A 57671-nucleotide genomic window follows, 5' to 3' on the forward strand; every position below is an offset into this window, starting at 1 on the left:
TGCTTTCAATATTGTGAAACTACATTGGGTCGGATTTGGGTCGAATTGCGCAATGTTCAAAATTTAAGCAAACAAAATGGACATATTTCTGTTTCCGGGTGCCGCCCGGCAAGCAAACGCCCCCGCTCGACCAGCTCCCTACCCGTCCTCCTACCACCAACCGCTGCTCGGCCCGCAGGCAGGAACCGCGTCCCAGAAACACCCATGGGTTCTGCGCTGGAATTCTTGATCGCCGTGGTCTTCTTCGACTTGCAAATCGGGAACAGGCAATCTATTCAACACCTCGCGGCGGGTATGGTGAAAAGGTATCACGGCAGCTTCCCAAGCTTTAGTTACGAGTTCGATTCTCGTTACCCGCTCCATAAAATACTCTCCCAAACCCCCTCAAAATAAGGCTATCACGGCCAATAGTCTCCATTCGCACCCAGATTTGGCGTTTCCCTGCACAAGCGGGTTAAGGCGCACTTTTGGAGAGATCTTGGAGAAACGGGGATGGCCACAGCGGCACGGGCAAGACGCTTCGCCATCATCCTGCACGCAATGATGCGCGACAAAACTGAATTCCAGGCGATTTATAACGATTGCGGCGAACAACTCGACGTTATCTACATCAGAGCTCACATCCATGATGTCAGAGGGAAGGCGTGAACCACGGCGACGATTCCCTAGTCACACCCCCAAACCGGTCGATTGCGGTTTTCACCTTGCCGACACGCACCCAGCCAACTCCATCATGAACCAACGAGTTCGAAGTGCGTGTCAACACTGCGACTGAAACAACGGGCACCATGTTTGCAACACCTCGAGAAAATAGAGCTTCGGGCAAAAAACATGACGGTGCCTGATGAACGGTTTGCACGCATTCAGCAGGGAATAGTTCTGCGTCAGATTGCCTGCACCGGGGCAAATTTCGCCCGGTGCAGGCTGTGGTTCAGGCGAAACTGACGCCGTTCAATGTCATCGGCAGATCCGTCACCCGCGGGCCGTTGACCGCGATGGCATTGGCCAGCGCCGGGGCCGAGGGCGGGGTTCCAGGCTCGCCAACTCCTGTGGGCATTTCGGCGGAAGGCACGATATGTACCTCGATGGCACCGATATCGCCAATTCTCAGCGGCTCATAGTCCGGGAAGTTGACCTGATCCACTTCGCCCTCGGTCAGGGTGATCTCATTGCGCATCACATGCCCCAGCCCATAGCCGATGCCGCCTTCCATCTGGGCCTTGACGACATCCGGGTTGACCGCAAGGCCACAGTCGATAGCGCAGGTGACCTTCTCGATTTGCACATCGTCGTCCGCATTGCCGGAAATTTCCACCACTTCGGCCGCATAGCTGCCAAAGCTCTTGTGGACGGCGATGCCCTGGCTGCGACCCGCGGGGGCCTGGCCCCAATTGCTCTGTTCCGCAGCCAGTTTCAGCACGCCCGCCAGACGCTGCTGGTCCTTGCCGCCGCCTTCCAGCAGCGCCAGACGGAACGCCACCGGATCGCGGCCCGCAGCCCGCGCGACCTCGTCCATCATGCTCTCCATCACATAGGCCGTGTGGGTATGACCGACCGAGCGCCACCACAGAACGGAGGTCGCCTTGGCAACATCAGTGAGGCCCACATGCTGGCCGGGGATCTGATACGGCGAGTCCGCCACACCTTCGACCGAGCTGTGGTCGACGCCATTGTGAACGACCACGCTTTCAAAGGCGGTGCCCTTCATGATCGACTGCGCTGCGATGCGGTGATCCCAGCCGGCGATATTGCCATCCGAGTCCAATCCCACACGCACACGATGCGCCACGGCAGGGCGGTAATAACCGCCGGTGATGTCATCCTCGCGCGACCAGACCAGCTTTACTGGCCGGGTACGGTCGGTGATGAAAAAGGCCAACGCCGCCTCGACCTGATAGTCGGCGGTTGGCGTGGCGCGACGGCCAAAGGAGCCGCCGGCAAACATCGTGTTGATGCGGATCTTTTCCATCGGCAGCTGAAAGATCTCGGTCATGGCGAAATGAGGCCCGGTCGGCATCTGCGCCCCATCATGCAAGGTGATGCCGCCGTCCTCATTGGCCTCGATCGTACACGTCAGCGGCTCCATCGGCGCATGTGCCAGAAGCGGGAAGTAGAAAGTCTGTTCAACAACCTTTTCTGCTCCGTCTATCAGGGCCGCGGTGGCGGCCTGATCGGCACCATTGACGTTGTACTCCGGGTCAGCGGTCACTGCGGTCAACAGCTGGTCGCGGATCTGGTCCGAACTCCGGCTTTCGGCGTTTGCCAAATCCCAATCCACCGATATTGCATCCCGCGCCTGGAACGCGGCCCAGGTGTTTTCTGCATAGATCGCGACACCCGCCTGGTTGGGCAGAACGGCCGCGCGGATGTAACCTTTGACCGCTTTGGCGTCCGAATCGTCAAACCCGTTGGCCAACCCGCCCAAACGCGGGCTGCGGGCAATAACCACCACCATCTGGTTGGGCAGATGCAAGTCCATCGCGTATTTCGCTGTACCATTTGTTTTTGGCGGCGAATCCTTGCGCTTGACCGAGGCATTGCCGATCAGGCGGAATTCGCTGGGGTCCTTCAGGCGCGGCTCTGTCGGGGCTTCCATTTGTGCGGCGGCACTGACGAATTCGGCAATCGGCGCTTGCTGGCCTGCACCCTTGATGAGGCCGTCTTCGATGGTCAGCGCGCTGGCATCTGCTCCCCATGCTTGGGCTGCGGCCTTGATCAGCATCTCCCGCGCGGCGGCTCCGGCCTGGCGGTACTGCATGAAGGAATTGGCCATCGCGGTAGAACCGCCGGTGCCCTGAAACTGCCCGAACGCCAGGTTGGCATAGCGCGAGGGGTCGGAGGGGGCGAATTCGAACTTGATGTCCTCCATCGAAACGCCCAACTCCTCGGCGATCAGGGTGGTGAGACCGGTGGCCGGGCCCTGCCCCTTCTCAAAGTGTTTGACGATGGCGGTGACGGTGCCGTCCGCATCAATTTTCACAAACGGGTTCAGCTGCGCAGGCGCAGAACCTGCGGCCAGCACGCCATCGGCGCGGGCACCCACATAGAGGACAGCTGCGGCAGCTGCAGCGGATTTCAGAAAGCCGCGGCGGGAGGTGTTCAGGGTCATATCAGGCCTCCATCGTGTTGGATGCGTGCTGGATCGCGGCGCGAATACGCTGGTAGGTGGCACAACGGCAGGCATTGCCGTTCATATAGTCGTCGATCTCTTCCACGGTTGGCTTGGGGTTTTCGCTCAGCAACCCCACGGCGGACATGATCTGGCCCGACTGGCAATAGCCGCATTGCACCACATCCAGCTCGACCCAGGCGGCCTGCACTGCCTGTGCGGCCTTGGAGTTCAGCCCTTCGATGGTGGTGATCTCGGTGCCCTCGGCGTCCTCGACGTAGGTTTGGCAAGAGCGCACAGGCTCGCCATCCATATGCACGGTGCAGGCACCGCAGGCGGCCACGCCGCAGCCGAACTTGGTACCGGTTAGTTTCAGTTTATCCCGGATCACCCACAACAGCGGGGTTCCTGGTTCGGCTTCGACCTGATGGGTCTGGCCGTTGAGTTTCAGTGTAAGTGCCATGGTTATGGGATCTCTCCTAGGCTGGATCGTTGATGTCAGGATTGTTCAAATTCGGCAAAGGCATCGGCGTAATCGGGATGCCAGCGCGACAGCGCCGGACGGTTTTCCAGAATATCGCCCAGGGCCCAGGTCACCCGACGCTTGTCGCGCTCGGGTGTGACGCTGTTGTCCGGGCAGAGAATATAGAAATCGTCCGCCTCCATGCGACCAATCAGGTAATCGACGGCCTGCTCAGAGGTCCAGGCAGCAGCGGGTTTCTCCGGCATGTGGCTTGCGATCATACCGGTATAGGTGAAACCCGGCACAAACAGATGGGCCGAGATTGGTGCCGCCGACTGGCGCAGGTCATAGGCCAGCATTTCGGTCAGCACCTTCACACCGGCCTTGGAGACATTGTAGCCCGGATTGCCCGGCGGCGTGGTGATCCCCTGTTTGGAGCCGGTGTTGACCACCACAGCGGGCCGCGCGGCGGCGATCATGCGCGGCAGAAAGGCCTGCACGCCGTTCAGCACACCAAAGAGGTTCACCTCGATCATGGCACGCCAGGCGTCCGGTTCGTCCCAACTGCCAGAGCGGCGGCCTATTCCTGCGTTGTTCATCAGCACGGCGACATTGCCAGCGTCAAAAGCAGCTTCCGCCAATGCCTGTACCGACGCTGCATCGCTGACGTCCGTAGGGACCGCCAGAACCGGCACGCCAGGCTGGGCGATCCTGCGCAGCTTTTCTGCTGCTTGCTCCAATGCTTCGCCCGCCAGGTCAGCCAGAACAATCCCCAACCCACCCTGGGCAAATCGTTCGGCGGCGGCATAGCCCACACCACTGGTGCCGCCAGTGACGACCGCCAATCCGCCCGCTGCAAGTGCTTGTGTGTACATGGCTTTTCCTCCCGATTTCAAAATGTGAACAGGGCGTCTTACAGCCCCATGCCCGCCTTGATGCCACCAATGAACGTTTCGTCATCCTGCGCCTTGCGGGCGCTCAGCAGCGCCTCGGCATCTGCTCCGGCCCGGTAGCGCAGTTGGGATGTGCCGTCCGTGACGGCGGTGTGGATCACCTCGGCCACCAGCTCCGGCTCAGAGGCCTGCGCGCCAAAGCTGCCCATGGCGGCCTGCATTCCTGCGACCACGGGCAGGTAGTCGGGCATGCTTTCATCCACGACAAAGTCAAAGGACCGGCCGCCGAAATCGGTGTTGATCATGCCCGGCTCGACAATCTTGACCTTCACGCCACAGGCTTCGAGCTCATAGTGGAGCGCTTCGGACAGACCTTCGACAGCAAACTTGGTGCCATGATAGAGCGTGCCCAGCGGAAAGGTCATCTGCCCGCCGATCGAAGAGATATTGACGATAGTGCCTGATTTCTGCGCCCGCATGTGCGGAAGCACCGCTTTGGTCACGGCCAAAAGACCGATCACATTGGTATCGAACTGACGTTCGATCCGCTCCATCGGGAACGCTTCCAGCGGGCCATAGGCACCGTAGCCCGCGTTGTTCAGCAGCACGTCAATTTGGCCATAGGTGCTGAGCGCCTGGTCCACTGCGTATGCAATGGTTTCGGGCTGGGTCACATCCAGCGCGGCAACCAGAACATTTGCCCGGTCCGCCAGTTCCCCGGCATCCGCAGGGTTGCGCATCGTGGCAACGACGTTCCAGCCATTATCGGCAAACAGACGGGCAGTGGCCTTGCCGATCCCTGAAGAGGCTCCGGTGATGAGAATGGTTTGCGGCATTTTCTGGCTCCCAATTATCCCTTGCAATCTAGGTAGAGCACAGGCCGCCGTTCCCCTTGCCTGATCCTCCGGATGATCTGCCTGATCCTCCGGGAAGCCGGAATTTGCGGTTCTTTGCCCGCCTTTTCCTGCCTATAGTCGGACACAAGAGGAGGAGCGCCGATGGTACCGCAGGACCTGATTTCAGATGTTGCCGCTTATGTCCGCGACCAAGACGCGCTGGAGACCGGCTGTGAAACTGGTGTGGGCGGGCTGTTTGCCTTTTGCAGCGAGAAGCCGACCGAATTTCAGGCGATGATCTATGAGCCGATCATGTGCCTTGTCCTGCAGGGCGCCAAGGAAGCGCATCTGGAGGACCGCACCGTCCGCTATGGCGCGGGCAAATCGCTGATCGTCAGCCACGCCCTGCCGGTAATGGCCGGCGTGATGGATGCATCGCCGGACAAACCCTATGTCTCGCTGGCGCTACAGTTGGATCTGGCAACCGTACGGAGCCTCTATGACGAGATCGGCACTCTGACAGGCCCTGATCACGGTTCTCATTCGATGAGCGTTGCCGACGGCGATGCCGCCTTGTTCGACGCGGTCGGACGGCTGTTCAGGCTGGCGCATGACCCGATGGAAGTTCAGGCGCTGGCACCCCTGGTACTGAAAGAGATCCATTTCCGCCTGCTGCGCGCCCAACATGGCGGAATGCTTCGCCAACTCCTGCTGCACGAAAGTCCGGCAAGCCGGATTGCCAAGGCGATTGCCATGATCCGTGAACAGTACAAGTCCCCCCTGCCCGTGACAGATCTGGCTGCGGAAGCAGGCATGAGCCAGTCCACGTTTCACGAGCATTTCAAGGCGCTGACCTCCACCACGCCGCTGCAATATCAAAAGGAGCTGCGGCTAATGGAGGCGCGGCGCCTGCTGCTGGGAGGCAGCAAGTCGGTGGCCTCGGCGGCCTATGATGTCGGTTATGAAAGCCCGACCCAATTTAGCCGGGAATACGTGCGGAAATTCGGGGTTCCGCCTCGGCACGAGAAAGTGCCGTCTGCGGCGGCCGCCAGCTAGACCTGTCTGAAAGGTCCGCATGAATTTCATGAAAATGACTTTGGCTTCGTCCAAATCTCGACCGCCGGAATTCTCAGACTAGAATTGCTAGCGTCAACTCGAATGATTGGGTTGGGCAAGCCGCACAGAGGCGACGGGAACTGTGACAAATGGCAGGACTCGGTCGTCGGAGCCGGTCAGGGCCAAGCAGATTTGGCAGCTAGCTGCGCCGTGGAGCCCGGCAGTTCGCTGCAGTCCCATACCGAACACACGCACTTGGTAAAAGCGGCCAGTCAGCCGGGCAAGCTTCAATTGAACCGTCTCAGAGAAGCAATGCGCCCACGGTAAATTCATTAACAACATTTATGCGTGACTGAAGTTCGGATTTTACCGATCTTGGAGCAGATACCTGTTTTCAACACACTGATATCCACAGTGGTCCTATGAGGTCATACTGAAAGTCTCTGCATGCAAATCAGTGGTGATTATTTTGAGGCTTAGTGAATTGGGACACATTTGAGCCCTGCAATTAGAGATGGCATTCACCCTTTATTTGACGTGAAATTGCCAGTGCTTGAAAGCGTTTTACATCATGTTAGACTGCGCAGTGTCTATTTAACGTCATTTATTGCAATCGCGGCATGGAGGAATATCTATGAGGGTCTCAAAGTTATTAACACCCCATCTTTGGGGTCCGGCCGCCGTCATTTCCCTATCACTTTGTGGCGGCAACAGTGTTCTGGCTCAGGTGCAGGATGTCACTCCAGACAAAGAAGGCGTGGCCGCAAATTTTCAGACCGATAATTTTTCACCATATGCCGGACGGAACTTCCCGACAAAGGTCTTGTGGGGCGACACGCATTTGCACACAGCAGTATCGGTCGACGCAGGCACCATGACACGCATGAGCCAAGATGAAGCATTTCGTTTTGCGCGTGGCGAAGAGGTCACAACCACACACGGGCTGAGAGCGAAACTCGGCCGTCCTCTGGATTGGTTGGTTATCGCAGATCACTCAGAAATGTATGGGCTCATGCCGCAGCTTCTCGCCGGTGACCCTGATCTGCTGTCTCAACCTCAAGCCAAGGCGTGGTACGATGAATTGATCACCAATGATCCAGACAGGGTTTTTGCGACCGCGATGGAAATTGTTGCATCTCTGTCCCAACCCTCGCCGCCTTTCGAAGGTCAAAAGGCGGTTAAAAATGCGTGGAGAGAATACACCGCCCTAGCAGATCAATATAACGAACCAGGCGTCTTTTCCGCCCTCATCGGGTATGAATGGACGTCGCAGGGGGGGGACAATATCCACCGGAACGTGATCTTCCGCGATGACGCGGCCATGGCCAATGCAATTGTTCCATACTCGCAATTCGACAGTCAAAATCCCGAAGACCTCTGGGCTCATTTGGCCGATTATGAAGATCACACTGGTGGCGATGTTCTCGCCATTCCTCACAACGGCAATCTCAGCAATGGCCGTTTGTTTAGCGTTTCGAACTTTGATGGCACGCCTCTGACGGAAGAGCTTGCGGCGCTTCGTGCGCGATTTGAACCCGTGATAGAAACCACACAGATCAAAGGCGATAGCGAGGCCCATCCGTTTCTTTCACCAGATGACGAGTTTGCGGATTTTGATACCTGGGACAGGTCAAATCTGAATGGCACGCAAGCCAAAACACCGGATATGCTTCAATACGAATACTCTCGTGAGGCCTACAAGACTGGGCTGATGCTCGAGAAAACGCTGGGTGTTAATCCATTTAAGGTTGGCCAGATTGGGTCAACAGATGCGCACACCGGAATGGCGGCCGTGGAAGAAGAAAACTTCTTTGGCAAACACTCGGGCGTGGAGCCTGAACCACATCGGTGGGAGCATGTCGTCATCGAAGCACCTGACCCGGAATTCACGATTTACGGGTGGCAGCAGGCTTCGGGTGGATATGCAGGTGTCTGGGCGACAGAGAATACACGGGAAGCCATCTTTGACGCCCTGGAGCGGAGAGAAGTATACGGCACAACTGGATCTCGCATAATGTTGCGGTTCTTCGGGGGTTGGGACTTCAAGAATGAAGATGCCAAATCCCGCCTTCCCGCCGACATTGGATATGCCAAGGGTGTCCCAATGGGTGCTGACCTCCCGAAACGAGAGGATGCCAGTGCGCCAAACTTTCTGATTGCAGCGTTAAAAGATCCGTTCAGCGGAAATTTGGATCGCGTGCAGGTCGTAAAGGGTTGGTTGAATGACGATGGGACGCGTGGCGAACACGTTTTTGACGTCGCGTGGAGCGGAGATAGGACGCCCGGTGCTGACGGTAAGCTGCCTTCCGTGGGCAATACGGTCGATATCGAAAATGCGACTTGGACCAACACCATCGGGTCACCAGAGTTGATCACATACTGGCAGGACCCGAAATTTGACCCAAACCAGCGTGCGTTTTACTATGTCCGGGTGATTGAAATTCCCACTCCTAGGTGGACGGCCTACGAAGCCAAGCGTTTTAATGTCCAGATGACCAGCGATGTGCCGATGACCACGACAGAGCGCGCGTATTCGTCTCCAATTTGGTACACTCCTGAAGGCTAGACGCCATTTGCTGCTGATTTTCAGCGCTTTGGGCCAATTTTCGCGCCGTGTTTATACGTGACAAGAGGTTTGCCCGTCAAAGTACACTGTTGGATAACAGAGGGGACAAATGTCTCCTCACAAGGGTCAGTTTAGGCGGCTTTGTCCCGCGATTCAGTCGTCCGGCGCAGGAGAGCGCCGCACACTGCGTGAATGTCTGATTTGAGACAGCAGGCCGGTGGGATTGCAATCGCCTCGAACGGCAGTTGTGGGTCGTGCAAGATTGGAGATCCTCATCTGGCACGCTACCCTGGAAACTCAATCTCCAGTTTTGAGGTTTGGGCAACACTTTGGCAGGTGAGGACGTCCCCTTGTGCAATGTCCGTTTCGGTAAGAGCCATTTGCGTATGCATGCGAATGTTGCCCTTTGTCAGCCGCGCCTTACAGGCACCGCAAACCCCGGACTGGCAGCTGTAAGGAGGCTTTAGCCCAGCAGCGAGCGCCGCCTCCAGCAAAGTTTGATCTGCGGGCACAGCAATGTTGTGGCGACGGCCCTTCAGGGTGACCAAAGCTGTGGCCGCAATGCCGGTGATATTGGTACCGGCAAGTATTCCACCGCCCCCGAAACTCTCCAGATGAATGCGGCTTGCAGGCACATCCAGTGCCATCAACGCGTCGCGCACATTTTTGTTCATCTCACCCGGGCCGCAGATCCAATATCTTACGTCCTGCGCGACCGGTGGGGTTTCCGCAAAGGCTGCACTGATGGCCTCTGTTGCGATGTGGCCACTGCGCCAGGGGGAAAACCAGCTCCAAATCGACGGGGACGAGAGCATGTGACGCAGGGTGAACCGACCCGAGTGGTCGTTGGCGAGCGCGTCCAGTTCCTCGCAAAACAGGATACCGTCCGCGGTTCTATTGCCATAAATCAGATGCGCCACGGAATGCGGTTCATGCGCCAGAAGCTCTTTGATCATAGCAAACAGAGGCGTAATACCGCTGCCGGCAGCAAAGAAATAGTGGGTGCGGCGCGCCATCGGATCGGCTTGGAGCATAAACTGGCCCAATGGCGGCATCGCCTCCAACGTGTGGCCAACCTTGAGGCTGTCTGCGATATGGTTCGAAACCACACCGTTTTGGACCCGCTTGACCGTGATGCGCAAAGGAGCGCCGGGCGGATTGGAGATTGTGTAACACCGGCGGTGCTCTTTGCCGTCGATCACAAAGCGCAAAGGCAAATGCTGCCCTGCCTGCCAGCTGAAGGTTTCGCCCAGCTCAGGCGGCACGACACATGTAACGCTGGTGGCTTGGCCGCCGATCTCCCGGTGGATATCTGAAATGGTAAGGGGATGAAAATCGCTATTCATTTCGGCCTCAGCGGTAGTCATAGGTGGAAGACAGCGACCGTATCACGGACTGCCCAGCATGAGTGACGATGTCAAAGCGGTCGGTCTGGGTCATCACCCCTTGGTAAGTGCCCCAGACATAATTGACTTGTGTCTGGGCCGTTATGACACGTGTGCTGCCTTCGGCAGAAACTGTCAGCGTCGCCTCTGAGCGACCGGTTTCCTCATAGCCTTGCATGGCTTCCATGAACTTTGGATCCGCGGTCCAATCTGGCAGCGACTCCCATTCGGACACTGCGTAGCTGAATTCCCAGTCCGGCGCGCCCGCTCCCATCTGAACGGCAATGCTGTGGGTGGCCTCGGGGTGCCAATCCTGCCAGTTTGCGGCAGATTCCCAGGTTGCTGAATAATGGCGTTTGACCAAGTCTTCGGGTGCGTCCCTGGGGGCTGCAATGGCCAGCCCGGCCGCAAGGAGAGTTCCAATAGCAGTAGCGGTGACGCGTTTCATTCAGCGGCCTCCATCTGGTTGATACGTATAGTGATTTCGGAAAGGCGCGAAAGCGTTTGCAGGGTCATCGGAAGGATCAGAGCGCTTTCAACAAAGTCCCAGCTGTAGGTGACGATGGAAAACACGCCGCCAGCGGTGACGCCCAGCGACTGGGTTGCAAACCAAAGGTTGAACATCTCCATGCCGAGCAGAGCTGTCAAAATTGTTCCGTAGATCAGGCCTTCGGTGTCCGAGATGCGGATTTCCGATTTGCGCAAAGAAAGAAGATGCGCGCCCAGCTTCGGTCCAGACCGGGTTTCCAGCACGCCAACCTGCTGTTCTGCCCGGGCGTTGAGAGTTGCATTCAGGCGGAAGAAACTATTGTGCGCCAGTGCGTAAGTCAGCATGGTTGCTGTCAACGCCGCCATCGCAGCCAATGCCAGCCCTGGATGGAATCCTGCCAGAATGACAAGCGCGGCAAGGACGCGGACAACTGCCGTCATGCTTTCAGGAGCGTCGGATTCCAGGAAATTCACCAGCTCGCGCCCCATGCCAAGCCGCGCGTTGAGCCGCGAGACAGGTATGTCTTCCGATCTCTTTGCAAGCTCTTTGCCCAGTTCGACCCGTATCAGGCCGTAGGCACGGGTATCATACACCCGGCGCAGAGTGCCAAGGAGGACCAGCGCGGCCAACACCGCGCCAAGCAAGATGAAGGCTTCGAAATTTGCGGCCAGCAGCCCGTCGATGGCTATCCCGATCAACAAAGGGATCAACGCGAACATAACCACCTCGGCCAGGGTCAACCCCCAGGTGACACTGATCTGCGGCCAGAAGGCACCCAGCAGTCCGCGCAGGGTGAGCGGCCTGCCTGCCAGCCGTCCGGCCGGGCGTCTTGCCGAGGGTCTCATGCGGTCTGCGCCTCTTGCGCCGCTATGAAATCCAGAACCGCCTGCTGGTGCCGGATGACCGGGCTTTCGCCGACGGCCGCCGGGCCAACCTCAAAATAGGGGCTGTGCAGGGATTTCTGCTGCTGCTCGCACGCATAGATGTCTTCGGCCGTAAAATCGCCCGACGCCATTGGGTCATCTTCGTCCGCTTCACCCTCCCCTGTGTATTTCGCGCCGCCAAAGTCTTTCCAGAACCTGTGACTGCTCCAGGCCTGTTTGCTGAACTCCCACTCGGAAACATTGGCGAGCTTTGTGCGGTTTTCGACCCGTGTCAGTTCCGGGCCCAATGGCGTGATTATGAACAGGTTCCAGCTGTCCTCGCTCGCGCCGATTCCGATGCCGGGAAACAGCATTGGAACCCAGGTGCCGCGATGCGGTTCAGGGATCACCCGCGGGGTGGGCAGGTTTTTTTGCAGGTCCTGGCCATAGGCCTCGCTGGGTGGCTCCCAGAAATGGTAATGCGGCCCTTCCCAACCGTATTCAGCCTGAGAATGATCGTACATATGCAGCGTGTTCGCGTGCAGGTGACTGAGGTGATAGACGTCGATGTAATTTTCAACGACGATCTTCCAGTTGGCTTTGATCTCGTAGGAATTGCGCGCCTCGGTATATTCCGCCAGCTCCTCGGGCTTATGCGGACCCAGATACGGGTCCACGTCGCCGAACCATTGCGCCAAGCTTGGGGCCTGCGGGTCCGGATGTACAAACAGCATACCGCGCCAGACGTCGACACTTGCCGGCTTCAGACCCAGGCAGCTCTTGTCGATGCCGTTCGGATATTCGCGCGTCTCGTCGGGAACCGAGATCAGATTGCCTTCCAGATCATAGGTCCAGTCATGATAGGGGCAGGTCAACGCCTTTTGCGATTTTCCGACAGCTCGGATCAGCTGGGTTCCGCGGTGGCGGCAGATGTTGTGAAAGGCGCGCAGACGCCGGTCGCGGCCCATCACGATGAAGAGGTTGTTCAGGCCGGCCTGAACCGAGATATACTGACCCGGCTCTGGCACATCCTCTGCAAGCCCTGCAAAGCGCCAACTGCGGGAAAAGATCAGAGCTTGTTCATGGTCAAACCATTCCTGCGACGTGTAGGTGGATACGGGCAGGTTGTGATACATGCGTGTCATTGTGCTGCCTCAGACCAGCCAGGGGGCGTATTGCGGGAACAGGCTGGCTGCAATCATCATGACCCCGGCCAAGGCCCACAGGATTACCACTGCCCAGAACAGCAGCGGATCTTTGCTGCGGTTGACTTGAAAAACGAAATGCGTTTGGCCACCTAATACAGCAGGCACCAGCCACCACAGAAACAACAGCCCCCAAATCCAATAGATCCCAAGAACTGCGGAAACTCCGAGGATTGGAAAGGCAATGTAGTTCAAAACCCTTTGACGGTTCATGCGGGGCCCTCCAATGTGCGCGCCAGAAGCAGGGCTGCCTGTTTCAGGTCCTGATGCCATTCTGCGGGAGGCGAAAGCGGTGAAAGGGAATCAAGTGTCACGAAACTTGACGAGATACCCTGCGCCACGGCCCGGACCCTTGCAGGGTCTGCCTTGGGCACAATCCGGGTCAACGTGTCGCTGAGCACCTTGAGAAAGCGGTCGAGACTGTCCAGCAGGTCTGCCCGCATCTCCGGGTTTTCTGCGGCAGAGACTGATAATCCCTGCCACGCGAGCAGCAGCCTGGGGTCGGACTCTGCATCCTCAGAAAACAAGATCCCAACCATGTCTTCCGCGTTTTGTGCTTCGGCCAACGCACTGGCCAGCCTGCTCGTCAGCCCGTTGAAAGTCTCAACGACATGTTCGTTCAGCGCAGCAATCATTTGATCACGATTGCCCAAATAGTGACGCAGAAGCGGGCGCTTAACTCCGGCTTCTGCTGCGATCCGTTCTTGTGTTGCCCCTTCGAGCCCAAAACGGGCAACACACGTCAGGTAAGCGTCGAGGATTTCCTCGGAGCGCTGGTCTTTCAAACTGGGGCGAGGCATGGCAGCTCCATAAATTGTCATATTTGACAAATAATGGAGTCGGATAAATTGTCAATATTGAAAATAAACTTAAGTACAGGCCTTGCATCCCAATTTGATGCTGCAAGGACTGACGACTCCGTCACGCGCGGCTGTCAAACCTAACCTTGAAATGCAGCATGATGAACCGAGCGCCGCCATGGCGGCCTGCATCACAGCATCGAAATAGTCTGCTGGAGATCAGCTGTGGCCCGGTTGAGCCCAGTTGTGCGGCTTCGTTCCAGAGTTTTGCATAGGCCACCAACCTGCCCACAGCAGCCATTGATGGCCAGAACACATCCAGAGCTAGTGCCGTTGCGGTTGGTTCAGCCCCGAAGCGGACATCACTATCACTTGTGGGTTGTGACCGCACCGCGGGATAAAGTGGCCAATCAGCATTGTTTCTTTAACGTCCGATCTTGGAACGTCTTGCGTGGTTCCGGGTGCCGGCCCTCTGTTCTCAACTGTTCCCGGAACATTTTAAAATCCACTTCCAAAATGCGGCCAGCTTTGGATTATTTCGCAAACTCCTACGCGTCACAAAGTAATAGGATTCTGGAGCGTCAATCGCGAAGGCATCAAATGCAACGAGATCCCCGGCTTCAAGTTCACGACGGATCATTGCGCTATGTCCAATTGCGACACCCATACCTGATTTCACCGATTGGATCAGGCCGTTATATAAGGCAAAGCTCAGTTCAGGTGCCTGCAGGTTGCCTGGGTGGCCCATCGCCCTTGCCCAAACAGACCAGTCGTCAGGCCAAAACGTATCCTGAAGGCGTGTCTGACTTAGAATGTCGCGCAAAGTCAGAGTGTCGGGCATTGCCGCTCTGAGTGTCGGGCTACAGACCGGGACCAGTTTTTCTCCAAAAAGACGCTCACTTTGAAAACCCTCCGGCGGTCGCTCAACATAGACGATCATCGCATCAATGTCGGGCCCAAAGCTGAAGCCTCTCCCGCCAGTTGAGATCCCATCATGGAAATCGAACCGGAACCGGATATCTGGATGCCCGTTCTGAAAATCAGACAGATACGGCGTTAGCCATTTTTCCATGAACACCGGAAGGGTTGAAATCACGATCGGACGCGCTTCAACGTGCGTGCGAAGGTCTCGCGTTGCAGTGGCAAGGTCATCCATAAGCGGTGCATGTCTGACGTCAGCGCTTATGGGTCCAAATAGGGTTATTTGCTAAGAGAGGGTTTGTTGCTCATCGTAGCCACCGAGGAGTGGACGATGAGAAAGACAACGAAGAGCCCTGGCGAGAAGATCGTCAAAGATATCAAACGCGGCACGCGCAAGCATTATTCCAGCGAAGAGAAGATCAGGATCGTACTGGATGGGCTGCGCGGCGAAGACAGCATTGCCGAGCTGTGCCGTCGTGAAGGGATATCGCAGGGCGTCTACTACAAATGGTCAAAAGACTTCATGGAAGCTGGCAAGAAGAGGCTTGCTGGCGACACAGCACGAGCAGCCAACACCGATGAGGTCAAGGCACTCCGCCGCGAGGCAAAGGATCTCAAGGAGGTCGTCGCAGAGCAGACGCTTGAACTGCGTCTTCTCAAAAAAGCATGCTCGGGGATGGGGACGACCACGAATGAGATATGCCGCATCAGAGAAGCTGGAGATCATTCGGCTGGTGGAAGAAAGCCACCTGTCAGCGCGTCGGACACTGGCCAAGCTGGGCATTCCCCGCACCACATTTTACCGCTGGTACGACCGGTATCTGCAGCGTGGTGAGGCTGGTTTGCAGGATCGATCTCCCAAGCCCAATCACGTTTGGAACCGCGTTCCCGTCGAAGTGAAGCGCAAGGTTGTCGACCTCGCCTTGAAAGAGACAGAGCTATCGCCCCGCGAGCTGGCCGTGACGTTCACCGATCAAGACCGTTATTTTGTCTCGGAATCTACGGTGTATCGCACCCTCAAAGCCCATGATCTCATCACCAGCCCGGCGTTCATCGTCTTGAAGGCGGCCCCCTCTCGGCAGATTGCTTTGCAATCGCCTGCCGGGCAATGGATGAGTTCCAGCATAAGACAACTGGTATCAACCAGCTTTGGCAGACAGACTTCACCTACATCAAGGTTCTGGGCTGGGGCTGGTTCTATCTCAGCACGGTCCTGGACGATTACAGTCGCTACATCGTCTCTTGGAAGCTCTGCACGAACATGCGGACAGAAGATGTAACGGACACACTGGAATTGGCGCTACAGGCGTCTGGCTGTGATCAAATCCACGTCGTTCATAAGCCGCGTCTTCTTAGCGACAACGGCTCCAGTTATGTCTCAGGCGACTTGGCCGAATGGCTAAAGGACAAAGGTATGAAGCACGCGCGCGGTGCGCCATATCATCCGCAAACGCAGGGCAAAATCGAACGATGGCATCAAACCCTTAAGAACCGCATCCTGCTGGAAAACTACTTCTTACCGGGTGACCTCGAAGCTCAGATCGAAGCCTTCGTCGACCACTACAATCACCAGCGCTTCCACGAGAGCATCAACAACGTCACACCCGCCGACGTCTACTTCGGGCGCGACAAAGCCATTCTAAAACAACGTGAAAGGATCAAACGGAAAACACGCGAAGCGCGACGCTTGCATCACCGCCAGCACGCCGCATAATCAAACCAAACAGATGAGCCAAACTCTCTCTTAGTTTAGGCAGCCACTGGTTCCAAAAACTCTGACGACGGACAGTCGCTCACTGGTTCATCTGCTCGCGACTACATCCAGAGATCGGTTGTACAGAAGGCGAAACTTAGCCTGTCTCTGACAACCAAGTCCGTCAGGGAAATCGGACATGAGCTGGGTTTCCAGCATTCACAATCATTCAACAAGTTTTTCAAGAAACAAACCAACTTGTCTCCGGGCGAATATCGGAAATCAATCAATTAGACTTGGGGTTTCGATCGGCTGTGCGGCATCTGCTTTTACCCATACCCGAAAAACCGCCAGTCATACACTGTACAGCATTACGCGCTTTTGGGCTCCCACCTGCCGGTCGTCACACCAGGTGTGGACGGCTGCAAGCAACCCGAAGTAGGCATTGGCCAAACACGGGTGACGCCCCGATCAAGAGCGAACTATAAAACTGTTGTTTACATCGCATGCACTGTTGCGGACCTGTCGCGGGACACCCTTGGGCCCAAGCTGGCGATCCGGCTTTGCAAAACTCGCTTTCTGTCCACAGCAACCATTAACGGTCGGAACGGCATCTACGGCTTGGGTCGATGCGGCTGGTTCCGGCTCGGAACGTCTGCTGACAATCCAAAGCCGTCGTTTACGCCATATCCGGTTCCGTCATATCGGACCTTCTCAGAACCAGAAGGAAAAGCCCGGTTTGCAGGGCAAACCGATTGAGCCTTGGTGCATTCAATGGCTCAACCGAGACAGGTTTATTCAAGTCAGCGCGTGCACCCCAAAACGCTTACCGACGCACCGTTGCGCACCGGGATGTCGATGGAAAACGGTCCACGGCATCCATAGGCAGTTCAATTCAGGTCTTCGAGCAGTGCTTTGGCTCTAACGAGATCAGGCGTATCAAAGCCTTCGCTAAACCAGTCATAGATTTCCTGAAGAAGCTCGCGGGCTTGGGTCCTTCGACCCTGGCTTTTCCACAGAAGGCACAGGCTGACCGAAGCACGCAGCTCCCATGATTTGGCTCTCTGGCTACGCGCAATCTGGAGGGCCTTTTGAAAACACACTTCTGCCTGGTCAGGATCTGAGCTGCCAAGCAACAGCTCACCCTTGATGCGGCTTAGCTCGGCATCCCACAAACGTTCACCGTCCGCTCCACCTTTGTCGGCAATGATCTGAGCTTCATCCAACGCAACCGACCCCTGTGCCGTTTGTCCTGCTTTGCAATGCGCCTCGGCAAGCAGGGCCAGATAGAATGGCACAAACAATTCAGCCCCGGTGTTCCGCCAGCCGGTCAACCCGTCCTGCAATAACGCAATACCGTCGTCCATCGAGCCTTCCGTGAGAAGCGAGCCCCGCACCACGGTTGCCATCGTCAGGAACAGCCCAAACCCTTGTTCGGCGGCCTCCCTCGCAGCTTTGTCCGCGATCTCCCCGGCCAGAGCGGCCTCTCGGCGGAAGCAATGGAATATGGCGGTAAAGCCCGCAATATAAACATCCGTCAGCGGATGAGATATTTCCCGGGCCAGAACCGCCGTTTCGCGGCTCAAACTCAGAGCCTGATCGGGATAGCCAAGAAACCAGAGTGCCCAAGCCGTCCATTGCCGGGTGACCACACCGAGGTCCTGACCATACACATACGCCAGTGAACGATGTTGCTCGGGGTCGTAAAGCGTCAGTCCCTGCTGCAGAAGCTCAAGCGCCTCCGTGAATCTGGCCTGCAATACCAGTGCCGATCCCAACACCCGATGAGCAACCAGACGTTGCGTCTGGTCCCCTTCGCTTTGGGCCAGATGGAAAACCTGTTCTGGCAATTCTGGCCTAGCTCCGGGCGACCGCACTGAATAACAGTAGTTAACCCCCCAGAGAGCAGAAAACCGTTTTGACGTCTCACCAACCTGCTCGCTCAGCGCAAGGGCCCGACTGAATGTCCTCTCCACCTCCGGAGCCGCAAATCCTTTGGTCAACATGAGCGGCGTACCAAGCGCCATCTGAAGGTCGAGTTCTTGCAAGTTACGCTCTTCGGTATTTGCAAGCTCTCCCAGCAAGGCGATGCCCTCGGTTAGGTGGCTGATCGCTTCTACATTGGCAGAGCGTTCAATCGCTCTCCGGCCAGCTTTGTGCCAGTGAAAGACGGCCGTCTCGGTCAATCCGGCTTTGGCGTAATGGTGGGCCAGGATTTCAGGCTCGACATCAACGGTTCTCGGAAAACGATCTTCGAGGACCGTGCCTATCCGATGGTGCAATTCCCGGCGGCTGCTTTTTAGCAACGACTCGTATGCGGCGTCCTGAATCAATGCATGTTTGAACGTATAAATGGCATTGGGGTATGCGCCACGAACGACGATGAGCTGGGATTCGGTGAGTGCATCAAGCTGATCCCTCAGGATTGTTTTGTCGACTTTTGACGCAATTTCCACGAGCCGATAGCCGAACTCGCGCCCTATCACTGCACCGATTTGCGCAATCTTCTTTGCTGGACCCAACCGGTCGAGGCGTGCCAACAAAAGGGCCTGGATTGTCGCAGGAATTGCTTTTGTAGTTCCGCCCTCTACGAGCGCGCGCGTCAACTCCTCGATAAACAGCGGAACACCATCGGCCATCGCGGCGACTTCATCTAACGTTTTTGCGTCCAGTTCGGTGTTTGCCGCAATGTTTCGAACAAGCGTGATGCTCTCCTTTTGAGCAAGGCGGCTTAGCGTCATCAGCGTTACGCACGATTGACCGACCCAAGGTGCCTGAAACTCGGGACGGAAGGTCAGGATCATCAAAACAGCTTTGTCCTGAGTGCGCGCGACGATCAGATCCAAAAGTTCCCGAGTCGTCGGATCAACCCAGTGCAAGTCTTCAAAGACCATCAGCACCGGCTGTGTCTCAGAAAGCGCCAAAAGCTGGTCCCTCAGGGCCTCTAGCGTTCGCTTTTTTCGGGCTTGCGGCGTCAGGTTGTGGGGCGCATAGCGACCTTCGTGCGGGATGGACAAAAGATCCGCAAATAGCCCGGCAACAGAGTCCACATTTTTTGTAGTCCGTCCAAGCAGGGTCTCCAGTTTGTCCAGCTTGCGTGATGCGGGATCGTCCGCATCGATGGCGGCAGCATGGGTAAGCTGCGCAATTACAGGGTAGAGCGCACTGTTTGTGTGGTGCGGCGAACATTGGTAGCGCAGTCGAATGTGGGGGCTCTCGGCCAGCTGATCGTGCAACATTTCGGTTAGCCGCGACTTGCCGATGCCGGGTTCGCCAGAGATCGTGACGACTTGGCCTTCGCCCATCTTGGCCTGATTCCAGCAATGAATGAGCGTGTGCATTTCACGGTCTCTGCCGACAAATGTCGCGAGCGCACTGCTTCGCCGACCCTCAAAACGGCTTTCGACGTCCCGGATGCCCGACACATGCCAGGCCGCTACTGGCTCTGAAATCCCTTTCAAAACCTGTTGCCCAAGTGCTGAGGCCTTTAACAGCCGTTTGATCAGGCCATATGTTGTCTCGTCGATAACAACGCACCCCGGCGCGGCCACGGTTTGGAGCCGCGCGGCAAGATTGGGTGCAGGGCCGGAAATTGCCGCTACTTCAGATACCCCCCCGTCCACAACGTCGCCCGCAACGACAAGACCCGTTGCAATCCCAACGCGTGCCTGGAGCGGGTCATCGGGTGTTCCGTTCAGTTGACCGACTGCGCTCACCGAAGCAAGTGCTCCACGCACAGCCAGCTCGGCGTCGTCCTCCTCGGCCCGTGGGTAGCCGAAGTAGACCAAAACACCGTCCCCAAGGTATTTGGCGACATAACCATCAAAGCGGCGCACACTCTCAGAAACGGCTTTCTGGAACGACTGGATGATCTCTCGGTACTCTTCCGGGTCAAGTTTCTGAGACAGTGCAGTTGAGCCGACCAGATCACAGAACATCACAGTTAACTGGCGTCGCTCGGCCTCGACGCGCATATGGGCATCCGCACCCTCATCGCCCAGGCCTTCTTCTCGAATACGATCTCTCGTGTCACGGATGCGAATTGCCTTCAATATCCGACGGCGTGGGCCGAGAGGCAGGCCCATTTCCCTTAAATCGTCATCAGACAATTCGGAAAGATCGGCTGGCTCCAGCTCATTTTCAGAGAAGTTCGGGGCATATTTGGCCAGACCCAATTGGTCCAACCAGGTCGCGATGTCTGTCATCCATTGCCCCTTCCTCCTTGACGCTTATCACAACGGCGTGGTCAACGAAAGAACGAGGCTGGAGAGACACCGATATCTCATGCGGGTCAAAAGTAACGGCAGTCCGCTTCATTGGATGCTCGAATTGGAGCATGTCAACTCCGATAGCTACCAGTTTTGCCAAATGATCCTCGCATCCGTTGCCACGGTCCGCATCCCGAAAGTTGACGCAACATTGCAAAACTCGCTTCCTGCCTACAGAAGCCATTGACGGCCAGTACAGCATCCAGGGCTTGTGCCGATGCGGCTGGTTCAGCCCAAAGTAGGCATTGGCCAAACACGGTGACGCCCCGATTTAGAACGAACTTCAAACCTCTTGTTTACATCGCATGCACTGTTACGGACCTGTCGCAGTTTGATGCCGCTCCTGTGAAAGCATTTATTGCACCATGGGAGACGAATATGGGTACGAAACGGATGGACGAATTTCGATGGGATGCAGTTCGGACATGCCGGCGGTTGCGGGCGGCGATGCCGGCCTGGGTCTCTGCGATCTGTCTTTCGACGTCTCGCGCCAGGAGGCTCAGGCCGATCCGTATCACATAATGTATCCTGGTTTTGACCCGGCTTTGGTGGGGACCGCCACGCGCCATGCCGTTGGCACAGGCAATGGCGGCAACCAAACCGGGATGGCCAGCCAGCCCGTGCTTGCGCCAGCCCGTGCCGGGGATGTCAGACCGCTCGACCTTTATTAGCGAGCGGCCAGGCCTGCGGGCAAACTCAGGTGTTGAAGGTCCGAAAGTAGCGCACAAGCGCCTCGGTCGAACCATCCTTGTCGGTCACGCTGTCGCAGCCGTCCAGAACCGGATGTAGGGACACGGCCAGTTCCTTGCCCAATTCGACGCCCCATTGGTCAAACGAATTGATCCCCAGGATAACGCCTTCGACAAACACCCGATGTTCATACAGCGCAATGATCCGTCCCAGAATGTCAGGGGTCAGCATTGGATAGATCAGAGTCGTTGACGGCCGGTTGCCCGGGAACACCCGATGGCGTGCCTGGCGTTCCAATTCCTCGCCGGTCAGGCCCTTTGCCTGCATCCGCGCGCGCGCCTGATCCAGCGACCGCCCCAACATCAAGGCTTCGGATTGGGCAAAACAATTGGCAACCAGCAGTTTGTGATGCGCCTGCAACTCCGGTTCATGCCCGCGTGCCGCAACCAGAAATTCGCACGGGATCACCCGCGTACCCTGATGGATCAACTGAAAAAACGCATGTTGCCCATTGGTTCCGGGTTCGCCCCAGACAACCGGTCCCGACGACACATCAAGAGCCGAGCCATCCACACGCACCTGTTTGCCATTGGATTCCATTTCCAATTGCTGGAAATAGGCCGACAGACGGATCAATCGCTGATCATATGGCAAAACCGCGCGGGTTCCATGACCGCATACCTGGTTGTGCCAGATCCCGACCAACGCCAACATGACCGGCATGTTCTGCCCCCAGGGTGCCGCCCGAAAATGTTCGTCCATCGCACGCCCACCGGCCAGAAACTGATCAAAACCATCCGGCCCGATGGCAATCATCAGGCTTAACCCGATGGGCCCCCAGATTGAATACCGCCCTCCAACCCAATCTTCGAACCCAAAAACCTGATCCTGCGGGATACCAAAATCATCGGTCTTGTCCATCGCTGTGGACAGGGCTGCAAACTGGCGCTTTGGATCGCCACCTCCTGCACGCATCCAATCCCGCGCCGTGAACGCATTGGTCATGGTTTCAATCGTGGTAAAGCTTTTTGAGGCGACGATCACCAGCGTGCGCTGTGGGTCCAGCCCCTTGAGCGTATCGCTGATATGGGCCCCATCCACATTGGACACAAAATGGCACCGGGGACCATCATGATAGGGTGACAAAGCCAACACCGCCATCGCCGGTCCCAGATCGGACCCGCCAATCCCGATGTTGATGACATCTGTGATGCGGCCCCCTGCCCCGACGAGTTCACCAGATCTGAGCGCCTGGGAAAACGCCTTCATCCTGTCCAGCGTTTGCCGGATGCCAGGGCGAATGTCCGCCCCGTCCACCAGCAACTCTTCGCCGTCAGGGTCGCGCAGGGCCGTGTGCAGGACCGCGCGCCCTTCGGTCTGGTTGATCTCGCCCCCAGAGAACATCGCGTCGCGCCGTTGAGCAACATTGCTCCGTTCACACAGGTCAATCAACGCCGAACGAATGGAATCGTCCAGCTGGGTTTTAGAATAGTCAAAATGCATATCCCCCAAGGAGACGCTAAAGTCCCGTGCTCGGGTGGGGTTTTCTTCAAAAAGCGAGCGCATCCGTCGCGTAACTGTCGCCGAACGCAAATCTTTCAATGCCGTCCACATAAATTTCAATATCCCAAAGACTGCTGCCCGTCTGGGCGCCAACCCATCACCGAGAAGCCGCCAAACATAACAAAGCGCAACTGATCGGGCGCAGATAAACCCTTGATTTCCAGCAATTGCAACAGGGTTATTCCGCCCAGTGGATCACGGTTTCGGACAAAACCGCCTGAATAGGTGCCTCTTCGGGCGGCAAAGACATCGCCCGCATCAAGGCCTCGCGCTTTTTCGAGCCATAGATCACCAGATGTTTGGACAACGCCCCGTCCAACACCCGCGCACTCAGGCTGATGCGGGTTTCGGGCTGGGTTTGTGGTTTCAGAACACTCAGGATCGGTGCGTGCTTGTCCAAGGCGGCCTCCAATCCGGGCGCACCGGGAAACAGGGATGCGGTGTGCATGTCTTCGCCCATCCCCAACAACAGAACCGACAAGGGCAGCTCGGGCGCAATCACGGCTTCCAATTCGGGCAGCACATCTTCCGGCTGCTCCGCCGGTGTGTGCAACGGCAGATATCGCGCCTTGGCTGCCCTGTTCACCAGCAACCGTTCCCGGATCAGTTTTTCATTGGACCGAGGGTCCGAATTGGGCACCCATCGTTCATCCGTTGGCAAGACATGTACCCGGTCCCAAGGCAGATCTGCCGCACATAGATCATCAAATATTGGCCCCGTCGTCGACCCACCCGCAACCGCAAGAGACGCCGTGTCATTGTGGAACAGATGACCGTCCAATTCGCCAGCCAATGTGCTTGCCAGATCAATCGCCAGCATGTCCCGATCCGGATATTCAACAATATTCATGGGTTGATACCTCGCCATTCCCGTCCGTCCCTGCGCATCAACAGATCTGCGTCCGTCGGCCCTGCACTGCCGCTGGGATAGGGTTTGGGTGCATCGCCCCGCGCCTCCCAACCGGCAATAATCGGGTCCGTCCAGGCCCAGGCCGCTTCGACTTCGTCGCCGCGCATGAACAATGTCTGATTGCCCCGGATCACATCCGTGATCAACCGTTCATAGGCGTCCGGCGGATCACCGCCGTCCGGCCCCAGGGCCTCGGCGAACGTCATGTCCAATGGCACATCCACCAGCCGCATCCCGCCGGGCCCAGGTTCCTTGATCGTCACCTTGAGCGTGATGCCTTCGTTGGGCTGCAGCCGGATCGACAACAGATTGGCGTGACGCCCCGCCTCTTCGCCAAAAATCGAATGCGGCGCATCCTTGAACATCACATTGATCACCGAAGACCGCGCCTTGAGCCGTTTGCCCGTGCGCAGGTAAAACGGTGTCCCCGCCCACCGCCAATTCGACAGATGGGTGCGCAGGGCAATGTAGCTTTCCGTGGTACTGCGGGGTTCACCCACCGATCCGCGATAGCTGGGATGGGGGTGATCGGGATCCAGACAGGCTTCGAATTGGCCGCGCACAATATGGTGTGGCAGAACCGCATCCAGCGCCCGGATCACCTTGAGCTTTTCATCACGCACCGCGTCGGGGTCAAATTTGGCGGGCGGCTCCATGGCAATCAAGCAGAGCAGCTGCATCAGGTGGTTCTGGATCATGTCCCGCATGGCCCCGGCCCGGTCGTAATACTCTTCTCGCCCGTCCACACCCACTGTTTCGGCCACGGTAATCTGGATGTGGTCCACGTACTGGCTGTTCCACAAGGGTTCGAACAACATGTTACCAAATCGCACGGCCATCAGGTTCTGGACCGTTTCCTTGCCCAGGTAATGGTCGATGCGGTAAATCTGACCTTCTGCGAAGTGGCGCGCCAAGGTGGCATTCAATGCCTGTGCGGACTCCAGATCATGACCAAAGGGCTTTTCCACCACGATCCGGGTATCGGGGCCTGCCATGCCGTGATGGCGCAACCGTTCAGCCAAGGGGCCGAACAATCGCGGACCGACGGAAAAATAAAACACCGTGACCCGCCCGGCGGCACATCCTTCGAGCTTGTGAACCAGTTCCGGCCAACCAGTTTCCCCCATCGCGTCCAGAGGCACGTAGTCCAGACGGCTCAGGAACTCTTGGACTGTTCCATCTTCGCAGGAGCGTGTTCCGCCATAGGTTTTGATCGCCTTGGCACAAAATGCACGATAGGCGTCGAGGGTCATGTCAGAGCGCGCCGCGCCAATGATCCGGGCACTGTCAGGGATGTGACCTGTGCAGAACCGCCGGAACAATGCAGGCAGGATCTTGCGTTGCGCAAGATCTCCAGTACCGCCGAACACGACCAGATCGAACGGATCGACCGGTATGATGCGAGAAACCATAATGTCTGTCCTATCCCCTGTCTGTTCGTCAGTCATCCCTTAGTCATACCACTGACCAACACGGAAACATCACAACCTTGTCAGTCTCCTACTCAACGACTTTAACTTACTGGCTGCCATAGGCTAGAGCTATTGCGACCAGAGCGAGCAGGAATTCCCGAATGAAAGACACAGTACCGCCTACTGCGCCATCTTCAGCCAATGTCGGAAAATTCCAAGACCCTTTTGTGACGGCTGACGGATCCGAACGCGCGTCCGTACCGCTCAGCCACCCCGAAACCCTGTGGTTCAACACAGGAACCTTGTGCAACATCGAATGTGAAAACTGCTATATTCTCAGTTCCCCGACAAATGACGCGCTGGTCTATTTGACGCTCGCAGAGATGGTCCCGTATCTGGACCAGATCGGTGAACGCAAGTGGCCAGTGCGTGAAATCGGATTTACCGGCGGCGAACCTTTTATGAATCCCGACATGATCGCCATGACCCGGGCGGCGCTGGAACGTGGGTTTGATGTTCTGATCCTCACCAATGCGATGCGCCCTATGATGCGCAAATCCATGCGCCAGGGCTTGATCGACCTGAACACCGCCTTTCCGGGCAAGATCACGATGCGGGTTTCTCTCGACCATTTTCGCCCCGCGCTCCACGACAAGGAACGCGGCACCGGAACCTTTGACAAGACGCTCGAAGGCATGGGCTGGTTGCGCGACAACGGGTTTCGCATGGCCGTTGCCGGGCGCACGGTTTGGGGCGAGAGCGAAGAGCAATCTCGCGCCGGTTACCAGGCATTTTTCAAACAGAATGGATTTGAAATCGACGCGCTTAACCCAGGCCAGACGGTTCTGTTTCCCGAAATGGATATGACTGTCGAAGTTCCTGAAATAACAACGTCCTGCTGGGGAATACTGAAGAAAAAACCAGCAGAAGTCATGTGCGCGTCTTCGCGCATGGTGGTCAAACGCAAAGGCGCAGATCACCCGACGGTTCTGGCCTGCACGCTGCTGGCGTATGATAAAGAGTTCGAACTTGGCGAAACGCTGAAGGACGCGGAACGGGACGTACAGCTGAACCACCCGCATTGCGCCAAATTCTGTGTTCTGGGCGGAGCCAGCTGTTCGGCCTAATTCAACTCTGGCGATTTCCAGTATTTTGTGCCCGTGGCCGAGGCATTGACCCGCCAGCCTTTTTTGCCGAGCGCGAAAAAGGCACGACCGTCGACAAATCTGGCAACTTCCTGTGCCGTATCGTCACCGACCATCGTGCCACCTTCGGCAGTGGCATCATACCCGTTGTTCACAAAGGACAGGAAATCCCCTTCTGTTGAAAACATGATGACAAATTGGGTGGCAAACCCACCAACTCCGAACGCCGCACCAACGCCGCCTGCCCCCATATTCATGTAGATGCGGCTTCCGGTGGTTTTATTGACGGCCACGCCGCGACCAAAACCGGCCGAAACCGGAAATAGCGTGATGTTTCTGGAATCAAAAACCGCATATCCTTCCGAGATGGCATAGGCTTCGCGGGCGGATGCATTTTCGGCCAATAATCGCGTTTTGACATCAATGGCCATCGCGTCGATTTCGGCGCGCGTTTGTTCGGGTGTGTCTTCGTTGGAGGCAAGATCGACAGCCGAACCAACTGAATCTCCGACATAGTTCACGCCTTTTTCAACCGAATTTCCGACTGAATTCATGCCGTTTCCAATGGATTCTCCGGCCTTCTTTGCGCTATTGGAAATTTTCCCGAACACCCCGTCCGCGCCAGCGGGTCCATGTCCCGACGCAAACACCAGTGCCAACGCTGAAACGATCGTTGCGATCAACTTGTTCGACATGAAATGCCCTTTTGTGCGACGTGAGGATCTAGTTGATAGTAAACTCCCCAACCACATTACGCCACTCTCCTGGCGCAATCATCTTGCGGTGCGAAAAACGCACGGAATGCAAGGGGCCATCCAGCTCGGATTGCCAGAATTCGATGAATTTGAACAGGTTCGGATGATCTGGTGCTAGATCGTATTCCTGCCATACAAATGTATTAAGAACGTGGATGTAATCAGGCATGCAATAGGTGAATTCCGCCGTTGTCAGCCCGTATCCCTTCAGCATCAATTCGGTTGCGTTCTGCTCCATATTTGACCTCCGTTTCAAAGGGTGGTCAGGACATGCTAACATAAATTTTGTTAATTCTTCGCAAAAACATAACGTTACCGTATCTGGGAGAGGACTGGGCCGCTTTGCCCCCGAGTTTGGTTGCACGTCATATGCTGTGTCTGATAGAGTGCACACACAAAATATAGTCCCAAAGACAGAAACGGGCAGAACACGTGAGCGATACGCCTCAAACTCCTGAAAACATGGACGAAACCCCACCTGAGCGGCCAGCATACGACGGTCCGACGGTCTCCATCGAATCCGAGATGAAGACCTCGTACCTTGACTATGCGATGTCGGTCATTGTCAGCCGTGCGATCCCCGATCTGCGCGACGGGTTGAAACCTGTGCACCGACGCATCCTGTATGCAATGCATGAAACCGGGAATACGCACGAAAAATCCTATCGAAAATCGGCCCGTCCGGTTGGCGATGTCATGGGTAAATACCACCCCCATGGGGACAGCGCGATCTATGACGCGCTGGTACGGATGGCCCAGGATTTTTCGATGTCGCTGCCGCTGTTGGATGGTCAGGGCAACTTTGGTTCGATGGACGGGGACAACCCGGCAGCCATGCGATATACCGAAGTGCGCATGGACAAACCTGCGGCGTCATTGCTGGCTGATATTGAAAAAGATACCGTTGATTTTCAGGACAACTATGACGGCAAGGACCGCGAACCCACGGTTCTGCCTGCCCGTTTCCCCAACATGCTGGTCAATGGTGCCGGCGGTATCGCCGTTGGTATGGCCACCAATATCCCGCCGCATAATTTGGGCGAAGTGATCGACGCCACGCTTGCGCTGATCGACGATCCGGATCTAACTAGCGAACAGCTGATTGACTATGTTCCCGGTCCCGACTTTCCGACAGGTGCGCTGATGCTGGGCCGGTCCGGTGCGCGCAAGGCCTATCTCGAAGGCCGTGGCAGCGTCATCATCCGCTCCAAAACCCGTGTCGAAGAGATCCGCAAGGACCGATATGCCATCGTCGTCGACGAGATCCCCTATCAGGTCAACAAGGCTTCGATGATCGAAAAGATCGCCGAACAGGTGCGCGAGAAAAAGATCGAAGGCGTCGCCCATGTTCAGGATGAATCCGACCGTAACGGTGTGCGTGTCGTCGTCGAACTGAAACGCGATGCCACCCCCGAAGTCGTGCTGAACCAACTGTTCCGGTTCACTCCGATGCAAACGTCGTTCGGCTGCAATATGCTGGCTCTGAACGGTGGACGCCCAGAACAGCTGACGCTGCGCCGTTTTCTGACGTCGTTCATTGATTTCCGCGAAGATGTGGTGGCGCGCCGGACCGCGTTTTTGTTGCGCAAGGCGCGCGAACGCAGCCACGTGCTGTGCGGTTTGGCCGTGGCCGTCACCAATATCGACGAAATTGTAACCACGATCCGGCAATCCACAGATGCGGCTGAGGCGCGCGAAAAGCTGATGACGCGGCGCTGGCCCGCCCAGCCGATCCTGGAATACATCGCCCTGATCGACGATCCGACACATACCGCCAATGAAGACGGAACATACAACCTGTCGGAAACCCAGGCCCGGGCCATTCTGGAACTGCGTCTGCAGCGCCTGACCCAGATCGGGGTCAAGGAAGTCACCGACGAATTGGAAGAGCTGGCAGGCAAGATCAAGGAGTACCTTGAAATCCTGTCTTCGCGCGAACGCATCATGGGAATCATTGGCGATGAGCTGCGCGAGGTGCGGGATCAATTCGCCGTTCCGCGTCGCACCGAGATCGTCAACTGGTCCGGTGACATGGAAGACGAAGACCTGATCGAACGCGAAGACATGGTCGTGACCGTGACGTCGGGTGGGTATATCAAACGGACCCCTCTGGCAGACTTCCGCGCCCAAAAACGCGGCGGCAAAGGGTTGTCGGGTATGCAGACCAAGGAAGAGGATGTCGTTACCAACCTCTTTGTCGCCAATACCCATACCCAGTTGCTGTTCTTTACCACTGACGGGATGGTCTACAAGCTCAAGACCTGGCGCCTGCCCCAATCGGGCCGGACTGGCAAAGGCAAGGCCATCGTCAATATCCTGCCGATTCCAACCGGGGTTTCCATCGCCGCCATCATGCCGGTCGATGTGCCGGACGACGAATGGGAAAACCTTCAGATTGTCTTTGCCACAACTGGTGGCGATGTGCGGCGTAACCGACTGTCGGACTTTACCAATGTCCGGCGCAACGGCAAAATCGCAATGAAGCTGCCCGAAGATGGGTCTGTCGAACTGGTCAATGCCCGGATCTGCTCCGAGGATGACGATGTCATGCTCTTTACCAATTCCGGTCGCGCGATCCGTTTCCGCACCACGGATGTCCGCGTGTTCAATTCACGCGAGTCAACGGGTGTTCGCGGGATCCGGCTGTCCAATGGGGACCGAGTCGTGTCGATGTCGGTGATCCGCCATTTCGAAGCTGGCCCCGAAGACCGGGCTGCCTATCTCAAGATGCGCCGGGCCGTGGCTGGGTTGACCGACGAGGAAAGCTCGGACGAAGATTCAGTCCCAGCCAGCGACGAATTCGGGCCAGAGAAATACGCCGAAATGTCCGCCGCAGAGAACCTGATCCTTACCATTACCACCGGAGGGTCGGGCAAGCTTAGTTCGTCGCACGATTACCCTGTGCGTGGGCGTGGTGGTATGGGCGTTGCCGCCATGGACAAGGCAATGCGTGGTGGCGAAATCGTCGCCTCTTTCCCGGTGGATCTGGACGATCAGATCATGCTCGCAACGTCCAAGGGTCAGTCGATCCGGGTGCCGGTGGATGGAATTTCCTTCCGCTCGCGCAGTGCGGGTGGCGTGCGGGTGTTCAACACTGGCAAGAACGAGGAAGTGGTCAGCGTTGCCTGGATCGCCGAACAGGACGACGACAAGGTCGACGACGAAGACATCTGAAACTGATAACCGCCTTTTGGTCGGGGATGTCTCTCATATCCCCGACCAAAAGGCTCACAATACACAAGGCCCGATGTTCAGTTTCGAACACCGGGCCTTTTCCTTGCGATCATTTACAGGTCTCTTCTGTGGGGGCAGCCCCCAGAGACTGCGCGCACTTACAGCCCGTAGAGCGCTCCGAATTTTGTTTCGAGATAGTCCAAAAGCGGCTCGGGCCCCGGCTCCATGCCGCTGGCGCGGGTGATGATGCTACGGGGTTCGTACAGGCTGCCATGCTGTTGCAGGTTTTCGCGCAACCATTCCGTCGCCCCAGAGGTTTCCCCCACAGCCAGCTCTGCATCCAGATCCGGCACCGCCGTCCGCAGCGCCTGATACAGGCACCCGGCATAGACGTTGCCCAGGCTGTAGGTCGGAAAATACCCAAACAGACCCACGGACCAATGCACATCCTGCAGACAGCCGTTGCTGGGCCGGTCCACACCATAGCCGAAATCGGAGTCAAACCGATCGTTCCAGGCGGCTTCCAGATCGCCAACCGCCAGATCCCCGGCCATCAACGCCCGCTCCAGATCAAACCGCAACATGATGTGCAGGTTATACTGCACCTCATCCGCTTCGGTCCGGATATATCCATTGTGCACCCGGTTCACAGCACCATAGAACGCATCCGCATCGGCCACACCAACGTCGCCAAAAGCCTCCTGCATCTGTTCGAACAACCAACCGGTAAAGGCGCGCGACCGCCCCAGTTGGTTTTCGTAAATGCGGCTCTGGCTTTCGTGTACGCCCATCGACACACCGCGCCCCAACGGGGTCAACAAAAAGGATTTGTCGATGTTCTGTTCATAGGCACCGTGCCCGACTTCGTGAATCGTTGAATAGAAACAATTGAAGGGATCGGTTTCGCTGGTCCGCGTGGTGATCCGCACGTCGTCGCCCGACCCCGAGCTGAACGGGTGCACCGCCTTGTCGACACGCCCATGGGCCATGTCATAGCCAAAGGTTCTGGCCAGTCGGCGGGTCAACTGCATCTGCTTGGATTCATCAAAGGTGCCTGACAGACCCGCCGGGGTCGGCATTTCCAAAACAGCCGCGCGCAGATCCACCAGACGGGGTCGCATTGCGTCAAAGATCGCCGCGATCTGGGCCCCGGTAGTGCCTGGTTCATAATCTTCGACCATGGCGTCATAGACATCCCCGTCGCCCGCCAACGCCTGGCCCTCTTCGCGCTTCAGCGCTACGACTTCTTCCAGAACCGGCAAAAAGCTGGCCACATCTTCGTCCGACCGGGCCGCTGCCCATTTGCCCTGAGCTTGGGAGGTGACCTGGGCAATGCGTCGCGACAGGTCGGCCGGCACCTTGCCCGCCCGTTCATATGAGCGACGGATTTCACGCAGTTGTGCGGCCGCCACATCATCGTCAGCCTCGATTTGCTCCAGCCAATCTCCAACGCGGGGGTCCGACCGGCGTGCATGAAGAACACCTTCGATGGCGGCCATTTCCTCGCCCCGTTGAGACGCGGATTCGCGCGGCATCATGGTTTCCTGATCCCAGCCCAACCGGCCTGCAATCTGGCCCAACGCCTGCGTGTCGCGCTGAAATGCCATCAAGTCATCAAATGCAGTCATGGATCAGGATCCTTTAATTTTCGTCACAATTGGATAAGCAGAGAGGAACCGGGCGCGCAGGATCAGCACCCAAACCACCACGGCCATCAGCTGATGAACAATGGCCAGATGCAGCGGCGCGATATACAAGACCGTCACAATGCCCAAAGTGACCTGTAACAGCAACGCTGCAAAGGCCACATTGAACGCAAAGCGTGTCGCCACATGCGCCGAGCCACGTCCGCGCAACCAGGCCACCACCGCAAAGACGAGCAGCAGATAGCCCACAACCCGATGGATGAACTGGACCAACCCCGGGTTTTCAAAGAAGTTACGCCATACGGGTTCCAGGTACATCGCATCCGCAGGGAAGAATTGCCCGCCCATCAACGGCCAGTCGGTGAATGTCCGCCCCGCATCAATACCGGCAACCAATGCGCCCAGCAGGATTTGCAGGAATGCAAAATGCAGCAGCCCGGTAGACAGCCCATACAGCTTGGCCTCCTTGCCCCGGCGGGCCTGCATCAAGTCGCGTTCCTGGCGCCCCAGCATGAACACATACCAGGCGATCACGCCCAGGATGACAAAGGCAAGCCCCAGATGCACTGCCAACCGATACGACGCCACGGCCGTCATGCCTTCGCCCTGTGTCACGCCAGACGCAACCATCCACCAGCCGATCGCGCCCTGCACACCGCCCAAGGCCCCCGGCAGGATCAACCGCCCGGTCCAGCCGGTTGGGATCTTGCGCGCAACCAGAAACCCAAAGAACCCAAGCGCCCAAACCAGCCCGATAAAGCGGCCCAATTGACGATGGCCCCATTCCCACCAATAGATCTGTTTAAAATCAGCCAGTTCCATCCACTGGTTTTCCAGCTGCCATTGGTCGATCTGCTTGTATTTGTCAAATTCCGACTGCCAGTCAGCCTCGGACATGGGCGGCATCGCCCCGGTTACAGGGCGCCATTCGGTGATCGACAGCCCGCTGTCTGTCAGCCGGGTCAACCCGCCCACGACGATCATTGCCACGACCAACGCAAACAGCACCATCAACCAGGCGCGAATGGCCTGACGTGCGCCGCCGCGTCCCCGGTCAATCATGCCCGGTTGAACAGCTGGGGCCTCAGCCTTGCTGCCATCCACCTCTTCGAAAATGCTGCGCTTGCTCATGCGTCGCTCTCTTCCCTCTTCTGGGCCTCAATTCCCCGCCCGTCTTTTAGGCCAAGCTAGGGCCGACGGCACCCAGCGTCCAGTGCCTCTGAACGCCAGCAATCCTCAGCCTTTTTCTTTCCACCGCACCATCTGGCGCATGATGCCATGCAGCATCTGAATATCTGCGCGTGTCATCGCGACCCGCGACCACAGATTGCGCAGGTTCAACCGCATGCTGTCGGCCTTTTCAGGTGGCCAAAAAAACCCGGCCTCATCCAATCGCTGTTCATAATGCTCAACCAGCTTTTCGACCTCGACCCCGGTTGCCCAATCGCCCTTGTTGCCGATCTCATGGGTTTCATGGGCCACATCACCGACCTGACGCATCCATTCATAGGCTGTCAGCAACACACATTGACCCAGGTTCAACGACGCATATTGTGGATTCACGGGAACCGAGATGATGGCGTTTGCCCTGGCTATGTCATCGTTTTCCAACCCGGCCCGTTCCGGACCGAACAGAACTGCGACCTGTTCGCCTGCCGCCACCTTTTGCGCCGCGATCTGCATCGCGCGCTCGGGACTGTAGACTGGTTTTGTCATGTCGCGTTGCCGCGCGGTGGTGGCAAAGGTGAACGTGCGGTCTCCCAGCGCGCCCTCCAGGTCGCCATACAGCTGCGCTTCGTCCAGCAGACGTCCGGCACCGGATGACATTGCAACCGCCTTTTGGTTGGGCCAGCCATCGCGCGGTGCCACGATCCGCATCCGGTCCAGGCCAAAATTCCACATCGCCCGCGCGGCGGCACCGATGTTTTCGCCCATTTGCGGGCGCACCAGAACAAAGGCGGGTTGAGGGGTGTCGCTGGGCATCTTGGTCTCCGTAACCATCGGCGGGTCAATCGGCCCTGCTGTAATGTGCCAGGACCAGCAGGGCAAGGGAGCCAACCCGTTTCAACAGGCAAATCGCCCCGATCCTGCGCGCAACGCTTGCACCGCTGGTGGTTTTCGCTAAACACCGGGCAGACCACCCAACGCAGGAGCCGGAACCATGGTTGACAGTGCCGAGCAGACACACGAACAGCCCCAGATCTATCTGATCACTCCGGCGCAGATCGAATTGGGCCGGTTTTCCGACCAGTTGGCCCGAATTCTGGACACAACCGAAATCGCCTGTGTGCGGATGGACCTGGTCAGCCGCGAAGAAGACACCCTGTCGCGGTCGGCCGATGCGCTGCGCGAAATCTGTCACGCCCGCGATGTTGCGCTGGTGATCACGGATCATCAGATTCTTGCCGAACGGCTGGGACTGGACGGGGTCCATCTGAGCGACGCCACCAAACCGGTCCGCACCGCGCGCAAGGCGCTGGGACCTGATGCCATTGTCGGCAGCTTCTGTGGCGGATCGCGCCATGACGGGCTGACCGCAGGAGAAGCCGGCGCGGACTATATCAGTTTTGGTCCCATTGGGGTCTCGGGGTTGGGTGACGGGCAGCAGGCCGAACTGGAACTGTTTCAATGGTGGTCCGAAGTCGTCGAAGTACCGGTTGTCGCCGAAGGCGGCCTGACGACTGATCTGGTGCGCCAATTCACGCCCTATACGGATTTTTTCGGGATCGGCGATGAAATATGGCGTCACGAAGATCCACAGGTCGCGCTGGCCGAGCTGATCGCGGCAATGCAGTAGTCGACCGGCTCAGGTCAGAAATACCCGTTCGACGAACCAATAGGCCCCGATCAGCGCAATGGTCAACGACGCGGGCATCGCCACCCGTCCACGGTATTTCGGGTGGCGTCCAAACCACAGGCCCACGGTCAAAAACGCAGCTGCGATCACCGCCAGTTGACCCAATTCAACCCCGATGTTGAACCCCAACAGCGCCGCCACAAATTGATGAGGCGGCAGGCCGAATTCACCCAGCACACTGGCAAACCCCAATCCGTGCAACAGCCCAAATCCGAACACCATGACCGGCCGCCACCCGTGCAGGCGGCGCACGATGATGTTTTCGACTGCCACATAAACAATGGATGCGGCGATCAGCGGTTCGACAATGCCCGGGTTGACCTGCACCACGCCGTTGGCCGCCAGCGCCAGGGTGATCGTATGCGCAACAGTAAAAGCGCTGATCTGCCACAACAGTGGGCCCAGACGGGCGCTGAGAAAGAACAGCCCCAGCACAAACAGGATGTGATCGGTTCCTTTGGGCAGGATGTGCTCGAACCCGACCGGGATATAGTCAATAAACACCTCCCACGGGGACAGCGCCGCACCGCCGGCCAGCGTTATGGATGGGCTGGTTTCGCCGCCCTGCAAATAGCCGGTATAAGGTTCCTCAACCCCCTGTTGGCGTAACACCAGCCCACCAGACCCATCCGGCCAATGCACATTCAACCACGCCACACCTTGCGGGAGCAGCCCGGACAACACCAGATATGAGGCACGCGGCAGATCGGCGTCCCCGACCGCAGGAATACGAATGTCCGACAAGACCAAAGGCACCGACCCATCCGGCACCACGGTCAGATCCTCCAGCCACTCTTCGGCAAAGGCGCGCACCATCGGGGCCAATTCATCCTGTTCGAGGCTTCGTAACAGGTCATAATCAGCAGCCTGCGGGGTCTCATTGGTGTCGGCCAGATCATCCAGATCAATCCCCGCCACAAACGCTTCGACATTCAGTCTCAGCTCCAGGCGAACCGTGCTCTCAGACACCGTCAGGTCTCCGATCGTCGGGGTCACTTCGTGCGCCTGTACTGGCGATACAAACTGTAAAACGCTTGACACCAGCCAGACAAATGCCAGCTTCAGTGTCCACACCTCCAAGGACTTTGCGACCCTCGTGCCCCTGCTCATGCGTCTTTGCCCCTTTGTTTTTTTCTGTGCGCTTTGCCTGATTGGGCCGCGCCTGGCCCTTGCACACGAGTTTTGGATTGCCCCCTGGAAATATCAAGCGGAAAGCACAGACTCCCTTGCGGCAGATTTTCGAAATGGCGAAGGGTTCGTGGGATCCGAGCTGGCCTATTTCGACACTCAACTGCAACGCGCAGATATCATGATCGGCACCTCCGTCACGCCATACAAAGGCCGGTTGGGCGACATTCCGGCGATGACATTTCAGCCACCCCAAGACGGGTTGCTGACGGTGGGTGTCGTCACCCAACCCGCACAGGTCAAATACAAGAGCTGGGAAAAGTTCGTCGCTTTTGCCACACATCAGGATTTCAGGGGGCTCTTGGATCGTCACCTGTCCCGCGGCCTTCCTCAGGTCGATTTCTGGGAAAGCTATACCCGCTATTCCAAATCCCTGATTGCGGTCGGGCATGGACGGGGCCAGGACACGGATCGTGGTATGGAGACAGAATTCATCGCGCTGGCCAATCCCTATCGGGACGATTTGAATGGGACCCTGCCCGTGCGGTTGTTGTATCAGGGGATGCCCCGCGTGGATGTCCAGGTCGAAGTCTTTGCCAAATCGGCGGAGGGGACCGTCACAACCCGGATGATCCGCACCGATGACCAGGGCATTGTCACTGTTCCGGTACAGGCGGGTCAGGAATACCTGTTGAACGCAGTGATTGTGCGCCCTGCCCCCGATGACGCCCGCCCGGTCTGGGACACACTGTGGGCCACCCTTACCTTTGCGTTACCCGGTGACTGAGCCCGCTTGCGCCCTGCGCGCTTTGACGGCATGAAGGCAGCCATGCAACAGCCAGCCAAGTTTGACATTCTCTGTATCGGTTCAGTCCTGTGGGACGTGATCGGGCGGTGTTCGCAAGACATGCGCCAGGGATCTGACATGCCGGGGCGGATCACCCGCCTTCCTGGCGGTGTCGCGATGAATATCGCCATGACCTTGGTCCGGTTCGGCCTGACACCTTCGGTGCTGACCGCCATAGGCCGCGACCCAGAGGGCGACGAACTGATCACTGCCTGCCAGCGCTTGGGCGTCACGACTGGTATGGCTTATCGCTCGGACGATTTGCCCACCGACCGTTACATGGCGGTCGAAGGGGCCAATGGTCTGATCGCGGCCATCGCGGATGCGCATTCACTCGAGGCAGCAGGCGACAAGATCCTGCGCCCGCTGACAGATGGTACATTGGGGTCGGCCCGGGCCCCGTTCGCCGGTCCCATTGCCCTGGACGGGAATCTGACCCTGACCCTGCTGGACGACATCGCCCGCCACCCGGCCTTTGCTCGCGCCGACCTGCGCGTGGCACCTGCCTCGCCGGGCAAGGCCGAACGCCTGCGCCCGTTTCTGTCCGCCTCTCATGGCACGCTGTATGTGAATCTCGAAGAGGCCGGGTATCTGTGCCAAAGCACATTCACCAGTTCCCATACTGCTGCAATCGCCATGATCGACCGAGGTGCCGCCCGGGTTCTGGTCACCGATGGCGGGGCCTCGGCCACCGAAGCCCGCACAGGCGCCGATCCCATCACCCTGATCCCCCCTCGGGTTCAGGTCGCCCGCGTGACAGGCGCAGGTGATACCTTCATGGCGGCCCATATTGCCGCTGACCTTGGCGGGGCCTCCCGCCATGACGCTCTCAAGGCCGCGCTGCATGCAGCGGCTACCTATGTTTCCGGAGAACCTCCCCTGTGAACACGCCCATGATCGACCTGCAATTTTCCGCCGAAGTCGCCACCGCCCGCGCCACGGGCCAACCTATCGTGGCTCTGGAAAGCACTATCATCACGCATGGCATGCCTTATCCGCAGAATGTCGAGGTCGCCGCCCAGGTCGAAGCCGATATTCGCACCGGTGGTGCCGTCCCTGCCACCATCGCCGTCATCGACGGCCAGCTGCACATCGGGTTGGAAGCGGATCAGCTGCAGACATTGGGTCAGGCCAAAGGCGTCGCCAAACTGTCACGCGCGGATATGGCCGCCTGCATCGCGACAGGTGGCACCGGCGCAACCACTGTGGCCGCCACCATGATCGCAGCACATCTGGCCGGGATTCATGTCTTTGCCACCGGCGGCATTGGCGGCGTTCACAAAGGAGCCGAAAACTCATTCGACATTTCGGCCGATCTGCACGAACTCGCCGCGACACCCGTGACCGTGGTCGCAGCCGGAGCCAAGGCAATCCTGGACCTGCCAAAGACACTGGAAGTGCTGGAAACCCTGGGGGTACCTGTGATTGCCCACGGGCAGGATACCTTCCCCGGCTTTTGGTCGGCAGGATCAGATCTGACCGCGCCCTTGCGCATGGACGACGCCGCCCAGATCGCGCGCGCGCATGTCATGCGCACCCGGATGGGGCTGCCCGGTGGGCAATTGATCGCCAACCCGATTCCAACCGATGCGGAAATTCCGGCACACACCCTGGCCCCGATCATTGCACAGGCCCAATCCGAGGCCGACGCCCGGGGAATAGCAGGCAAATCCGTTACGCCCTTCCTGCTGCAACGCATTTTCGAGCTGACCGAAGGCCGGTCTTTGACGGCAAATATCGCTCTGGTCCGCAATAACGCCCGGCTGGCCACCCGCATTGCCCGCGAAATGACCAACTTGTGACGCTCGCCCCCGGGAATCCCGCGCTGCCCCATTGTCGCCGGGGATCATTGCCCCTAGGTTCTGCCTGCCAACACGGGAAATTCCATGACCACGCCCTTTGAACACGAACCGCACCGCCGCCCCGGTCTGTTTGCCCGGCTCAGATCATCGTTCCTGACCGGAATTGTGGTGATTGCCCCGGTCGGGTTGACGATCTGGCTGTTGTGGTCAGCCATGGGCTGGGTCGATAGCGTGGTGCTGCCGCTGGTGCCAAAAACTGTCCTGCCAGAGCAGTATATCGGCATCAACCTGCGTGGTATCGGGCTGATCATCTTCTTTTTGTTCACCATCGTAGTGGGCTGGGTCGCCAAGGGCATCATCGGGCGGTCGCTCATCGGGTTTGCCGAAGGGCTGGTAGAGCGCATGCCTGTGGTCCGCACCGTCTATTCCGGGATCAAACAGATCTCGGAAACGGTCTTTGCCCAATCCGAACGCAGTTTCGAAAAGGCCTGTCTGATCCAATATCCGCGCCGCGGAATCTGGGCAATCGGCTTTGTTTCAACCACCGCACGCGGCGAAGTGTCGGATCGGGCCGAAACCGGCGGGCGGTTGTTGTCGATCTTTGTCCCGACCACGCCAAACCCGACATCGGGTTTCCTGCTGTTCTTTCCCGAAGAAGACGTGATCGAGCTGGACATGTCGGTCGAAGAAGCCGCCAAACTGGTGATTTCCGCTGGCCTCGTCTATCCCAATTCCAAAGATCCGACCGTCCAGGCAGACACAGACGACTGACGCCTCAGCCGAACATGGCGCGCAAATCGACGCTGGAGCATTCGCCCAGATCGTCCAGATGCGCGGCCAGAAACCGCTCGGCAGCCGCACGTCCGGCCTGTTTCAGATGTTTCAGCACCTGCGGCAGCGGGATCATCTTGGTTGTCACCGACAGCCCGCGCATCACATCATCATCCGCAATCATGTGCACCAGAACCCGACGCATGGACCCGGATTGCAAACTGCCCTCTTGCAAGAGACGCTGCACGAATGAGATCGCACGCAATTCGCGCAACAGCGACGAATTAAAACTGATCTCGTTCATCCGGTTCTGGATCTGCTGCGGGGTCTTGGGGATCTCATCCCGCTCCAGCGGGTTGATGTTCACGATGACAAGATCCTCGGGCAAGTCGCTGCCAAACAATGGAAACAACGCTGGGTTGCCGGTGTACCCTCCATCCCAATAGGCTTCGGTGCGCCCGCTCTTGGGATCAAAGATCTCGACCGCCTGAAACAATGTCGGCAGACAGGCAGACGCCAGAATAGCATCCGTTGAAATCTCGCTGCCTTCGAACACCCGGATCTTGCCTGAACGGACACAGGTGGCTCCGACAAACAAGGCCGGACCCGCATGGGCGCACACTTTGGCAAAATCAAACGCCTCGACCACCGGGCGCAGCGGGTTGCTGTAAAACGGACCATAATGGTAGGGCGAAACCACTTGGCTCCAGGCTTCGGCCGGAGAAAATGGCATCATCTGTTCAAAGGTCTGAACAACCCTGGCCGGTTCCAGTCCGCGCATCCAATGCGAAAACCGCATATCCCCGACGGCCCCCATCCGGCCCCACAAGTCGTCCAGACAGGCTTTTGCCCCGGCGCGGCCATCCTGAACCATGCCGGATTTAAAGGCCGCCCCATTGAGCGCCCCCGCCGATGTGCCAGAGATCCCTGCCACCTCGAGACGGTCCTCTTCCAGCAGCCGGTCCAGCACTCCCCAGGTAAAGGCCCCATGCGCGCCCCCGCCCTGAAGCGCCAGATTGATTTTCTTGCGACCTTCGCCCATCACACCAATCCTGTCTTCTACTGGTCAAAAATTATCCCGGAAGGACTGGCGGCACCCAACGGATTTCACCACCGGGGGCGGCACCCCTTGATCCCGAACACGGCACGCCTGGCCAAAGTTACAAGGCGGTCCAACCACCATCTACGCTCAAGGTGGTGCCGGTCATCTGTGCCGCCGCATCGGAACACAGGAACACAGTGGTCCCCCCCAGCTGTTCGACGGTAGCAAATTCCTTGGACGGCTGGCGCGCAAGCATGATGTCTCTGACCACGGTTTCGCGATCCATGTCGTATTCTTTCATCGTATCGGGAATTTGCGCTTCGACCAACGGCGTCAACACATAACCCGGACAGATCGCATTGCAGGTGATCGGCTCTTGGGCCGTTTCCAGCGCCACGGTTTTGGTCATGCCCACCACCCCATGTTTGGCCGCGACATAGGCCGCCTTGTAGGGGGACGCGGTCAACCCATGTGCCGAGGCGATATTGACGATCCGCCCCCACCCGGCGGCGCGCATTTTGGGCAGCGCAGCGGCCATCGTGTGAAAGGCCGAATTCATGTTGATGGCAATGATGGCGTCCCATTTGTCGATCGGAAATTCGTCGATCGGGGCCACGTGCTGAATGCCCGCGTTGTTGACCAGAATATCGCAGGCACCCGCCTGTTCAATCAGCGCCCGGCATTCGCTGCCCTTGGACATGTCCGCCTTGATATAGCGGGCGTTCACACCGAAATCGGCAGCAATGCCCGCCGCCAGCGCATGATCTTCGTCGCGATCGCTAAAGGAGTTCAGTACGACATCTGCACCCGCCCGGGCCAGCTCACGTGCAACCCCCAGACCAATCCCGGAATTCGATCCGGTAACAACAGCGGTTTTTCCCGACAAGGACATTTTAGAAACTCCCCAAAACTTGCGATTAAGATGTTGCGCTGCACTGTGTCATGCTGCAAGTGCAAAGAAAACCGGCAATGCGCCGCGCGGTCCGTCCCGACCTCGGGGCACTCAGGGGGGCACCTGCAACCGTTGCGTCAACGTCACCCGATACGCTCAGGTATCGAAAACAAAAAAAACGCCCGCACGAAGCGGGCGTTAAGTCATTGAGGCAGGTTTCATACAGGCAAGAAACCTATCGAGCAGTGACACCTTTATAAGCAATTACGCGCTGGCATCCAAGCTAAAAGTTTGAAAAGACGTGAAACCACCGTTAGCGTGAATCCTCAAGAAAATAAGGCCAGAGCAGGATTGTTGCCAAAGTGCGTCATGATTATTTCCAAAACACCCGCAGGATTCTGTCGGGAATCGCCCTGCTTTGCGGGGCTACTTTTGCGTCCGCAGAATCGACTCATGGCATAGCTATGTATGGTGACCCTGCGTTGCCACCGGATTTTGTGTCGCTCCCTTATGCCAACCCACAGGCCCCCAAGGGCGGCCGGGTCATCTTTGGCAACACAGGGGGCTTTGACAGTTTGAACCCGTTTGTCCAAAAAGGCACCGCCCCCTGGCAGATGCGGTTTTGGTCTTATGAAAGTTTGATGGGGCGATCCTGGGACGAACCTTTCACACTTTATGGGCTGTTGGCCGAATCGGTTGAGACGTCCGAGGACCGATCCTGGGTGGAATTCACGCTGCGACCAGAGGCGCGATTCGCCGACGGCAGCCCCGTTACCATCGAAGATGTCTTGTGGTCTTATGAGGTTCTGGGGACCAAAGGCCACCTGCGATACCGCACGTTGTGGTCACAGATGGCCAGCATCGAACAGACCGGGCCCCGAACGGTTCGGATCACATTCAAGGATGACAACCGCGAACTGGCGCTGATTGCCGGACTCCGGCCCATTCTGAAAAAAGACCAATACGATGGGCGGGACTTCACCGACGCACCATTGGAGGCACCGGTGGGCAGCGGTCCCTACGTCATAGGTGATGTCGACCCTGGGCGTTTTATCGAATTCCGCCGGAACCCGGATTATTGGGGCAAAGATCTGCCCCTGCGGCGCGGGACAGCCAATTTTGATGAGATGCGCGTCGAATTTTATGGCGATCAGGCCGTAATGTTCGAAGCGTTCAAAGCAGGCGAATTGACCGCAATCCGGGAATTCAATGCCGATACCTGGGCTCGGCAGTATGATTTTCCTTCGGTCGTTCGTGGCGATGTGGTCAAAACCGAAATCCCCCACGAACGCCCAACCGGCATGACCGGGATCGTGATGAATGCCCGACGCGTGCCCTTTGACGACTGGCGGGTGCGAGAAGCATTGTTGCTGGCGTTCAACTTTGAATACATCAACGGCACGCTGACCGGCGGAACCCAACCGCGGATCACATCCTATTATGCCAACTCCTATCTCGGGCTGCGCCCCGGCCCGGCGACCGGAAAGGTGCGCGACCTTCTGGCTCCCTTTGCCGACTCCCTGCTGCCTGGCACGATTGACGGGTATACATTGCCCCAGGGTGATGACAGCGCCCGCAACCGGCGCGATCTGCGGGCCGCGGCCCGTTTGCTGAGCGAAGCCGGATGGCGTGTCGAGGACGGGCTCTTGCGCGATGATACCGGGCGGCCCATGCAGATGTCGTTGTTATTGCGCCAGGGCGATACCGAAATGAAATCCGTGGCCGAACTCTATGCACGGGCGCTGGAACGGCTGGGCATCACGCTGGTTACGGAAACCGTGGACAACGCCCAATATGTGGCCCGCCAGAATACCTATGACTTCGACCTCACCCGTTTTCGTCGGGATCTGTCGCTGTCCCCAGGCAATGAACAAAAACTGTATTGGGGCAAGGACGGCGTGACCCAACCCGGCACCCGAAACCTGATGGGCGTCGACAACCCGGCCATCGAAGCGATGCTGGACACCATGCTGACGACGACGGAACCGGACACCTTTACCGCTGCGGTCCGCGCCCTGGACCGGGTGCTGACGGCCGGACGCTATGTGATTCCGATCTGGCAATTCGACAAGGGGCGGATTGCTCATGCCAAACAGTTGAAATACCCCGATACCCTTCCACTTTATGGCGACCGCATCGGGTTCATGCCCGAGGTCTGGTGGTTCGAAGAGTGACCCGAGCACGCCCAAGGCCGTTCAAACGGCCTGACACACCCGATTTGGACTCGCGCGCAAACGTCTTTTTCGCGATCCGGGGTCCAGGGTGGGTCACAGCGTCTTGGGTGCCAATGATGGCTGGGACGCGCGGATTTCCGCGTATCGGGACAGCCCCGGTCCCCATTTGCCACGAAAACACGACACATGCGCGCGCAGGTGCAGTATCCGCTTGCCATATGGGGCAGGTCGTATATCCGTGCGCGAGACAAGAAAAAGCAGGCGCATGATTCAAAACCAAAAGCTCCCCGCAACGCACCAAGGTCCAGTTCCAGCTCGGGAGTGGGTTGCCACGCTTGCCCGTTACCGTGACCCAGACCCTGTACGCAGCGCTTTTGAGTTGAGCGTCAGCCTCATTCCCTTTGTGATCCTCTGGGCGTTGGCCTGGGTGTCGCTGTCCTACAGCTATTGGTTGGCCTTTGGCATTTCCGTGTTGAACGCTGCCTTTCTGCTGCGCCTGTTCGCCATCCAACATGATTGCGGCCACGGGTCGTTCTTTAAACAACGTGCGATCAGTGACTGGGTTGGGCGTGTTCTGGGGGTTCTGACCCTGACACCTTATGACGTCTGGCGGCGCACCCATTCGATCCACCACAGCGCAGCCGGAAATCTGGGCAAGCGCGGAATCGGCGACATTCACACCATGACGGTGGATGAATACCAGGCACTTTCGTCCTGGGATCGGTTCATGTACCGCCTGTATCGCAACCCGGTGGTGCTGTTCGGCTTTGGCCCCAGTTATCTGTTCCTGTTGCAAAACCGGATCCCATTGGGCCTGACCGGCCAGGTCCGCTATTGGATCAGCGCCATGGGTACTAATATCGTCATAATCTCGGCACTGGCTCTGATTTGGTATTTCGGCGGTTTCATGGCTGTTGTCCTGATTTTCCTGCCCTCGACGCTGATTGCCGCTACGGCTGGCATGTGGCTGTTCTATGTGCAGCACCAGTTCGAAAACACCTATTGGAACGAAGATGACAATTGGCAGCTGCATGACGCGGCGCTGCACGGCAGCTCGCATTATATCATGCCGCCGGTTCTGCAATGGTTCAGCGCCAATATCGGCATTCACCATGTGCACCACCTGTACAGCCGGATCCCGTTCTATCGCCTGACCGAAGTGTTGCGCGATCACAAGGACCTGGAAGAGGCCAACCGCATGACCATCCGCGAAAGCCTGAGCTGCGCAAGGCTGCACCTGTGGGACGACAAGACCAAACAGCTGTTGTCCTTTGCCCAAGTCCGGGCGATGTACGGGTGATCCAACCCACACTTTAGATGAAGCTACGATGGGCCGTTTTACGGCCCATTTTTGTTGGCCAAGGCCCGATCCTCGGACTGGTGTCCGATCAAAGCCCCAAAGGCCGGTTCACCCTGCCGTCTACAGTAATGCATTGCCCCGTTATGTAACTGGCAACTTCTGACAGAAGAAACGCGATTGTTTGCCCGACTTCTTCGTTGCGGCCAACCCGGCCAAGGGGCACCGTCCCGGCCCAATCCGGGTGAAATTCGGTTTCGGCGCTTTCCATCAATCCCGGAGCAATCGTGTTAAACCGGATATTCTCTGGTCCATGGCGATCCGCCAACAGCTTGATGAACCCCTGGATGGCCAAACGCGTTGGACCAAGCGGAAAGGGAACTCTCGGTTGCCCCGCTTCGATCCCGGAAATCGCCACAAAGGAACCACGCCCAGATACCTTGAGGTGGGGCAACACGGCTTTTGCGAGGCGCATTGGCGCAATGACCATCATTTCATAATCATCATGCCAGGCGGGCCATGGGATATCAAAGATCTCTCTCGTGTATTCCGGGTCATAGTTAAAGCTGTCACGAGTTGCAGGCGGCGCGGCCGGAACCTCATACCCTTTCATGACTTTGCTATGGCGCCCTGCACCAAACACGGCCGCATCAAGCCGACCAAACGTGTCCAACGCTGTTGCGACGGCTCTATCGACATCGGCGTCGTTCAGGACAGATCCGGCCACGCCCACCCCGCCGGTTTCCGCTGCGATGTCACCGCATCCACCGCGGGACATCAACACCAGGTGGTACCCTTGTGCGGCAAGGCCCGGGCGGTCGCCGACCCAAGCCCCCCGCTTGCGCCCGTAATAATGGCTACAGGACGTTCATCGCCGCGACTGGTCATAGGCATACCTCAAATACTGGACTAACAAAGATCTTGTTGGCCGAGCCTAGCAGCATTTGAGCCTTGCTTCGCGGAATTCTCGATAACTTTCACACGTACAGACGCCCGCGCCCGCCAGTTCAAACCACACAGTCACGCAGGCCTTGAACTGGGAGTCCGTTCGGAACAGGTCATTCGGATGAACCCCAATCGCCCCAGGTCATCGTGTCGGGGATCTTTGTCTCAGGCCAGCGAGGTCACCCACAGGATCGTGGCGTCTTCGTCGCTGACCGAGATCACATTGTGCCCCATGGCCGCATCGTAATAAGCACTGTCGCCGCGGCGCATGTCGATGGGTTCATAGAATTCTGTATACAGCTTGACCACCCCGGTCAGCACATACATGAATTCTTCGCCGTCATGGCGTACCCACCCTTCGAATTCTTCCATGTCACGGGCCCGCACACGGGCACGATAAGGCAGCATCTGTTTCTTGGACAGCGCGTCGGCCAGTAATTCATGTTCATAGGTCGCGGTGGCATGGGCCGCGCCCTGCCCCGATTTGGTAACCGACAGACGTCCGTTGACCTGACCACGCTGGGGCGGAGTGAAAAGTTGCGGGACCGAAATCCCTAATCCTTCGGCCAGCTTTTTAAGCGCATCATAAGTGGGCGACATCTGACCGTTTTCGATCTTGGACAGGGTTGAACGCGCCAGTCCCGCCTTGTTGGCGGCCTGTTCCAGCGTCCAGTCGCGCGCCTTGCGCAATTCGCGTACACGCACCCCCAGATCCAGAGGTTCTGCGTGTTCATCCTCGCCCGAACTGCGGGCGATGCGGATCAGGGATTTGGGGTCTTTTGACGTCATGATCGTTCTATACGCACGACGCGAGCCGCTTGCAACGCATCGCGTGTCGGGCTAGCCAACCGATATGCTTTCTATTTTTGATCAGGGGCCACCCGCGCCCTGCCCTGACCCATTCAACCTGACCGCTCATGTCCTGCGTCATGCACAGGACCAGCCGGACAAGATCGCCCTGTCGCTGGTTGGCCCGACCGGGGCCGAGAACTGGAGTTATTCTGACCTGGAAGCTGCGGTGCGTGGCACGGGGACCGGGTTGCTGAATGCCGGGCTGGCGGCTGGCGACATCATTCTGATGCGGCTGGGCAATACGGTGGAGTTTCCGATTGCCTATCTGGGAGCGATCGCCGCCGGGTTGGTCCCGGTTCCGACCTCCTCCCAGCTGACCGAATCGGAAACAGCCAAGATAATCGCGGATCTGTCTCCGGCCGCGGTGCTGCGGGACCCGCAGGTCGCCTGTGCGGATCACGCCAATCAGATTGACATCAAAACGCTGGATTCAATGCGGGCCCTGCCTGCCTGTGCCTATGATCTGGGGGATCCGGATCGGTTGGCCTATATCGTCTATACATCCGGCACCAGCGGCAAACCCCGCGCAGTGGCCCACGCCCATCGGGCGATCTGGGCCCGGCAGATGATGGTGGATGGTTGGTACGGGCTGCGCAACACCGACCGGCTGCTGCATGCGGGCGCGTTCAATTGGACGTATACATTGGGGACCGGGTTGATGGATCCATGGACCATTGGGGCCACTGCCCTGATCCCGCAACCGGGCACTGATCCGTCCACGCTGGGGTGGTTGCTGGCGCGTCACAAGGCAACGATTTTTGCTGCTGCGCCCGGAGTTTACCGCAAGATCTTGCAGTCGGACGATGCGATGGAACTGCCCGATCTGCGTCACGGTTTATGTGCCGGCGAAAAGCTGTCACCGCTGTTGCACAAAACCTGGAAAGATCGCTCAGGTACCGACCTGTTTGAGGCCTTTGGCATGTCGGAATGCTCGACCTTTGTCTCGTCCTGCCCGGATCACCCCGCCCGCGGCGAGGCACTGGGACGTCCACAAGTGGGGCGCAGGGTTGCCATTGTCGGACCTGATGGTCCCGTGCCACAAGGAACCGAAGGCACAATCGCCATCCACCGCTCTGATCCTGGGCTGATGCTGGGCTATTTGAACGCGCCCAAAGACACCAAGGCCCGATTTCAGGGCGATTGGTTCCTGACCGGCGACCAGGGCGCCATGGCGGTGGACGGTCAGATCACTTATTTGGGCCGCGCAGATGACATGATGAACGCAGGCGGGTATCGCGTCTCTCCCGTCGAAGTCGAAACCGCGTTGACCGCGCATCCCGGTATAACCCAGGTCGGTGCCGCCGCGGTCGAGGTGAAACCCGACACCTATATCATCGCAGCCTTCTATACCGGTCCCAAAGAGTTGACCGCTCAGGACCTGCAAAGCTTTGCCTCGGACCGCCTGGCCCGTTACAAACAGCCGCGCGCCTACATATATATGGATGCGCTGCCCACCGGGGCGAACAACAAACTGCTGCGCCGCGCCCTGCCTGCCTATTTCAAAGGATGACCCCCCATGACCGTCAAGCTCGACATCCTGTCCGACCCGATCTGTCCCTGGTGCTATATCGGCAAGACCCATCTGGACGCCGCGTTGACCCAGGTGCCCGACCACCCATTTGTCATTGAATGGCATCCGTTTCAGCTGAACCCGGACATGCCGTCGGACGGTATGGACCGGCGCGCTTATCTCGAAGGGAAGTTCGGCGGCAAGGAAGGCGCTGTTCGCGCCTATGCCCCGGTTGTTGAAAACGCCGAAAAGGCCGGGTTGAACATCGACTTTGAAGCGATGAAGCGCACGCCCAACACATTGGACGCGCATCGGCTGATCCATTGGGCCGGAATCGAAGGCAAACAAACGGAAATCGTCGACGCCCTGTTCAAGGCCTATTTCGAAGACGGTCGCGATATCGGGGATCATGACGTGCTGGCGGATCTTGCGGATAATGTCGGCATGGACGCATCGGTTGTGCGCAAACTGCTGCAATCGGACAGTGACGCCCAAAGCATCCGCGACCGTGACGCCCACAGCCGCAAGATGGGGGTGAATTCGGTTCCGACCTATATCGTCGCCAACAAACACGCGGTGCCGGGATCACAGCCCCCCGAATTATGGGTCAAGGTGATTGGCGACATCATGGAGCAACTGGACGGGGATGACAGTTGAAGCAATTCAAGCTTTCTACCATTCTACTCAGCCTGATAGCAGTGGTGCTGTCAGGCACGATCTTCTTTCGTCTCGTTGAAGGCTGGACCTGGCTGGACAGCTACTTTTTTACCGTGATCACCATTTCCACCGTCGGGTATGGCGAATTGGTTCCGGCCACAGCATTGGGCAAGATCGGGACGACGTTTCTAATCTTTGGCGGGCTGGGCGTTTTTGCAGTTGCGATACGCGAATTTGCCAACTTTCACATGCAAAAACGGGAAGAACACACCGAATGGCTGGTTGGCCACCTTGGCCACCGCAAGGCTGACCAAGACCCCCCGGCCGCCAATGAAGACGAACAACCCGATCCCCATTGACGCACAAAAACTGACTCAAGGTCTTTTACATGTGCACAGTTATCTGTGCATCGGCGAACTGGAAACTGCCCAAAAAACATGATACCGCTGCCCCAGCGTGACCGGAGATTTCACTCCTTGCCCACCCCGGCTTATCTGGGGCCAGCCCGCGCTTTCGAAACAGATTGGAGCGGTCCATGAGCCACCGAATGCATCGGGCGGAATTTGTTGCGTTGATCGCGATGATGTTTGCCACCATCGCTTTTTCCATAGACTCGATGTTACCGGCCCTGCCCGAAATCGGTGGGGAACTCAGCCCCGATGACCTGAATCGGGCCCAATTGATCCTGACCTCTTTTGTGTTGGGCATGGGGGTCGGTACGTTTTTTACCGGACCTCTGTCTGACAGTTTCGGGCGCAAACCAGTGATCTATGGGGGGCGGCATTGTATATCCTGGCCAGCTTTGTGGCCTGGACCAGTTCGTCGCTCGAAGTGGTACTGGCCGCAAGGATTGCCCAGGGTCTGGGTGCCGCGGGTCCGCGTGTTGTGGCAATGGCGGTTGTGCGTGACCTGTTTTCAGGGCGCGAAATGGCGCGGATCGTGTCTATTGCTATGATGATCTTTACCCTCGTTCCTGCGGTGGCACCATTGTTGGGCGCAGGCATTATAGCCATAACAGGATGGCGCGGCATCTTTCTTGCCTTCATCCTGTTCTCGATGATTTCGGTGTTCTGGTTGGGTCTGCGTCTGCCTGAATCCCTGCCGCGCGAAAACCGCCGTCCGTTCCGGGGACCGCTGCTGGTCAAGGCCGTCGGAGAAATGTTTGCCCACCCCAGTGTCCGCCTTTCGATCCTGGTCCAAAGCCTGTGTCTGGGAACGCTGTTCACCATGCTCACCATGGTGCAGCCCGTCTATGACGTGGTTTATGACCGGGCCGACAGCTTTCCCATCTGGTTTGGTGGGGTTGCCATTGTGTCCGGCTCGGCAAGTCTGTTGAACGCCGCGCTGGTGGTGCGATTGGGGATGCGCCGGATGGTCACCTGGACCTTGGGTGTTCAGATCCTGCTGAGCGGTGTGATGCTGGTTGCCGGGGGCATGGACCTGTCCCAGGACGCGGGTTTTGGTTTGTTTGTGTTCTGGCAGACCAGCATCTTTTTCATGGCCGGCACCACGCTGGGCAACCTCAACGCCATGGCGATGGAGCCGATGGGCCATATCGCGGGCATGGCGGCTTCGGTCATTGGTGCGATTTCGACCGTGATCGCGGCCGCAATCGCAGCCCCCATTGGTCAGATGTTCAATGGTTCCCTGTTCCCGCTGACAGCTGGGATCCTGGTCATGTGCATCCTTGCCTATGGATTGATGCTGTACATGGGGCGTGTGGAGAACCGTCTGCCTGCCTGACCCCTATAAAAAATGCGGCTGATCCCCTATTCTTTCGGCCATTGTGGGGGAAATAGATATGAACGAATATTATGAACTGGGCAATTACAGTTGCCCTGTGACCACCCAATCACCCAAAGCCCAACTGTGGTTTGATCGCGGCCTGATCTGGACGTATGGGTACAATCACGAAGAAGCCGTGCGCTGTTTTCAAAAGGCGCTGGAACATGATCCCGAATGCGCGATGGCCCATTGGGGCGTCGCCTATTCCGCCGGACCCAATTACAATATGCCCTGGCAGCTGTTTGATGCCGAAGGGCGTGCGACGGCGCTGGCGACTTCGTATGACGCAACGCAGGCGGCGCTCTCTTGCTTGGACGGGTGCACTGCGGCCGAAGTAGCGCTGATCCGTGCCCTGCCCGCCCGCTATCCCCAACGCGAACTTGTCGAAGACATGCACCCCTGGAACCATGATTTTGCCGATGCGATGCGTGCGGCATTTGCCAAGGTGCCCGACCACCTGGACCTGCGCACAGTCTATGCCGAAAGCCTGCTCAACCTGACCCCCTGGCAAATGTGGGATCTGAAAACGGGTGAACCAGCCAAAGGTGCCGCCACGGTGGAGGCGCAGGACGTCATGGAAACGGCCATGGCCCAGGATCCGGACGCCATGGCCCATCCCGGCCTGCTGCATCTCTATGTACATTTGATGGAGATGTCGCCGACACCGGAAAAGGCTCTCAAGGCCGGGGATATTCTTCGCACGCTGGTCCCAGATGCTGGCCACCTGGTCCATATGCCCACTCATATCGATGTGCAGTGCGGTCATTTTCACAACGTCGTGTATTGGAATCAAAAAGCCATCGAGGCGGACCTGAAGTATTATGCCCGCGAAGGCGCATTCAACATTTACACCGGCTATCGTCAGCACAATTACCACTTCGTCATCTATGGCGCATTGTTTCTGGGACAGATGGGCCCGGCGTTGCAGGCCAATCAAGGGATGTGGGACACCACGCCCATCGAGATGTTGCAGGTCGAAAGCCCGCCGATGGCCGATTATTTCGAAAGCTATATGTCCATGGGACCGCATATTCTGATCCGGTTTGGGCGGTGGCAGGAGTGCATCGCACTGGAGCTGCCCAAAGACCCGGATTTGTTCTGCACCCTGACTGCCACGGTCCATTATGCCCGCGCCATCGGATATGCCGCCACCGGATGCGTCGCCGAGGCCGAAGCCGAAGAGGCGTTGTTTCTGGCGGCCAAGGCACGCGTGCCAGACACCCGCCTCCTGCACAACAACTGTGTTTCGGATCTGCTTGAAATCGCGACACAAATGCTGCGTGGCGAGATCGAGTACCGCAAGGGAAATCATGACGTCGCCTATGCGCATCTGCGTAAATCTGTCGAACTGGACGACACGTTGCCGTATGACGAACCTTGGGGCTGGATGCAGCCGACACGCCACGCGTTGGGTGCGCTTCTGTTCGAACAGGGACGCGTCGCAGAGGCCGAAGCCGTCTACCGCGAAGATCTGGGGCTGGGTGGCAGCCTGTCTCGGGCATCCATTCATCCCGATAATGTCTGGTCTCTCAAAGGGTTGCACGACTGTCTTGTGGCACGCGGCGACACGATTGAATTGCCTCAGATCAAACAGCGTCTGGATCTGGCACAGTCTCGGGCCGATGCTGGTATCCGGGCTTCGTGCGGCTGTGCGCAGGTTGCCATGACGTAAGGACCCCAAAAGCCCGAGGGACAATTTCCTTGCCGAAAGCCACGGCTTGCTCATAACATGGTTGTGAGCGTCTTATTAGGGACTTTCAATATGTTAGCTATTTCAACCTTACGACGTGTCGCACTTGGTGTTGTGTTCGCGCTTCCATTTGCCACTGCATTGCCAGCTGAAACGGCAGACAATACCGGTCCGGCCGACGATCCGATCGACGCCCAGGCGCGCGACCTGATCCAGGCGGCAACCGATTTTCTCTCCAACCAGGACAAGCTGCAGGTCAATTGGTTCGTGACCTATGACACCGTTGTCGATGGCCGCGAGAAACTGACCGATGTCCGAAGCGGCTTCACCTTTCTTTCCCGGTCAGAAGGGTTTGTTTCCGCAACGGAAAATGGGCTCAAGAGCCGGGATTTCTATTTTGATGGAGCCGCATTTTACATCGTTGATCCGGATGCAAATTCCTATGTTCTGGCCCCATTCGAAGGGTCGTATGAAGATCTGATTGTCCGCATTCGCGACGAATACGATATGGCGCTGCCGATCTGGTCCATTCTTTCGAACCGGTCCAAAGGTGAATGGCTGGAATCCGCCGAAAGCGCCGCCTATCTGGGCGTGACCCGGATTGCCGGTCGCGAAGTCCATCATATCGCCGCGTCCAACTATGATCACGACTGGCAGCTGTGGATTTCGACCGATGCAGAGCGCCCCGAGCTGGTCATGCTGGTTGGCACCGATCCCTACCAACAGGGATGGCCGCAATACCGGGTGTATTTCCACGACTGGGTGTTTGACCCGGATTATGATCCCAATGTCTTCGCCTACACACCAGACGAAGACGCAAGCCGCATGGCCTGGCCAAAACCTGTCCTTGACGATGCAAATTCCGGTCCGCAAGAGGGAGACGAGTGATGTTCAGGTCATTGAAGCAAGCATTCCTCGGATTGGTGATCATGGCTCTGGCCATTGGTACCTCGCCCGAAAGCGTAATCCGGCTGGCTCCGTCCGCAGATTGGGCCGAAGCCCGGGGCGGGCACGGTCGCGCCGGTGGATTTTCCGGTGGCGGTGCACGCAGCCGGCCTTCTGGCGGAGCACGGTCCCGTCCCGCAACGTCACGTCCGTCCAACCGTGCAACGCGCCCGGCCACAAGCCGACCCAGCACACGGCCTGCAACCAGCCGGCCCAGCACCCGTCCTGCCCAGGCGCGCCCCGCACCCAGCCGTCCCAGTGCGGGAACCCGGCCAAACCGACCCGAAGCCGGCACCCGCCCCAGCAATCGGCCCGCCGGTGCCAGACCGCCAGGGTCTCGTCCACCAGGTTCACGTCCACCAGGCGCAGCACATCGCCCCGGTGCCCGTCCGCCCGGACACCGCCCGCCCGGTACGCGCCCACCCGGCGTGCGCCCCCCTATTCACCGGCCGCCAGGATATCGCCCACCGGGATATCGTCCGCCCGGATATCGCCCGCCTTATTACCGGCCACCGTATTACCGTCCGCCGCACAGCCATTGGGGACCCTATCATTATAACCCCAGCTGGGGCTGGTTCTTTACAGCGGCGATCGTCGGTTCCACCTTGGTCTATGCCTCGAACCTGCCCGAAGACCAGGACTGTCAAAAGGTTCAGGATGGCGGAGAGACGCTGTATCAATGTGACGGTGTTCTGTACCGGTCGACCTACTATCAGGACGAACAAGTCTATGAGATCGTGTCCGACGCACCGGGAGAAAAAACTGCGGAACCGACCTCGGTCATTGGTCTGTCTCTGACGGAACCCATGACTCGTGGGGCGGTCGTGCGCTCGTTGCAGATGGCCCTGACCGAAGCCGGATATGACACCGGTGGTACAGATGGCGTCTTTGGCAGCGGAACTGAAACCGCACTTCAGTGGTTCCAGTATGATTATGAACTGGAGCCAACCGGGTTCGTCGATCAGATGACAGCCTACAAGCTGGGGCTGGCCGAAGCTCCTCCCGAAGCGGCTGAACCAACCACACCTGCACCTGCACCTGCTCCGGCAACACCAGAAACGCCAACAACGGTTGAAGAGCCTGCGGCTGTCGAAGACCCCACCCCGGCGCAGGACTAAAGTTGGAATTAAAAGACGGAATCAGGCCTTGGCTTTTGCCTTGGCCTTTTTCTTTGCGGCGACCACTTTTTCAGCAAGATCACGGGCGATGGCGAATGCCCCTTTGATCTTGTCCGCGTCATTGCGCCAATCGCGCCGCACCACGATCTTGTTCTCTCGCACCTTGGCCAGACCGTTCTGGCCCTGGATGAACTCTACCAGCCCTTCGGGTGACACGAATTTGTCGTTGTGGAACTGGATTGTCGCGCCTTTGGGGCCGCCGTCCAATTTTGCAATCCCGGCACGTTTGCACATCGCCTTGATCCGCACCACCAACAGCAATGTGTTGACCTCACGCGGGAGCTTGCCGAACCGGTCAATCAACTCGGCGGCAAAGCCTTCCAATTCGACCTTGGTGGTGAGCGAGCTGAGACGGCGGTAAAGACCCAGACGCACATCCAGATCCGGCACAAAATCGTTGGGGATCAGCACCGGCACACCCAGATTGATCTGCGGTGCCCATTGATCGTCGGCCTCTGACAGGCCTTCCATCTCTCCGGCGCGGATCTTGGCAATCGCCTCTTCCAGCATGGATTGATACAGCTCGTACCCCACATCCCGCATCTGGCCAGACTGTTCTTCGCCCAGCAGATTGCCTGCCCCCCGAATGTCCAGATCCTGAGACGCCAGAGTAAACCCGGCCCCCAAAGTGTCGAGCGATCCGAGAACCCGCAGGCGTTTTTCTGCAGCAGGTGTCAAACGCATCCGCGGTTTGGTGGTCAAATAGGCATAAGCGCGGGTTTTAGATCGCCCCACCCGGCCCCGGATCTGATAAAGCTGCGCCAGGCCGAACATATCGGCGCGATGCACAATCATCGTGTTGGCGGTTGGAATGTCCAACCCGCTTTCGACAATCGTCGTGGCCAGCAGGATGTCGTATTTCCCGTCGTAGAACGCATTCATCCGGTCATCCAATTCTCCGGCGGCCATCTGGCCATGCGCCACCATATACGACAGCTCCGGCAGCTGATCCTTGAGAAACTGTTCGATGTCCGGCAGGTCGCTGATACGGGGCACCACATAAAAACTTTGCCCGCCGCGATAATGTTCCCGCAGCAATGCCTCGCGCAGAGTGATGGCGTCGAATTCGCTGACATAGGTGCGGATTGCCAACCGATCCACCGGCGGCGTGCCGATGATCGACAGGTCGCGAACACCGGTCAGGCTCAGCTGCAATGTGCGCGGGATCGGGGTCGCGGTCAGAGTCAACACGTGGATGTCGCTGCGCAATTGTTTCAGCCGTTCCTTGTGCGTGACGCCGAAATGCTGTTCTTCGTCGATGATCAACAGGCCAAGGTTCTGGAACCGGATACCTTTGGCCAGCAACGCGTGGGTGCCCACCACGATATCCACTGTGCCCCGTGCCATGCCATCGCGGGTGGCCTGTGCGTCCTTGGCAGACACAAACCGGCTGAGCTGGCGGACCTCCAGCGGGAACCCCCGGAACCGCTCCATGAAGGATGCCGCATGTTGGCGGGCCAGCAATGTCGTGGGCGCAATCACCGCAACCTGCAAACCCGACATCGCCGCAACAAAGGCGGCGCGCATGGCAACTTCGGTCTTGCCGAACCCCACGTCGCCACAGATCAGCCGGTCCATCGGCTGGCCAGAATGCAAATCCTCCATGACATCATTGATGGCGCGCAGCTGGTCATCGGTCTCTTGATAAGGGAAACGGGCGCTGAATTCCTCCCACGCATGCGGCGGCGGATCCATGATCGGTGCCTTGCGCAGGGCGCGTTCAGCGGCAATCCGGATCAGCTTGTCCGCCATCTCGCGGATACGTTCCTTGAGCTTGGCCTTTTTCGCCTGCCAGGCCCCACCGCCCAGTCGATCCAACAGCCCTTCGTCGTGGCCGTATTTGGACAACAGTTCGATGTTCTCGACCGGTAAATATAGCTTTGAGTGTTCGGCGTATTCCAACAGGATGCATTCATGCGCAGCCCCGGCCGCCGTGACCACTTCGAGCCCTTTGTAGCGCCCGATCCCGTGGTCCACATGCACCACCAGATCTCCGGGTGTCAGCGATTGGGTTTCGGTCAGGAAATTTTCGGCCTTGCGCCGTTTCCTAGGGGCACGGATCAGGCGGTCGCCCAGCACGTCCTGTTCCGAAATCACCGTCATATCGGGCGCTTCGAACCCATGTTCCAGCGCCCAGACCGCCAGATGCAGACCGGATTTTCCAACCCGCGTGCCATCACGGATTGCGATGACTTCGGCCAGACCCTCGTCTTCGATCAACCCGGTCAGACGTTCGCGCGCCCCATCGGAATAAGAGGCGACGACAACCGGACCTTTTTGCAGTTTTGCCTTGATATGATCGGCCAAAGCCCCGAACAGGCTGACATTTTCCAACTGGCGTTCGGGAGAGAAGTTGCGCCCGATCCGCCCGCCTGCATCCACCACGCCCGGACCCGAGGCCTGAGATAGCGGATGAAGCTGAACCACACGTTGGGACGCGGTGACCTGCTCCCACGCCGCATCATCCAGATACAGCAAGTCAGGCGGCACCGGCTTATAAACTGAATCCATCCGCCCCTTGGCCTGCATGGCGATCTTGCGGGTCTCATATTGATCCGCAATCGTGTCCCAGCGCGCCAACCGCGCAGGCGTGACCTGATCATCCAGTGTCACGGTCGCCTCTGGCAGGTAATCAAACAGGGTTTCCAGTTCGGCGTGAAAGAATGGCAACCAATGTTCGATGCCCTGATGTTTACGCCCGGCGCTTACTGCCTCGTACAATGGATCATCTGTACCGGCGGCTCCGAATTCAACGCGGTAATTCTGGCGAAACCGGGTGATGGCGCTGTCGTCCAGAATGATTTCGGACACCGGAGCCAATTCAATCTGTTCCAGCTTTTCGGTGGTGCGTTGATTGGCCGGATCGAACCGGCGTGCGCCGTCCAGTATGTCACCGAACAAATCCAACCTGACGGGGCCGCTTTCACCGGGGGGAAAGATGTCGATGATGCCACCACGCACCGCGTAATCCCCCGGCTCCATCACCGTTGGGCTTTGAGTAAAGCCCATGCGGACCAGAAATTTGCGCAGGCCGTCTTCGTCTACCCGATTGCCGACCGTCGCAGAAAACGCCGCCTCGCGTAGAACATTGCGCGCTGGCACCCGTTGGGTCACAGCATTCAACGTGGTGAGCAGCACGAATTGGGACGGCATTCCATGCACCAATCCGGCCAGCGTCGCCATGCGCGCCGCCGAAATGTCGGCATTGGGCGACACCCGGTCATAGGGCAGACAATCCCACCCCGGAAACAGGATCACCGGCATATCCGGCGCAAAAAACGCCAGCGCGGCACGCATCGCCTCGAGCCGTTTGTCATCGCGCGCCACATGCACGACGGGATTGCCGGATTTGGCAACTTCGCGCAAGATCAGACGCGCGTCATACCCTTCGGGGGCACCGCCCATGACTATTCGTGCGGGTTCCATCGCGCGCTTCCTTTTTTGGTCCGTCTCGCT

Annotated in this window: 45 protein-coding genes, 1 tRNA gene and 4 pseudogenes (1 of these 50 only partly in view); 23 read left to right on the forward strand and 27 right to left on the reverse strand. The window is 58.0% G+C overall.

The window, feature by feature from the left end; genetic code table 11:
- Nucleotides 1-288: 288 nt before the first annotated feature.
- Nucleotides 289-362: transfer RNA gene (locus tag QEZ52_RS12180), tRNA-Gly, on the forward strand.
- 130 nt (nucleotides 363-492) lie between these two features.
- Nucleotides 493-648 carry a hypothetical protein gene (locus tag QEZ52_RS12185; protein ID WP_406644623.1) on the forward strand — a complete coding sequence of 52 codons (156 nt, stop codon included), beginning with the start codon at nucleotides 493-495 and terminating at the stop codon, nucleotides 646-648.
- Nucleotides 649-931: 283 nt separating this feature from the next.
- Here the strand turns inward: QEZ52_RS12185 and QEZ52_RS12190 are convergent, their stop codons facing one another.
- Genes QEZ52_RS12190 through QEZ52_RS12205 form a run of 4 tightly spaced genes read right to left on the reverse strand, consistent with a single transcriptional unit; the run spans nucleotide 932 to nucleotide 5301 of the window.
- Nucleotides 932-3109: a molybdopterin cofactor-binding domain-containing protein gene (locus QEZ52_RS12190; RefSeq protein WP_406644625.1), complete on the reverse strand. Its 2178-nt coding sequence runs from the start codon at nucleotides 3107-3109 to the stop codon at nucleotides 932-934.
- Between the two features lies 1 nt (nucleotide 3110).
- Nucleotides 3111-3572 carry a (2Fe-2S)-binding protein gene (locus tag QEZ52_RS12195; RefSeq protein ID WP_406644626.1) on the reverse strand — a complete coding sequence of 154 codons (462 nt, stop codon included), beginning with the start codon at nucleotides 3570-3572 and terminating at the stop codon, nucleotides 3111-3113.
- 35 nt (nucleotides 3573-3607) lie between these two features.
- Entirely contained in the window at nucleotides 3608-4447 is an 840-nt protein-coding gene (locus tag QEZ52_RS12200) for an SDR family NAD(P)-dependent oxidoreductase (protein ID WP_406644627.1), read from the reverse strand.
- A gap of 38 nt (nucleotides 4448-4485) precedes the next feature.
- Nucleotides 4486-5301, reverse strand: a complete 816-nt coding sequence (locus QEZ52_RS12205; protein WP_406644628.1) for an SDR family oxidoreductase — start codon at nucleotides 5299-5301, stop codon at nucleotides 4486-4488.
- Between the two features lie 162 nt (nucleotides 5302-5463).
- Between QEZ52_RS12205 and QEZ52_RS12210 the strand changes: the two genes are divergently transcribed.
- Nucleotides 5464-6357, forward strand: a complete 894-nt coding sequence (locus tag QEZ52_RS12210; protein WP_406644629.1) for an AraC family transcriptional regulator N-terminal domain-containing protein — start codon at nucleotides 5464-5466, stop codon at nucleotides 6355-6357.
- A 634-nt stretch (nucleotides 6358-6991) separates the two neighbouring features.
- Complete coding sequence (locus QEZ52_RS12215) at nucleotides 6992-8923, forward strand: DUF3604 domain-containing protein (protein ID WP_406644630.1); 1932 nt, start codon at nucleotides 6992-6994, stop codon at nucleotides 8921-8923.
- 284 nt (nucleotides 8924-9207) lie between these two features.
- Here the strand turns inward: QEZ52_RS12215 and QEZ52_RS12220 are convergent, their stop codons facing one another.
- From QEZ52_RS12220 to QEZ52_RS12250, 7 genes are all read right to left on the reverse strand, one after another.
- Complete coding sequence (locus QEZ52_RS12220; protein ID WP_406644631.1) at nucleotides 9208-10269, reverse strand: 2Fe-2S iron-sulfur cluster-binding protein; 1062 nt, start codon at nucleotides 10267-10269, stop codon at nucleotides 9208-9210.
- 7 nt (nucleotides 10270-10276) lie between these two features.
- Nucleotides 10277-10756, reverse strand: a complete 480-nt coding sequence (locus QEZ52_RS12225; RefSeq protein WP_406644632.1) for a hypothetical protein — start codon at nucleotides 10754-10756, stop codon at nucleotides 10277-10279.
- Nucleotides 10753-11643 carry an ABC transporter six-transmembrane domain-containing protein gene (locus QEZ52_RS12230; RefSeq protein WP_406644634.1) on the reverse strand — a complete coding sequence of 297 codons (891 nt, stop codon included), beginning with the start codon at nucleotides 11641-11643 and terminating at the stop codon, nucleotides 10753-10755. Before QEZ52_RS12230 ends, QEZ52_RS12225 begins: the two co-directional genes overlap by 4 nt.
- Nucleotides 11640-12806, reverse strand: a complete 1167-nt coding sequence (locus QEZ52_RS12235) for an aromatic ring-hydroxylating dioxygenase subunit alpha (RefSeq protein WP_406644635.1) — start codon at nucleotides 12804-12806, stop codon at nucleotides 11640-11642. Before QEZ52_RS12235 ends, QEZ52_RS12230 begins: the two co-directional genes overlap by 4 nt.
- 9 nt (nucleotides 12807-12815) lie before the next feature.
- Nucleotides 12816-13079 (reverse strand): hypothetical protein, encoded by a 264-nt coding sequence (locus QEZ52_RS12240; protein WP_406644636.1) that lies wholly within the window; start codon nucleotides 13077-13079, stop codon nucleotides 12816-12818.
- The gene (locus QEZ52_RS12245; protein WP_406644637.1) at nucleotides 13076-13666 is read right to left on the reverse strand and encodes a TetR/AcrR family transcriptional regulator; all 591 of its coding nucleotides are present in this window, start codon (nucleotides 13664-13666) and stop codon (nucleotides 13076-13078) included. The genes QEZ52_RS12240 and QEZ52_RS12245 overlap by 4 nt, the downstream gene beginning before the upstream one ends.
- 478 nt (nucleotides 13667-14144) lie before the next feature.
- Entirely contained in the window at nucleotides 14145-14822 is a 678-nt protein-coding gene (locus tag QEZ52_RS12250) for a LysR substrate-binding domain-containing protein (protein ID WP_406644638.1), read from the reverse strand.
- Nucleotides 14823-14918: 96 nt separating this feature from the next.
- On the opposite strand from QEZ52_RS12250, the pseudogene QEZ52_RS12255 reads away from it, so the two are divergent.
- Together QEZ52_RS12255 and QEZ52_RS12260 are read left to right on the forward strand one after the other, a co-directional pair.
- Nucleotides 14919-16301: pseudogene (locus tag QEZ52_RS12255) on the forward strand (IS3 family transposase).
- A gap of 87 nt (nucleotides 16302-16388) precedes the next feature.
- A pseudogene (locus QEZ52_RS12260) lies at nucleotides 16389-16574 on the forward strand (helix-turn-helix domain-containing protein); the annotation flags it as partial.
- A 596-nt stretch (nucleotides 16575-17170) separates the two neighbouring features.
- Here QEZ52_RS12260 and QEZ52_RS12265 read toward each other — a convergent pair.
- Nucleotides 17171-20485, reverse strand: a complete 3315-nt coding sequence (locus QEZ52_RS12265; protein WP_406644639.1) for an AAA family ATPase — start codon at nucleotides 20483-20485, stop codon at nucleotides 17171-17173.
- A gap of 428 nt (nucleotides 20486-20913) precedes the next feature.
- On the opposite strand from QEZ52_RS12265, the gene QEZ52_RS12270 reads away from it, so the two are divergent.
- A complete protein-coding gene (locus QEZ52_RS12270) occupies nucleotides 20914-21219 on the forward strand; it encodes a hypothetical protein (RefSeq protein WP_406644640.1) in 306 nt (101 codons plus the stop codon).
- Nucleotides 21220-21244: 25 nt separating this feature from the next.
- Here QEZ52_RS12270 and pgi read toward each other — a convergent pair whose 3' ends face one another.
- The 3 genes from pgi to zwf form a co-directional block, all read right to left on the reverse strand.
- Nucleotides 21245-22852, reverse strand: coding sequence for a glucose-6-phosphate isomerase (gene pgi, locus QEZ52_RS12275; RefSeq protein ID WP_406644641.1), 1608 nt, complete (start codon nucleotides 22850-22852; stop codon nucleotides 21245-21247).
- 127 nt (nucleotides 22853-22979) lie between these two features.
- Nucleotides 22980-23651: a 6-phosphogluconolactonase gene (gene pgl, locus QEZ52_RS12280; RefSeq protein ID WP_406644642.1), complete on the reverse strand. Its 672-nt coding sequence runs from the start codon at nucleotides 23649-23651 to the stop codon at nucleotides 22980-22982.
- Nucleotides 23648-25123 (reverse strand): glucose-6-phosphate dehydrogenase (NADP(+)), encoded by a 1476-nt coding sequence (gene zwf, locus QEZ52_RS12285; RefSeq protein ID WP_406644643.1) that lies wholly within the window; start codon nucleotides 25121-25123, stop codon nucleotides 23648-23650. The genes pgl and zwf overlap by 4 nt, the downstream gene beginning before the upstream one ends.
- Nucleotides 25124-25284: 161 nt before the next feature.
- Here zwf and QEZ52_RS12290 point away from each other — a divergent pair, with 161 nt between their 5' ends.
- Entirely contained in the window at nucleotides 25285-26250 is a 966-nt protein-coding gene (locus QEZ52_RS12290) for a radical SAM protein (RefSeq protein ID WP_406644644.1), read from the forward strand.
- Here QEZ52_RS12290 and QEZ52_RS12295 read toward each other — a convergent pair.
- Entirely contained in the window at nucleotides 26247-26963 is a 717-nt protein-coding gene (locus QEZ52_RS12295; protein ID WP_406644645.1) for a hypothetical protein, read from the reverse strand. The two genes, QEZ52_RS12290 and QEZ52_RS12295, sit on opposite strands and share 4 nt — an antisense overlap.
- A gap of 28 nt (nucleotides 26964-26991) precedes the next feature.
- Nucleotides 26992-27261, reverse strand: a complete 270-nt coding sequence (locus QEZ52_RS12300) for an usg protein (protein ID WP_406644646.1) — start codon at nucleotides 27259-27261, stop codon at nucleotides 26992-26994.
- A 224-nt stretch (nucleotides 27262-27485) separates the two neighbouring features.
- On the opposite strand from QEZ52_RS12300, the gene gyrA reads away from it, so the two are divergent.
- Nucleotides 27486-30197, forward strand: a complete 2712-nt coding sequence (gyrA, locus tag QEZ52_RS12305; RefSeq protein ID WP_406650449.1) for a DNA gyrase subunit A — start codon at nucleotides 27486-27488, stop codon at nucleotides 30195-30197.
- Nucleotides 30198-30355: 158 nt separating this feature from the next.
- Here the strand turns inward: gyrA and QEZ52_RS12310 are convergent, their stop codons facing one another.
- The 3 genes from QEZ52_RS12310 to QEZ52_RS12320 all read right to left on the reverse strand — a co-directional run bounded on the left by QEZ52_RS12310 (nucleotide 30356) and on the right by QEZ52_RS12320 (nucleotide 33826).
- Complete coding sequence (locus QEZ52_RS12310; protein WP_406644647.1) at nucleotides 30356-31825, reverse strand: carboxypeptidase M32; 1470 nt, start codon at nucleotides 31823-31825, stop codon at nucleotides 30356-30358.
- A 3-nt stretch (nucleotides 31826-31828) separates the two neighbouring features.
- Nucleotides 31829-32974: a heme A synthase gene (gene ctaA, locus QEZ52_RS12315; RefSeq protein ID WP_406644648.1), complete on the reverse strand. Its 1146-nt coding sequence runs from the start codon at nucleotides 32972-32974 to the stop codon at nucleotides 31829-31831.
- 105 nt (nucleotides 32975-33079) lie between these two features.
- The gene (locus QEZ52_RS12320; RefSeq protein WP_406644649.1) at nucleotides 33080-33826 is read right to left on the reverse strand and encodes an RNA methyltransferase; all 747 of its coding nucleotides are present in this window, start codon (nucleotides 33824-33826) and stop codon (nucleotides 33080-33082) included.
- Between the two features lie 178 nt (nucleotides 33827-34004).
- On the opposite strand from QEZ52_RS12320, the gene QEZ52_RS12325 reads away from it, so the two are divergent.
- Nucleotides 34005-34640, forward strand: a complete 636-nt coding sequence (locus tag QEZ52_RS12325) for a thiamine phosphate synthase (RefSeq protein WP_406644650.1) — start codon at nucleotides 34005-34007, stop codon at nucleotides 34638-34640.
- Nucleotides 34641-34649: 9 nt separating this feature from the next.
- Here the strand turns inward: QEZ52_RS12325 and QEZ52_RS12330 are convergent, their stop codons facing one another.
- Nucleotides 34650-35810 carry a HupE/UreJ family protein gene (locus QEZ52_RS12330; RefSeq protein ID WP_406644651.1) on the reverse strand — a complete coding sequence of 387 codons (1161 nt, stop codon included), beginning with the start codon at nucleotides 35808-35810 and terminating at the stop codon, nucleotides 34650-34652.
- On the opposite strand from QEZ52_RS12330, the gene QEZ52_RS12335 reads away from it, so the two are divergent.
- The 4 genes from QEZ52_RS12335 (at nucleotide 35809) to QEZ52_RS12350 (ending at nucleotide 39248) form a co-directional block, all read left to right on the forward strand.
- Nucleotides 35809-36615 carry a DUF4198 domain-containing protein gene (locus QEZ52_RS12335; RefSeq protein ID WP_406650451.1) on the forward strand — a complete coding sequence of 269 codons (807 nt, stop codon included), beginning with the start codon at nucleotides 35809-35811 and terminating at the stop codon, nucleotides 36613-36615. The genes QEZ52_RS12330 and QEZ52_RS12335 overlap by 2 nt on opposite strands.
- A gap of 42 nt (nucleotides 36616-36657) precedes the next feature.
- The gene (locus QEZ52_RS12340) at nucleotides 36658-37560 is read left to right on the forward strand and encodes a PfkB family carbohydrate kinase (protein WP_406644652.1); all 903 of its coding nucleotides are present in this window, start codon (nucleotides 36658-36660) and stop codon (nucleotides 37558-37560) included.
- An 8-nt stretch (nucleotides 37561-37568) separates the two neighbouring features.
- Nucleotides 37569-38477: a pseudouridine-5'-phosphate glycosidase gene (locus tag QEZ52_RS12345; RefSeq protein WP_406650454.1), complete on the forward strand. Its 909-nt coding sequence runs from the start codon at nucleotides 37569-37571 to the stop codon at nucleotides 38475-38477.
- Between the two features lie 84 nt (nucleotides 38478-38561).
- Nucleotides 38562-39248 (forward strand): DUF502 domain-containing protein, encoded by a 687-nt coding sequence (locus tag QEZ52_RS12350; protein WP_406644653.1) that lies wholly within the window; start codon nucleotides 38562-38564, stop codon nucleotides 39246-39248.
- A 4-nt stretch (nucleotides 39249-39252) separates the two neighbouring features.
- Here the strand turns inward: QEZ52_RS12350 and QEZ52_RS12355 are convergent, their stop codons facing one another.
- Nucleotides 39253-40290: a patatin-like phospholipase family protein gene (locus QEZ52_RS12355; protein WP_406644654.1), complete on the reverse strand. Its 1038-nt coding sequence runs from the start codon at nucleotides 40288-40290 to the stop codon at nucleotides 39253-39255.
- Between the two features lie 118 nt (nucleotides 40291-40408).
- Nucleotides 40409-41182, reverse strand: a complete 774-nt coding sequence (locus tag QEZ52_RS12360; protein WP_406644655.1) for a 3-hydroxybutyrate dehydrogenase — start codon at nucleotides 41180-41182, stop codon at nucleotides 40409-40411.
- A 362-nt stretch (nucleotides 41183-41544) separates the two neighbouring features.
- Between QEZ52_RS12360 and QEZ52_RS12365 the strand changes: the two genes are divergently transcribed.
- Nucleotides 41545-43356, forward strand: coding sequence for an extracellular solute-binding protein (locus QEZ52_RS12365; RefSeq protein ID WP_406644656.1), 1812 nt, complete (start codon nucleotides 41545-41547; stop codon nucleotides 43354-43356).
- 265 nt (nucleotides 43357-43621) lie between these two features.
- Nucleotides 43622-44656 (forward strand): fatty acid desaturase, encoded by a 1035-nt coding sequence (locus QEZ52_RS12370; RefSeq protein ID WP_406644657.1) that lies wholly within the window; start codon nucleotides 43622-43624, stop codon nucleotides 44654-44656.
- Nucleotides 44657-44744: 88 nt separating this feature from the next.
- On the opposite strand, the pseudogene QEZ52_RS12375 reads toward QEZ52_RS12370, so the two are convergent.
- Together QEZ52_RS12375 and QEZ52_RS12380 are read right to left on the reverse strand one after the other, a co-directional pair.
- Nucleotides 44745-45449 (reverse strand): annotated as a pseudogene (locus QEZ52_RS12375) (SDR family oxidoreductase); the annotation flags it as partial.
- A 314-nt stretch (nucleotides 45450-45763) separates the two neighbouring features.
- Nucleotides 45764-46387, reverse strand: a complete 624-nt coding sequence (locus QEZ52_RS12380) for a helix-turn-helix domain-containing protein (RefSeq protein WP_406644658.1) — start codon at nucleotides 46385-46387, stop codon at nucleotides 45764-45766.
- A 64-nt stretch (nucleotides 46388-46451) separates the two neighbouring features.
- Between QEZ52_RS12380 and QEZ52_RS12385 the strand changes: the two genes are divergently transcribed.
- The 7 genes and pseudogenes from QEZ52_RS12385 (at nucleotide 46452) to QEZ52_RS12415 (ending at nucleotide 54155) form a co-directional block, all read left to right on the forward strand.
- Complete coding sequence (locus QEZ52_RS12385; RefSeq protein ID WP_406644659.1) at nucleotides 46452-47960, forward strand: class I adenylate-forming enzyme family protein; 1509 nt, start codon at nucleotides 46452-46454, stop codon at nucleotides 47958-47960.
- A 6-nt stretch (nucleotides 47961-47966) separates the two neighbouring features.
- A complete protein-coding gene (locus tag QEZ52_RS12390; protein WP_406644660.1) occupies nucleotides 47967-48617 on the forward strand; it encodes a DsbA family oxidoreductase in 651 nt (216 codons plus the stop codon).
- The gene (locus QEZ52_RS12395) at nucleotides 48614-48976 is read left to right on the forward strand and encodes a potassium channel family protein (protein WP_406644661.1); all 363 of its coding nucleotides are present in this window, start codon (nucleotides 48614-48616) and stop codon (nucleotides 48974-48976) included. Before QEZ52_RS12390 ends, QEZ52_RS12395 begins: the two co-directional genes overlap by 4 nt.
- Nucleotides 48977-49152: 176 nt before the next feature.
- Nucleotides 49153-50360: pseudogene (locus QEZ52_RS12400) on the forward strand (multidrug effflux MFS transporter).
- A gap of 58 nt (nucleotides 50361-50418) precedes the next feature.
- Nucleotides 50419-52074, forward strand: coding sequence for a tetratricopeptide repeat protein (locus tag QEZ52_RS12405; RefSeq protein WP_406644662.1), 1656 nt, complete (start codon nucleotides 50419-50421; stop codon nucleotides 52072-52074).
- A gap of 90 nt (nucleotides 52075-52164) precedes the next feature.
- Nucleotides 52165-52980: a DUF2092 domain-containing protein gene (locus QEZ52_RS12410; protein WP_406644663.1), complete on the forward strand. Its 816-nt coding sequence runs from the start codon at nucleotides 52165-52167 to the stop codon at nucleotides 52978-52980.
- Entirely contained in the window at nucleotides 52980-54155 is a 1176-nt protein-coding gene (locus tag QEZ52_RS12415) for a peptidoglycan-binding protein (protein WP_406644664.1), read from the forward strand. The genes QEZ52_RS12410 and QEZ52_RS12415 overlap by 1 nt, the downstream gene beginning before the upstream one ends.
- A gap of 21 nt (nucleotides 54156-54176) precedes the next feature.
- Here QEZ52_RS12415 and mfd read toward each other — a convergent pair whose 3' ends face one another.
- On the reverse strand, nucleotides 54177-57641 hold the full coding sequence (gene mfd / locus QEZ52_RS12420) for a transcription-repair coupling factor (RefSeq protein ID WP_406644665.1): 3465 nt from the start codon (nucleotides 57639-57641) through the stop codon (nucleotides 54177-54179).
- A 29-nt stretch (nucleotides 57642-57670) separates the two neighbouring features.
- Nucleotide 57671, reverse strand: a 1-nt sliver of a protein-coding gene (locus QEZ52_RS12425) for a component of SufBCD complex (RefSeq protein ID WP_406644666.1). It continues 524 nt past the right edge of the window; a 1-nt sliver of its 525-nt coding sequence is all that appears in the window; its start codon lies beyond the right edge, outside the window — the gene reads right to left on this strand; its stop codon straddles the right edge of the window (only 1 of its three bases is visible, at nucleotide 57671).

This window comes from Aliisedimentitalea scapharcae (assembly GCF_045277565.1).
Classification (GTDB): Bacteria; Pseudomonadota; Alphaproteobacteria; order Rhodobacterales; family Rhodobacteraceae; genus Aliisedimentitalea; species Aliisedimentitalea scapharcae.

Coding starts and splice junctions, on each gene's coding strand:
- QEZ52_RS12385 (WP_406644659.1), top strand. CDS start 46,452: ATGCTTTCTATTTTTGATCAGGGGCCACCCGCGCCCTGCCCTGACCCA.
- QEZ52_RS12390 (WP_406644660.1), top strand. CDS start 47,967: ATGACCGTCAAGCTCGACATCCTGTCCGACCCGATCTGTCCCTGGTGC.
- QEZ52_RS12310 (WP_406644647.1), bottom strand. CDS start 31,825: ATGACTGCATTTGATGACTTGATGGCATTTCAGCGCGACACGCAGGCG.
- QEZ52_RS12380 (WP_406644658.1), bottom strand. CDS start 46,387: ATGACGTCAAAAGACCCCAAATCCCTGATCCGCATCGCCCGCAGTTCG.
- QEZ52_RS12290 (WP_406644644.1), top strand. CDS start 25,285: ATGAAAGACACAGTACCGCCTACTGCGCCATCTTCAGCCAATGTCGGA.
- gyrA (WP_406650449.1), top strand. CDS start 27,486: ATGGACGAAACCCCACCTGAGCGGCCAGCATACGACGGTCCGACGGTC.
- pgi (WP_406644641.1), bottom strand. CDS start 22,852: ATGTGGACGGCATTGAAAGATTTGCGTTCGGCGACAGTTACGCGACGG.
- QEZ52_RS12190 (WP_406644625.1), bottom strand. CDS start 3,109: ATGACCCTGAACACCTCCCGCCGCGGCTTTCTGAAATCCGCTGCAGCT.
- zwf (WP_406644643.1), bottom strand. CDS start 25,123: ATGGTTTCTCGCATCATACCGGTCGATCCGTTCGATCTGGTCGTGTTC.
- QEZ52_RS12240 (WP_406644636.1), bottom strand. CDS start 13,079: ATGAACCGTCAAAGGGTTTTGAACTACATTGCCTTTCCAATCCTCGGA.
- QEZ52_RS12225 (WP_406644632.1), bottom strand. CDS start 10,756: ATGAAACGCGTCACCGCTACTGCTATTGGAACTCTCCTTGCGGCCGGG.
- QEZ52_RS12215 (WP_406644630.1), top strand. CDS start 6,992: ATGAGGGTCTCAAAGTTATTAACACCCCATCTTTGGGGTCCGGCCGCC.
- QEZ52_RS12200 (WP_406644627.1), bottom strand. CDS start 4,447: ATGTACACACAAGCACTTGCAGCGGGCGGATTGGCGGTCGTCACTGGC.
- QEZ52_RS12415 (WP_406644664.1), top strand. CDS start 52,980: ATGTTCAGGTCATTGAAGCAAGCATTCCTCGGATTGGTGATCATGGCT.
- QEZ52_RS12355 (WP_406644654.1), bottom strand. CDS start 40,290: ATGGGCGAAGGTCGCAAGAAAATCAATCTGGCGCTTCAGGGCGGGGGC.
- QEZ52_RS12265 (WP_406644639.1), bottom strand. CDS start 20,485: ATGACAGACATCGCGACCTGGTTGGACCAATTGGGTCTGGCCAAATAT.
- QEZ52_RS12210 (WP_406644629.1), top strand. CDS start 5,464: ATGGTACCGCAGGACCTGATTTCAGATGTTGCCGCTTATGTCCGCGAC.
- QEZ52_RS12245 (WP_406644637.1), bottom strand. CDS start 13,666: ATGCCTCGCCCCAGTTTGAAAGACCAGCGCTCCGAGGAAATCCTCGAC.
- QEZ52_RS12320 (WP_406644649.1), bottom strand. CDS start 33,826: ATGCCCAGCGACACCCCTCAACCCGCCTTTGTTCTGGTGCGCCCGCAA.
- QEZ52_RS12340 (WP_406644652.1), top strand. CDS start 36,658: ATGCAACAGCCAGCCAAGTTTGACATTCTCTGTATCGGTTCAGTCCTG.
- QEZ52_RS12185 (WP_406644623.1), top strand. CDS start 493: ATGGCCACAGCGGCACGGGCAAGACGCTTCGCCATCATCCTGCACGCA.
- pgl (WP_406644642.1), bottom strand. CDS start 23,651: ATGAATATTGTTGAATATCCGGATCGGGACATGCTGGCGATTGATCTG.
- QEZ52_RS12230 (WP_406644634.1), bottom strand. CDS start 11,643: ATGAGACCCTCGGCAAGACGCCCGGCCGGACGGCTGGCAGGCAGGCCG.
- QEZ52_RS12405 (WP_406644662.1), top strand. CDS start 50,419: ATGAACGAATATTATGAACTGGGCAATTACAGTTGCCCTGTGACCACC.
- ctaA (WP_406644648.1), bottom strand. CDS start 32,974: ATGAGCAAGCGCAGCATTTTCGAAGAGGTGGATGGCAGCAAGGCTGAG.
- QEZ52_RS12345 (WP_406650454.1), top strand. CDS start 37,569: ATGATCGACCTGCAATTTTCCGCCGAAGTCGCCACCGCCCGCGCCACG.
- QEZ52_RS12325 (WP_406644650.1), top strand. CDS start 34,005: ATGGTTGACAGTGCCGAGCAGACACACGAACAGCCCCAGATCTATCTG.
- QEZ52_RS12195 (WP_406644626.1), bottom strand. CDS start 3,572: ATGGCACTTACACTGAAACTCAACGGCCAGACCCATCAGGTCGAAGCC.
- QEZ52_RS12270 (WP_406644640.1), top strand. CDS start 20,914: ATGGGAGACGAATATGGGTACGAAACGGATGGACGAATTTCGATGGGA.
- mfd (WP_406644665.1), bottom strand. CDS start 57,641: ATGGAACCCGCACGAATAGTCATGGGCGGTGCCCCCGAAGGGTATGAC.
- QEZ52_RS12300 (WP_406644646.1), bottom strand. CDS start 27,261: ATGGAGCAGAACGCAACCGAATTGATGCTGAAGGGATACGGGCTGACA.
- QEZ52_RS12235 (WP_406644635.1), bottom strand. CDS start 12,806: ATGACACGCATGTATCACAACCTGCCCGTATCCACCTACACGTCGCAG.
- QEZ52_RS12250 (WP_406644638.1), bottom strand. CDS start 14,822: ATGGATGACCTTGCCACTGCAACGCGAGACCTTCGCACGCACGTTGAA.
- QEZ52_RS12295 (WP_406644645.1), bottom strand. CDS start 26,963: ATGTCGAACAAGTTGATCGCAACGATCGTTTCAGCGTTGGCACTGGTG.
- QEZ52_RS12410 (WP_406644663.1), top strand. CDS start 52,165: ATGTTAGCTATTTCAACCTTACGACGTGTCGCACTTGGTGTTGTGTTC.
- QEZ52_RS12330 (WP_406644651.1), bottom strand. CDS start 35,810: ATGAGCAGGGGCACGAGGGTCGCAAAGTCCTTGGAGGTGTGGACACTG.
- QEZ52_RS12350 (WP_406644653.1), top strand. CDS start 38,562: ATGACCACGCCCTTTGAACACGAACCGCACCGCCGCCCCGGTCTGTTT.
- QEZ52_RS12220 (WP_406644631.1), bottom strand. CDS start 10,269: ATGAATAGCGATTTTCATCCCCTTACCATTTCAGATATCCACCGGGAG.
- QEZ52_RS12335 (WP_406650451.1), top strand. CDS start 35,809: ATGCGTCTTTGCCCCTTTGTTTTTTTCTGTGCGCTTTGCCTGATTGGG.
- QEZ52_RS12360 (WP_406644655.1), bottom strand. CDS start 41,182: ATGTCCTTGTCGGGAAAAACCGCTGTTGTTACCGGATCGAATTCCGGG.
- QEZ52_RS12370 (WP_406644657.1), top strand. CDS start 43,622: ATGATTCAAAACCAAAAGCTCCCCGCAACGCACCAAGGTCCAGTTCCA.
- QEZ52_RS12205 (WP_406644628.1), bottom strand. CDS start 5,301: ATGCCGCAAACCATTCTCATCACCGGAGCCTCTTCAGGGATCGGCAAG.